Raw genomic sequence first — 57,052 nt, 5'->3', positions numbered from 1 at the left:
ACGCCGAACCGATTTGGTTATTCAACGTCAGGCGCCTGCAGATATTTTTAAGGCTGTTTCATTTGCAGCATACGCAAAGCGTGGCCAGTTCGCTGAGCATCAGCCAGCCCGCCGTCAGTGCCGCGCTAAAGGTGCTGGAGAAAGGGGCCAACATCGTGCTGTTCCAGCGCTCGCCGCGAGGTATGCAGCCGACAGCTGCCGCGCGTGAAATGGCGCCACACATTAGCCGCGCCCTGAATGAAATTCGCCATATCCCGGAAGATCTTGCCGCCCAGCAAGGTGTTCTGCAGGGCACCGTTCATATTGGCGCACTACCTTTGTGCCGCAGTGTGTTATTGCCCCGCGCGATCACCCGCCTGGTGACGGCACATCCGGCGATCAAAGTCGTGACCAACGAAAGTGCCTTTAGCACGCTGATTACCGAACTCCGTGCAGGTGACGTTGATCTGATTGTCGGGGCTTTGCGTCATGACAGCAACGTTACTGATATCGATAATCGGCGGCTGTTCAGCGAAGAACTTGTGCTGCTCGCCAGGCCACAACATCCGTTAGCCGGTCGAACGTTAAGCGCTGCCGATCTCGCCGACACACAGTGGATTTTGCCGCGAGAAAACAGTCCGGCCCGCCATCTGCTAGAACACGCCTTTGCGACGCTGGATATTCCGGTACCCAAACCGGTGGTTGAGAGCGGTGACCTCGCCATCGTGCGCGGCTTATTAATGGACTCCGATATGGTGGCGGCAGTGTCATGGCACCAGCTGGAGTACGAATTGAAGTCAGGTGTGCTCCAACCTCTGTCCTTCACCCTACCCGATACGCGTCGTGATATCGGCATCACGTTGCGCGCGGGTGCGCTGCATTCCCCGGCTACATTGGCGCTGATTGAGTGCATCAGCGCCGAAGCTCATCCAACAGCGACCTAAACGAAATTCATACAAAGATTGCACGCCGTTTACGTATAGGGCTTTTCTACCGGGCACCACAAACCCGTACTGACACCGTGGATTATGACAACTCGCTCACAATATAAACGTAACTCATACCGCTAAAAGCCTTTTTTGACAGACAGCCTGCCACACGGTGCTTACCGTGGAGCTGGATGAGTTAATCATGACTTGTCATTCAATAGACTTTGCGTGCCCGAAGAGAGAGCGAACGTATGAATACAAATAAGCTGGTCGACATCAAAGCCTGGATTGATTCGCGACCCATTTCCGCCTTTCAGTGGAGCGTGTTATTCCTCTGCCTGATCATCATTATGTTCGACGGTTACGATGCTGCCGTGATGGGATTTATTGCGCCTGCGCTGATTGAGCAGTGGCATATCTCTCGCGCCGCGATGGGGCCGATCCTTGGCGCGGCGATGTTTGGCGTGGCGATTGGCGCATTGATCGCGGGTCCCTTATCCGATCGATTTGGCCGTAAAAAAATCATCCTGCTGGCAGTACTGATCTTCTCCGCTTTCAGTCTGATTTGCGCTTTCGCCACCACGCCGCTGCAAATGGCGATGATGCGATTCATTGCCGGGCTCGGGCTGGGCGCGGTCATGCCCAACTGCGTCACGCTGCTGGCAGAATATATGCCTGAGCGTCGTAAGGGCGTGATGATTACCCTGATGTTCAGCGGCTTTAATATCGGATCCGGTCTGGGGGGCTTTATCGCGGCCGCGTTGCTGGCGCACTATCACTGGAATGCGGTGTTGATTTTCGGCGGTGCACTGCCGCTGCTTATGTTGCCCTTATTAGGTTATCTGCTGCCCGAATCCGCGTTAAATTTGGTGGTGCGCCGGGCACCTCGCGCGCAGATTGCTGCTCTGCTTAACGGCTGGCTGCCGACCATTATGCGCTCGGGCGGTATTTCCCTCGAACAAGCGGCGATTCTGGCGGGGTTATTCCAGCTTGGTGGTCCGCTGGGCGGTATTCTGGTCGGTGCATTGATGGATAAATGCAACGCCAGAGTAGTGATTGGCGTGGTCTATCTGCTGGGTTGGCTCTGCTTGTTAGCACAAGGCATCTTCACGTTTTCCGGGGTGGCGCTGGGCGTATTCATTTTCATTATCGGCATGTGTATTAATGGCGCACAGAATGGTCTACAGGTGTATTCCCCTGCTTATTATCCTACCGAAATGCGCGCCACCGGCGTGAGCTGGATGCACGGCATAGGCCGTACCGGTGCGATTCTCAGTTCTTCGATTGGCGGCTTGCTGATGGGTGCGTTCCCGGCGCAGTCGGCGATTTTCTTTATTCTCGCGCTACCCGCGTTACTGGCTGCGATCAGCATTGTGCTTCATCGCAATGTTTCTCTGTCTCTGAAAATAAAGGGCGCAGCACTGGATGACCTTCCGGCGCTGTCACAAACCCTCAATAAATAGGAATGGCATCATGACATCTCAACTTTCTGAACCCTGCTTCGATATTGCGCATCTGGCTCACGTGGAGCTTTACACCGACAAGTTTGAAGAGAGCCTCAACTTCTTTGTCAATGTTTATGGCTTGACGGTCACCGCGCAAGACAACGATCACGCCTGGCTGCGCGCCTGGGATGATTATGAGTTTCACAGCCTGAAGCTTACGCGTCATCACACGACTGGCGTGGGGCACATTGCCTATCGCGCCGCTTCACAGGCTGCGCTGGAACGGCGTGTTGCGGCGATTGAAGCCAGCCCCTATGAAGTGCTTGGTTGGGTCAACGACGATCAGGGTCACGGACAGGCATTTCGCTTTACCGATCCTTTTGGCCACATTTTTGAGATCTATTACGACACGGTCCGTTATCAGGCACCCGATGACCAACGCCCGTCGCTGAAAAACCTGTCTCAGCGTTACCATGCGCGTGGCGCCTGTCCGCGTCGTCTGGATCACCTCAATCTGTTGGCTGCAGATGTCAGTGAATTCAAGCGCTTTATGGAAACCTGCTTAGGCTCCCGCGTCACAGAGATGATTCAGCTGGATAATGGGCGGATTGGTGGCTGCTGGTTCACCGTCAATAATAAAACCTATGATTTGGCCTGTACTGAAGAGCACGGTGGCGGCAACGGACGTTTGCACCATGTGACCTACGCCACCGATACGCGAGAAGACATACTGCGCGCGGCCGACATCTTCCTGGAAAATGGCGTGCATATTGAAACCGGCCCACACAAGCATGCCATCCAGGGCACGTTTTTCCTGTATGTCTGGGAACCGGCGGGGAATCGCGTCGAGCTGGCCAATTCCGGGGCCCGACTGATACTCGCGCCAGACTGGCAGACGGTGGTCTGGACGGAAAGCGAACGCAAGAAAGGCCAGGCGTGGGGCCTGAAAACCATTGAGACGTTCCATACTCATGGCACACCGCCGATGCCCAAACCGCAAAATCATTAACCCTTCTACAGAACATCGGATAGCGATGCTGTCCGATGCGTCATTACTTTTCTCCATAGTTATCAGTGGAAAAAATCACAGCACAGCGCTTATCGCTCCTCTAGGGTGAATCTCCCCTACAAGGAGAACATAATCGATGAGCCTCATGACTTCCGGCAACCGCCGGGACTTTCTTTCCGCTGGCATCAAACTCACGGCGGCAGGTACGCTGCTCGGTGCCGGATTAAGTAGCCGTTCCGCTGCGGCCGCTGCCTGTCCCCCTGAAAACCTGATGCAGATTGACGTTAGCCACTATCTGCTGCGCAATGTGCGGCTGGAAGAAGCCTTTGTACGTCATCACGACGTGATCACCGCGACACGCACCGGGTTGTACGATATTGAAGTCAACGGCGAGAATATTGCGGGTATACACTCAGCGGGTTTCAGCAGCACTCTTCCCACCTGGGACGCGGCGGGTCATATTTTGCTGCCTGCAACGCGCGATATGCACATCCATCTCGATAAAACCTTCTATGGTGATGGCTGGCGCGCCCCGCTGCCGCGTAAAAGCGTGATTGATATGATTCATCAGGAAGAGCAGATTCTTCCTGAGATCGTGCCGACCTCCGAAATGCGTGCCGAGAAGCTGATTGGCCTGCTGCAATCGAAAGGCAGCACCGAAGCGCGCAGCCACTGCAATATCGACCCGATTAGCAAACTGGACGGGTTGGCGCACTTGCAACAGGCGATTGCTAACCACCGTCAGGACTTTACCGTGAAGATTGTCGCCTTCCCGCAGCATGGACTGTTGCGGTCCAGGGGCGAAGGCATGATGCGTGAAGCGATGAAAATGGGCGCCAATTTTGTCGGCGGCCTGGATCCGACCAACGTTGATGGTGCGATGGAGAAATCGCTGGATACGATGTTCAGCATCGCACTCGATTTTGCTGCGCCGGTGGATATCCACCTGCACGAAACCGAGCCGCACGGCGTCGCCGCGATACGCTATATGCTGAAAACGGTGCGTGAGAATCCGCAGCTAAAAGGCAAAGTCACCATCAGCCATGCGTTTGCGCTGGGCACGTTATCGGGGAATGAACTGGATGCGATGATCGAGGAACTCAAAGCGCAGCAGTTCAGCATCGCCACCACCGTGCCGATTGGGCGCGTGATCATGCCATTGCCGCAACTGCGTGCGGCGGGCGTACCGGTATGGTCCGGCACCGATACCATTGCCGACCACTGGCAACCTTTTGGCAGCGGCAGCATGCTGGAAAAAGCCAACGTCTATGCGCAGTTGTATCGTGGCCCGGATGAGTTCTCATTGAGTCGCGCCTTGGGTATCGCCACCCATGAAGTGCTGCCGCTGAATGACCAGGGTGAACAACAGTGGCCGAAGGCGCAGGATAGCGCAACGATGATGTTAGTGGCGGCGAGTTGTTCTGCTGAAGCGGTGGCGCATGTTGCACCCGTGATAGCAACCTTCCATAACGGCAAACAGGTATTTGGCCAGTTAAAGAAAATTTAATCGGGGAATAAAACGAAGGTATAAAAGTTATTATTTCGTCGCGCATTGAGTGCGCGACGAAATAGATCAGCAGGATGAATCAACGACTCACTTCATGACCAATCAAGCCACCGATGGCTGCACCACCCAGCGTACCAAAGGTACTGCCGCCGGTTAATACCGCGCCACCCACAGCACCAACACCCGCACCAATTGCCGTATTACGACCACGATGGGACATACCACAGGCGGTAACTGATAAACAGACTAAAGCGACAATGGCGATACTGCAGCTGCGTTTTAAAAGCATCGAAATCCTCATTACCATTAAAAAATGGAATGCAATTGTTTTTAATTTGATTGTTGTTAAGACACCAAATCGTTGGCGACTTGCACTGCTCGTCGGCGCTAATTTAAGAGGATTTGTGAAACGACGAAAGGTAAAAATTCCTATTTTCAGGCGGTACTGGCGAAGCGGTGAGAAAGCGCGCGAAACGCCCCTACCCGGCCTCTCACGGAGGTTTAAACCTGCTGTGCTTTACTGCAAATTCCTCCCTTGACTGCCAGCCTACCAACTAGTAGATTAATATTTATTCGGCTGACCTTAGCAACGATTTCAGGGGGCATTGTGAGTGTGATTCATTTTCCTAACCAATATCCTGACAGCCGTCCTTCAGATTGTGAATCAACGCAAGCGGATAAACAGAAGGTTCGCGAATTTGCGTTGAACATTGCTGCGCAATTACGCAACGATCCTGAATTAAATAAGCAGGCACCTTATCTGGTGGATAAAGTGATTCTGTTGTTGATGAAAGAGTCGCGAAGATAAATGGCCGCAAAGCCATTAAACGGAAATAACCAGACTGTTAAGCACCGGTTTAATCATGGGTAAGAACAGTTCGGGGTTATTAAACGCGCGCGCGGCAATCATCGCACCATGCACCGTCGCCATCAGCGATTTGGCCTCCATTTCCGCCCCTTCACGCAGAATAAACACCCCGCGCTTTTCCCCCTTCTGCAGCACACCGGCCAGCCACGCGGACAGATCGGCGAAATGTCCGGTGACTTGAGCCGCCACCTCTTCCGGTAAGGTCGGCAGCTCCACTGCCAGCATCACGCAAATACAGAACGGTGAGCTGTTTTCCTTAATGCAGGTTGCCCAGAAGTTCACATATCCGTTCAGCTCAGCCAGCGGATCATCACTGAAATGCTCACTGGTCGCGGCCATGCCGGCTCGCGCCTCCTCACGATAATCATTGACCACCGCCAGCACCAGATCGGCTTTGCCCGGAAAATGATGATGAATGCTGGCTTTACGGATTTGTACGCGTTCTGCCAAATCGGCATAGCTGAAACTTTTATAACCACCAGCTGTGAGCAGCGCTCGGGTGTGGTTAATGATTTCAGTGGCTTTAGGCGAACGTTCAACGGTCATGCAGGGCTCCGGCAGCAAAGATGAAATGGCTGCAAATCAGTAAATTGGCACTGAACCTACTGACCTGCAGCGGTGATGTCAAGGCGCTTCAGGACGCTTACGGCGACCGGTCATACTTCTGAAGACGCCATCACGCAGAATCAGCGCATGGAACAACGCGGCGGCAAGATGCAGCATCACCGTAACGAACAAGGCTAAAGCCACCCAACTATGCAGCGGACGCAACCAGGCATACAGATCATTACTGATTGGCGTGATGGGGGGCAGCACCAGACTGCCTCCCAGACTGATCGGATAGCCTGCCGCCGACAGCATCGCCCAGCCGATAAGAGGTTGCGCAAGCATCATTGCGTACAACGCCCAATGCGAAAGGTGTGCCAGCGCTTTTTGCCCGTTTGATAACGTCTCCGGCAAGGCCGGTTTGGCGGTGGTAAAACGTAGCCACAATCGCACCACCACCAGCAGCAATATCATTAAGCCCAACGGCTTATGGATCGCCACGAGCAAGCTGTGCAGTGACGAGACGGTGGCGACCATGGCCACGCCGATAAACAGCATGGTCATAATAGCGGCAGCCATCAGCCAGTGAATCGCGCGCAACGCCGGATGGAAAGTCTCTGTGTGTTTCATCAGTGTGCTCCTGCCTGTTCACGGGTACGGGCGTTGTAGGATTTGGCATAAGCCGATGAACGTGCATTGAGGATCGGATCATCCGAGGCGGTGATGCCCTCGGGCAGAATCAGCGGATCGTAATTGATATCGTTACAGGCGCCCTGCTGCTGCAGCGTGGTTTGGTTGATAGTCAGGGTTCCTGCATTGATGGTCTGCCGGTCCGCTGGCCAGGCAATCGAAGCATCGCTGCTTTTATCCTGCGCGTCTGCGACAGTGATGATCAGGTCCCACTGCAGCGGCCCTTTGGCAAGACGCTGTTGCAGATCGTTCTGCAGGAAGTCGCTGTCATTCTTATCGGCGGCATTGATGGGCTGATACTCGCTGTGCGGCACCATACTCCAGCGCACCACATGGCTCTTGCCGGCCGAATCAATAAAGTTGAAGGCGTTAAGGCTATTGTAGCGATCGCTGGCCCAGCTAGAGGAAGGAACATACTGCTGCGCCCAGCCGAAGAACGGTTTGATTTCGGGATGTTTTTCTACAAAGGCCTGAATCTTGGCGGGATCGGGCTTGCTAGTTTTGGCATCCGGCAGCGTGGCGTTTTGCAGATCGTAAAACCCTTCCAAGCTCTTCACCGGAAACATCGGCATGGGATTCATCCCGGTGCGCCACTGCTGACCATCTTTTTGGTAAAACGCTAACGCCATGCTGCGCACCGGCACGGCATAATCCGGGGCGTTTGGATTGCCACCGGCAATAGCAAAGCGCCCGATCACCGGGGTTTCGCCCGGTGCAAACAGCCCGGCACGCGACAGCACGCTGGCATTGCCGTTAGCGACAAAGCTGCCGTTGATGCAGACGCCTTTGGCATGATTGCGTCGGTAGCCGGGATGCTCCCCGCCTGATTTTTGTAGCACGGTAATGAGCTTATCGGAGGTCAACTTATCCGGTGTTAACCAGCCGCCAACCCAGAGAAATAACGCGATGACTATCAATGGTACCACTGCAATAGCGGCCAGACGGGTGAGTGTCTGGCCGGTCGTCAGAGAAGGCTTGTTCATAGATTCGCTCAACATGGCATAAATTAAGACAAGGCAGTTACCCGAGCTGAATGATTAGCGCGTGGCAATTAATTGCACCGTCTTCGTTCACGGCGGTAGAGTAATCAATCTACTAGTAGGTAGATTGCATTGTCAAACGCATTTGAACAGGCCGATGCACCACTGCCGCGGCCGACAGTGAGTGCCTCAGGTTATCTGAAAGAATAAGTTTACAGGTGAATCAGGATTCTTCGCGCGATCCAGCGTGGGTCTTCATCGGTGCAACCACGACATTCACTCCCAGATCCTGCAGACGACGCAGAATCGGCACCGGCGTACCCTGGTTGACAATCACCACATCGAACTCGCTGAGATGGGCAAAACGATGCAGCGCCCGGCGTTCAAATTTGGTGTTATCCATCATCAAAATACGTTTCTGTGCAGCATCAAACATCGCTCGTTTGGTTTCGACGGTTTCCGCTGACTGATGAAAGACCGTGTCATCAATGATCGCTGACATACTGACGAAGAACACATCGGCGCGCAGACTGGCAATTTCTTCTCGCGTCATGCGGCCCATAAACGCATTGCACCAATGATAAAACTGACCGCCTAATCCCATCAGCGTGATATCGCGCCCGTTGCGCAACTCATTCATCAGCGTCAGTGAGTTGGTGATCACCGTTAACGGGGCGCGCGCGTGTAACAAGCGCGCCATCTGCAATACCGTGGTGGAATCATCGAGGAAGATCGCCTGTCCTGGCTCCAGGTAAGTGGCCGCCACCTCAGCGATGGCTTGCTTCTCTTCCAGTTGACGCGTCGCGCGGTAGATATCGCTGGACTCGACCAGGCTGGTTGGTGTGGCGGAGACCACCCCACGCGATTTATGCAGCAATCCGCGTTCGACCATCTCATCAATATCACGGTGCGCGGTCATCAGACTGATGCCGAAACGGTCGGTAATATCTTCAATGCGAATAGCGCCTTCTGCCATCACGGCTTCCGCGATCAACTGGCGTCGCGCCAACTGCCGCGCCTGACGACTGTCGCTGGGTAAGGGTTCGGCCATGAAGACGTTGAGAGAAGAGTCCTGCGGGTTGTGCGCCATATTTCGTCCAGAAAGTGATGCAGAAATGCGGGTTCCAGGTGATTACAACGCGGAAACGCGCCTTTTGCAAATGGTGTGGTGTTTGGACTCACGAGAAGGGTTACAGCGACGCACCGGAGTGCGTCCGCTGAGCAGTATGCGGCCCGAAAGCCGCACGTCATGCATTACTGCTTTAACACAAACGGTGATACGAAATTGCCCGCGTTCTCTTTGGTGATCAAAATGCAGTCAAACAACTGTTTTTCCGATGCTGCGCCGGTTTTACCGGTTTTCAGGAAGCTGTCAGCCTGCTCTACCGCTTTCTGCGCGAATTGCGCCACGGGCTGCATCACGGTATACGCCAGCGTACCGGCTTTTACGGCATCAACGGCATCCGGCGAGCCATCAAAACCACCGACTTTGATTTGGTTCAGCTTGCCGGCTTCTTTCAGTGCGGCAATCGCCCCCAGCGCCATTTCATCGTTGCCGCTGATCACGCCTTTGATGTTTGGATTAGCCTGCAGCAGTGACTGCATCTTGTTGAAGCCCTGGGTACGGTCCCAGTTGGCGACTTCCTGACCCACTTTCTTCAGCGTCGGGTACTGTGACAACACGGTATCAAAACCATTGGCACGCGTTGCCGCGTTGTTATCGGATGGCGGGCCCACTAATTCAACATAGTTGGCGGTATCGCCTACCTGTTTCACCCACTCCATCGCGCCCACCGCCGCGCCCTGCGCATTGTTAGAAACCAACTGCGCTTTGGCCAATCCGCTCTGATTCAGCTCAGCGTTAATGATAAACACCGGGATATTCGCCGCGATGGCTTTTTTCACTGAACCGACAGAACCATCGGCGTTAGCCGGATCAAGAATAATCGCCTTTGATTTGTTGGTGATCGCCGTATCAATCAGCTGGCTTTCGGTGTTGGTATCACCTTTGTGCGCGCTGACTTTTGCGCTGTAGCCAAGTTTTTCAGCGGCTTTTTGCGCGACCTGACCTTCTGTCAGCCAGTAAGGGTTGGATGGATCGTTGACGATGATGGTCATCAACCCGTTATCCGCCCAGGTCGGTGCAGCGAAGGTGGTGATCGCCATCGCTGCGGCAGCAATAAACAAACGTTTTGTGAACATAGGTGCTCCGTTATTATTTAGGGTACAGGTTTTACGGATAACCGCGCGCTGCCAGACAGCGCGCGTGAGTTAGCGACTGCGTTTGCCGTATTGCAGGGTGTTGCGCAATACCGCCAGCACAATCACGGCGCCAGTGAACACCGTCTGCCAGTAGGCAGAGACGCCGATAATCACTAAGCCATCAGAGAGAAAACCGATTACAAAAGCGCCCAGCAGCGTGCCGCGCACGTTACCGCGACCACCGGTTAAGGCCGCACCGCCAATCACCACCGCGGCAATCGCGGTCAGTTCATAAGTGGTGCCCGCCGTTGGACCGGCTGAAGTGAGCTGTGAAGAGAGCACCAGCCCCGCCATCGCGGCACAGATACCCGACAACACATAAACGCTGATTTTGATGCGTTTCACCGGCACGCCGGAGAGATCGGCGGCGCGTTCATTACCACCCGAGGCATAGAGCCAGCGGCCAAACGCCGAACGACTCAGCAGGAAACCACAGGCCAGTGCTACCACACCCAGCACCAGCACACCGACCGGGATGTTGAAGATGCGATTAAAGCCCAACCAGTCAAAGCCGGTGTTACCCAGCGCTTCAGTGCCAGAGAGTTTGTTGTAGGTCAGTCCGTTAGTGATCAGCAGGGCAATACCGCGTGCCACATACATGGTGCCGAGCGTGGCAACAAACGCCGGAACGCGGAACCAGGCGATCAACACGCCATTGGCCAATCCCACCAGCGCGCCAATCACCAGCGTCAATATCGCCACCGCCCATACGGGCAGATACAGCACGACACCTAGCGCGTCGAGGTTAATCCCCTGCATCATAAAGCCGGCCATCACGCCAGCCAGACCCAGCGTTGAACCGACGGATAAGTCGATACCGCCATTGAGGATCACCAGCAACATGCCAATGGCAGGTAAGCCAAAAATCGCCACATGCGAAGCCATGGTCAGGAAGTTGGCGCCGGTGAAGTAGTTAGGTGAGAGCAAGGAAAAGGTGATAATAATCACCAGCAACGCAATAAACGCGCGCCCTTCCAGCAGCAATCGCGCCAGATTGAGACTTTTATCGGTTTTCTTTTTACTCGCGACGGGTGGCGAATCCAGCGTGTGTGTTCTGTCTGTCATACCGTTTGCTCCGTTTTTCATGTCATGCCACCAGAGACTCGCCTGAAGCGGCCATAATGCGTTCTTTACTCACGCTGGAATCGAAAATGGCGTTAATGCGCCCTTTGCTCATCACCACAATGCGATGCGCAATACTCAGGCATTCGCCCACTTCCGAGGTGGTATACACCACCGCCAGCCCCTTTTTGGCGTTTTCCGCCAGCAGACGAAACACTTCCGCTTTGGCACCGATATCAATGCCGCGGCTGGGTTCATCCAGCAGAATCACTTTGGGACGGGTGGCCAGCATTTTGCCGATCACCACTTTTTGTTGATTGCCACCGGAGAGCGATCCGATGGCCGCCTCGCCGCCAGCGGTTTTCACCGTGACGTTGCGAATACTGTCCGTCACCAGCTGCTTTTCACGTCGCGGTGACAGCACCAAACCGCGCACAAATTCGTTGATACTGGCGAGCGACAGGTTTTCGCCCACTGACATGGTTTGCACCAAACCGTCGCGTTGCCGATCTTCGGGCACCAACGCAAGGCCGATTTGAATACGTTGTTGAATGGTTAAGCCGCTGACATCGGTATCCTGCAGCAGAACGCGGCCCTGGCTTTGATGAATACGCCCGGCGATACACTCCAGCAGTTCGGTGCGCCCCGCGCCCATCAGGCCATAGATGCAGACAATTTCACCGGCTTTCACTGACAGTGAGAGGTTATCCACCAGCCGAATCCCGGTTTTGCTTTTCACCGTTAGGTCTTGCACGGTCAACGCCTGGTCACCAAACTCATACCCTTGCGGCGGCGAACCCAGGTCAAAGTGATCGCCCACCATATTGCGCACGATCCACTCGAGATCGATCTCATCGCGTTTCGCGTACGCGGTCATCACGCCATCACGCAGCACCACGGCGCGATCGGTGATCTCCAGTGCCTCTTCGAGATGATGTGAGATGTATACAATGGCTACACCCTGACTGGTGAGATCGCGGATCACCTGGAACAGCACCGCGACTTCCGCAGCACTGAGCGCCGATGTCGGTTCATCCATGATCAGAATCTGTGAATTCACCGACAATGCACGGGCGATTTCGACAATCTGTTGTTGGCCCAGACGCAGGTTTTCCACCGGCGTCAGCGGATCAATTTCCTCCTCCAGCGCCGCCATCAGATGGGCGGTTATGCGGGCTTCTTCCGCGTAGTCCACCCCACCCGGCTTCATGATTTCGCGCCCCATAAAGATGTTGTCGCGCACGTTCATGTTGGGAGCGAGATTCAGCTCCTGATGGATAATCGAGATGCCGCAATCGCGTGCTTCAGTGGCAGAGCGAAACACTTTCTCTTCGCCGTTGTAGAGAATTTCCCCGGATGTTGGCGTAATGACGCCCGACAAAATTTTCATTAGCGTGGATTTACCTGCGCCGTTTTCACCAAACAACGTGGTGACTTCACCGCGACGGATCTCAAAATTCACGCCTTTAAGTGCATGGGTCGATCCATAGATTTTGCTGATGTTGCGCGCTTCAAGGATCACTTCGCCTTTTAGTAGCGCCGGGTTAACGTTGAATGGTTTCATTTCACCTCCAGACTGACTGGCGTCACCATCCAGTTATTCGGCGCGAGCAAACGGAACACCCCGACCACCTGCACGGTTTTCCCGGGCAGCGCATCACGATCCAACTTATCCAGTACTTTGGCTTTCATGGCGCGATTGATCGCCGAACCGGCGTTTTGATACTCAATCTGGTTGGTAAAATCGCCGAACTGGATTTTTCCGCTGGCATCACGTAAATCGGTGCCGGTAATGGCCGGGCCCGTTTGCAGGCGAATCACATTTCCTTCCGGTAAACCGGCCACTTTCAGTGGGAAAATGCCCATTTGACCGGGCTGCACCACGCCTTCCAGCTTGACGGGGATCACCGGGAGCGGCGAACCCACACCGTATTTCTGTACCGCTTCCTGTTGATTGGCTTTCAGCGCATCGGCGAGGGTTTTGGCATCCACCGCACGCGCTTCCACATCCTGCTTAATACCGGGGAAGGTTTTCTTCCCGTAGCTATCCGGCGAGAAACCTTGCTCTTGCACATCTTGCTCGGAACCGATTTTCACCACTTTTGTGTCAATGGCCATGGCGGCAATCACCGCAACCACCACAACACCGATGAAGCTGTAGCGGCGGATGCGCTTGCGGGAGAGCTGCTGTGCCAGCATTGAGACATCGGACATAACGTGACCTCTCACTATTATCTGCTGCGATAATCGCCGCATTAAATGTTATAAATGTGATAACTCTTGTGAAGAGGATTGTGCTGATGTGACTAAATTGTCAACAGGGGGTTCACGAATTTTTCAGGAGCGCGATCTGGATCGCTAAATTCACACCCTAACGCCTTCATCGCTAATAAAAGCCCGCAATACAAGCCTTATTCATGTGATATCTCATTTCATATTGTCGTGTACTACCGCCATTTTCGTGATCAAACTCGCTAACTGAAGTGAAATTTATTCGTTTTATCGAAAAATAATACATTGGATATGTTATCTCCATGAGAAGTGGTGTAAGACATTATTTAGCAAATTCATCACAAGGAATTAACACGACGTGATGGGTCAACTTTTCTTCCCTTCGGAGGTGTACGTGGGTAACAGCGATATCATTCTGGGTCTGGATTCCGGCACCTCCGTGGTGAAAGCGGTGGCGTTTGATCTGGAAGGCACACAGCTGGCGTGCGCCTCCGTGCGTAACCGCTATTACCGCAGCGAAGGTGGTGCCGCGCAGCAATCCATGTCGCAGACCTGGCAAGATGCCGTGGACGCGATACGGAAACTGGGCGAGCGTGTGGAAAATCTCTCTTCCCGCGTGGTGGCCGTGGCCGTCACCGCACAAGGGGATGGCACCTGGCTGGTGGGCGCCAATAATCAGCCGGTAGAGGATGCCTGGATTTGGCTGGATGCGCGTGCAGCTCACACCGTGGATGCTTTAAACCAACACGCGCTTGCGGCCGAGCGATTCAAGGCGACCGGTACCGGGCTGAACACCTGCCAGCAGGGTTCACAGATGGCGCATATGGACCAGCACTTTCCGCAGCTGCTGGAAAAGAGTGAAGTTGCGCTGCATTGCAAAGATTGGCTTTACCTGAATCTCACTGGCGTACGTGCCACCGATCCTTCTGAGGCCAGCTTCACTTTTGGTAATTTCCGCACCCAGCGTTATGACGATACCGTCATCGCAGCGCTGGGACTGGAACATCGACGTCATCTGCTGCCGGAAATTATCGATGGCACGCAAATCACTCATCCGTTAACAGCAGAGGCCGCTGCGCTCACCGGCCTGCGCGCGGGTACACCGATTTCGCTGGGTTACGTGGATATGGCAATGACCGCGCTGGGCGCAGGCGTGCACACCGGCGAAGCCCATACCGCCTGCTCAATTGTCGGCTCTACCGGGGTGCATCTGCGCAGTGTGACCATTGATGAGGTGTGGTTGAATCCAGCGCAAACTGGCTATGTGATTCCTCTGCCCTGGCCGGGCTATGTGACGCAGGTGCAAACCAATATGGCCTCAACGCTTAATCTCGACTGGCTGCTGAACGTGGCGAGTGAATTGCTGAGCGGATTCGGCTGTGAAATCGATCATGCGCGGCTGGTGGCGCATATCGACCAGTGGCTCAACAAAGCCGAACCCGGCACCCTGCTGTTCCATCCCTACATCTCAATTGCCGGTGAACGCGGGCCGTTCGTCAACGCCGACGCGCGCGCCAGCTTCACCGGACTTAACTATCAGCACAATTTTGCCGACCTGGTGCGCGGCGTGATTGAAGGCATCGGCATGGCCGCGCGTGATTGTTATCAGGCGATGGGCAGTACTTTGCCAGGTGAAATTCGTCTTACCGGCGGCGCGGTGCGTTCCCAGCCGCTACGCCAGATCCTCTCGTCCTGCATTGGCGCACCGGTGCGTATCAGCCAGCGTGATGAAGCCGGTGCAGCGGGCGCCGCGATGATGGCAGCGGTGGCGATTGGCGCCTATCCCTCCATGGCGCAGTGCGTGGAAACCTGGGTGCGCCCGTTGCTGGATGCGTCTGAACCGCCTTCCGCTGAACTGTCGCAGCGCTATAACCAACTGTTTCCCCATTATCAGCAGATCCGCAGCGATCTCCCTGCCGCCTGGCATGCACTGAATAAGTTTTAAGGAGTACACCATGAGTGAAAATACGCTGGATCTGTTTGTCATTGGCGGTGGCATTAATGGCGCGGGCATCGCACGTGATGCGGCCGGGCGCGGCTTGTCCGTGATGATGTGTGAAAAAGATGACCTGGCACAGGGTACCTCCTCGCGCTCGGGCAAACTGGTGCACGGCGGGCTGCGCTATCTCGAATATTATGAATTCCGACTGGTACGCGAGGCGCTGATCGAGCGAGAAGTGTTGCTGAATGCCGCACCGCATATTATCTGGCCGATGCGCTTTGTGTTGCCGCATAGCCCGACCGATCGTCCGGCGTGGCTGGTGCGTTTAGGGCTGTTCCTCTATGACAATTTAGGCGGGCGCAAAAAGCTGCCCGGCACGCGATCGCTTGATCTGATGCGCGATCCCGAAGGCGCCCCAATCCTCGATAGCTACAGCAAGGGCTTCGAGTACTCCGATTGCTGGGTCGATGATGCACGCCTGGTCGCACTGAATGCCGTGGATGCTGCGGAACGCGGCGCCACGATTCTGCCGCGTACCCGCTGTGTGTCGGCCAAACGTATCAGCGGCAAGTGGGAAGTCACGATTCAGGATGAGACCAGCGGTGCACAGCGCACGGTTTATGCCAAAGTGCTGGTGAATGCGGCCGGCCCGTGGGTACTGGATATCGTAAATCAGGTCACCCAGACCAAAAGCAACCGCAGCGTGCGGCTGGTTAAAGGTTCACACATCATCGTGCCGAAATTCTGGGAAGGCCAGCAGGCGTATCTGGTGCAAAACACCGATAAACGCGTCATTTTCATCAACCCTTATGAAGGCGATAAAGCCCTGATCGGCACCACCGATATTCCGTGGCAGGGCAAAGCGGAAGCGGTGACCGCCGATGACAGCGAGCAGCAGTACCTTATCGATGTGGTCAATCGCTACTTCAAAGTAAAACTGCGCGCCAGCGATGTGATTACCCGATTCTCGGGTGTGCGTCCGCTGTTTGACGATGGCAAAGGCAACCCTTCTGCCGTCACGCGTGACTACGTGTTCGATCTCGACGATCAGCAAAACGCCCCGCTACTGCATGTGTTTGGTGGCAAAATCACCACTTTCCGCAAGCTGGCAGAACACGCTATCCAGAAGCTTGCGCCCTTCTTCCCTGATATGGGTGAAGACTGGACACGCGAGGCCACTTTGCCGGGCGGTAATATGGCAAATGGCGATTTCGAGAGCTTCCTTGAGCAAGTGAAAACGCGCTGGCCATGGTTACCAGCGCCGCTACGCAAACACTATGCGCGCCTGTATGGCACGCGCATTGAGAAAGTGCTGGGTCACGCCCGTGAGATAAACGATCTGGGCCGCCATTTCGGCGCACAGTTGTATGAAGCCGAAGTGCGCTACCTGGTAGAAAATGAGTGGGCGCAGCAGGTGGAGGATGTGCTGTGGCGTCGCACTAAGCACAAGTTGCATCTGACCGAAGTTCAGCAGCAGGCCTTTAGCCAATGGTTTGACGCGACCTATGCTGCGGCCGTGCCGCTGCGTAAGGAGGCGTAATCATGCCCTTAACGCTTTCCCTCAATACCAACCCACTGGTGAATCGTTTTGCCGATCCGCAGGATCTGATTCACACCGTGGCACAACAGATTCGTATCCGCGATCTGCAGTTAACCCATGAATTTATCAATCCTGGCTGGCCAGCCGCCACCATCAACCGCATGTCGCGCCAGATGCAGAAGGCGTTGCGGGAAACCGGGGTGCGCGTGACATCGGGTATGACTGGTCCCTATGGCCGCCTCAATCATTTTGGTCATCCGGACGTTGACGTGCGGCGCTACTACGTGGACTGGTTTAAAACCTTCGCCGATATCACCGCAGAACTGGGGGGCGAGGCGGTTGGATCGCAGTTCGCCATTTTCACCCAGCAGGATTTCAACGATGCGGCGCGGCGGGATGCCTTGATCGATATCGCGATAGACTGCTGGGCCGAGGTGGCGGAACATGCGCAATCCGCCGGATTGAAATACCTGTTTTGGGAACCGATGAGCATCGGACGCGAGTTTGGTGAGACCATTCCGGCTTGCCTCGCACTGCAGCAGCGTTTGAGCAGTGAGTCCTTTGCCCTGCCGATGTGGATGATGGCGGATATCGATCACGGCGATGTCACTTCAATCGACCCGCGTGATTACGACCCTTACGCGTGGGCTGAAGCAGTGCCGCGCTACTCGCCGATTATTCATATAAAACAAAGCATGATGGACAAAGGCGGCCACAGACCCTTCACATTGCAGTACAATGCGGGCGGCCGTATTCAGCCCCAGCCGCTGCTGGACGCGCTGGCGCGCGGTGGCGCGCAGGATAACGAAATTTGCCTCGAACTGAGTTTTAAAGAGCGTGAACCCACTGACCGCCAGGTGGTGGCGGATATCGCGGAAAGCGTTGCGTTTTGGGCATCGCACATTGATACGGGCGTGCAGGATTTGCATCTGGCTTCCTAAGCCTATTGATCAGGAAATGAAACATGAAACCGGCTCCTACTCCCGCTGAACGCGATGACTCTTTAGCCCTGCGTGCCGCCTGGCTGCACTATGTGGGCGGCCTGACCCAGGCTGAAGTCGCCAAACGTCTGGGATTACCGTCTGTCAAAACCCATCGCATGATTGCCAAAATGGTCGCGGAGGGTGCGGTGAAGGTGTCGATTGATGGCGATATCATGGCGTGCGTGGCGCTGGAAGATCAGCTGCGCGAAAAGCACGGACTGCGTTTTTGCCACGTTGCGCCTGACCTTGGTGAAGAGGGATTGCCAGTGCGAACGCTGGGTATGGCGGGCGCGGATTATCTGCGCAATCTCCTCACGTCGCAGCCTGCGATCACCCTGGGGCTGGGGCACGGCCGCACCCTTTCCGCCGCTATTCACCAACTCTCGCGCATTGACGCCCCGCATATGCGCTTCGTTTCGCTGCTGGGCTGTCTGACGCGCAACTACGCGCTCAATCCCCACGATGTTATGCATCGCATTGCCGAAAAGACCGGTGCGCAGGCGTATATGATGCCGGTGCCGTTCTTCGCCAATACTCAGGAAGACCGCGACGTGCTGCTTAAACAGCGCGGCGTCAGCGAAGTGTTTGCCATGGCCGCACAGAGTGAGGTGAAGCTGGTGGGGATCGGCACCGTGGAACCTGCCGCGCAACTGGTTGAAGCCGGTATGATTGATGAAGCCGAGATCAATGATATCTCGGCTTCTGGCGCTGTCGGTGAGCTGCTCGGTCATTTCTTTGACGCCAGCGGGCAGATGATTCACAACAGCCTGACAGCGCGTACGCTCTCGGTGGATTTAGAGCTTGCCCACCGCGCCGAGATTGTGGCGCTGGTGGGGGGATTAAGCAAAGTCGACGCGATCCGCGCGGTATTGGCCAGCGGGTTGGTGACGGGATTAATTACCGATGAATTAACGGCACAGGCGTTAATCGCAGGTTAGAGTGGCCTCCATTCGTCCGCGAATAATCCAAATACCCAATCGTCGCGCCACTCACCCGCGAGATGATAGCTTTTCCGCAAGGTGCCCTCCTGCTGGAATCCCACTTTTAATAGTGTCCTGCGTGAGGCTTCATTTCCTGCGGTCACAGTGGCAATTAGCTTGCGAAAGCCCAGTTCATTCAGCGCATAACGCGCAATATCGTGAAGTGATTCCGTACCAAATCCCTTGCCCTGAGCTTCTGCTGCCAGCAAAAAACCGACTTCCGCTACGCCGTCACCGCGATCGATAAATCCGGTGACGCCTAACGGCGCTGATTGCCCCTGTTCCATCATCACCAGACACAGCCAATGGGTGCTGCCTTTCTGCCAATGGGGCAATCTTATCTCGAACCTGTCACGTCGAATCTCTTCTTCAGGCTGCGGATCGGCCACATAGCGCATCACACGCTCATCCTGTTGCAGCGAGAGAAAGAATCGCCAGTCATCGGTAACTAACTGGCGATAGTGCAGTCTTTTGGAGGTGATGTTGGGGAACATGTGATCCTTCATTATGACAATGATGATTGTCGACGCTGATGAAAAGTGCCCCTAAATCAGCGTTAACTCCATTGGCTGCTGGCGCAATATTTCCTGATACACCGGCGACAGTTGGCTATCTGTAATCACCTGCTTAAAGGGCACGGTCGGTGCCAGAGCGAAGGGATGTATCTGACTAAACTTTGATGAATCGGTGAGCGCCACAGTGTGCGTCTGCTTTTCCATGATGGCGTTGACCACGTCGCAGCGCAGCATATCACGACCGGTAAAACCGGTGATGGCATCCCAGCCGTCGATACCGATAAAGGCTTTATGGAAGTTGAGGTGCTGGATGCACAATCGCGTCAGCGGCCCGACTACCGACTCACTGCTCTTCTGGAACAGCCCGCCAAGAATGATCACATCACCGCCCTGTTCCCGCAGCAATCCCGCGATGTAATGGCTGACGGTGATAATCGTGATATCACCGCGTTCGCTCAATTCGCGTGCCAGCAACGCGTTGGTGCTGCCGCCTTCAATAAACACCGTTTCACCCGCGTTAACCAGCGAAGCGGCGTACTCCGCCAGACGTTTTTTGACGGCAAAACGCGTTTGCATGCGTGCGCCGACATCGTCGCTTTCTGGCGCCACGGCTGAACCGTGCACGCGGCGCAGAAAGCCGCCCTTTTCCAGAACATTCAGATCCTGACGCACCGTCACCTCGGAAACGCCGGTGGTTTGCGCCAGTTCACTGACGCTGACGCTGCCGCGTTCGCTGACCAGTTGGATAATGTGCTGATGACGTGCGTTCATAGTGCCTGCTTTAATTAAAATTTTATCCTGCTTACCAGAAACTTACTCTAAGCCGAGACTGCGACGACCGTTGCTGTTTAACGCGTCCAAAGTGAATCGATCGCGCCAGCTGGCTTCATAGTCCTCTTTCGGGAAATCACCCGGTGAGGCACCGGTTGCCAGCGCCTCAGCAACCTGAGTGGCGTAAGCGGCATTCTTCTCGCACAGGGGTGCAGCCGGAATGTACATCACATTGCCCCAACCTTGCTGATTCTCAACCGGTGCAACCGAATGAATGACATCACAGTGCCACCAGACAGAATCACCCGCTTCCATTGCTGGAATGGAACACAGTCCCTTGATGAGTTCCGGATGCCACTGCTCTGAGATGGGCAGCACTTTGCCTGGCGCCACACCACAGAGTTCATCCTCTGGCACATCTTTCAGCAGCGGACGCAGCAACAGATACGCCATCGCTTCCGGAACCGGCACCACATGCAGCAAGCCCTGACCCAATTGCATGTCTGACAGCGCAGTCCACCCCTGGAAAGTGCGGAAGACTGAACATTTGGTAGTGGTGCCAGCCTGATATTCATTCACTTCTGTGCGATGTGCCGCGTCCCAGGGATTATATTGATCGAATTGATTATTAAAGATTTTGCTAAACACCTGTTGGTAAGCTGGCAGTAACCAGCGTTCCAGCGCCCCGGAATCCGTATGCGCGCCCAGCCCTTTTGATGTGGTGCCCGGTAAACGACGGCGAATACGATCCGGATAGATGATGCTGACATCAGGGTCAAACCAGCGCGTTCCGTTGGATTCGTAGGTCCACAGGCGATTCAGGAAGGATTGGGTTTGTGCCATGGCGTCGCTCTGACGCGCCGACATCTGTGCTTCGCTCCAGTAGATCGGATAGATTTCAGGGCGTGAGGCATCGAGGCTGCCAAAGAAGTTGTCACCCGGCCCTTTATAGACTTCATCGAAATCATTTTTATCAAGGTATTCCAGCATCGACGCATCCCAGCCCAACGCCTGCTCGCGCGTAAAGGTCTGTTTCACCACCACACAGCCGCGACGACGAATGCGATCCTTCACTTCATCGGAAATGCGCCCTGCGGCGATGTCATCCCAACGTACCTGTGGCCATGCCGTGCCGTTTCGCGCTTCTTCCTCACGAGCTACAGCAATTTCGCTGAGGATTTTACTTCTGACCTGCTCAAACAGGCCCTCAACATCGCCGATTTGCGCTCTGAGCACCTGTTTCATCAAGCGGATATGCTGCTTTGCATCTTCAGGTTGTTGTAAAGAGGTAAAGGATGTATTCATTTTGTCGCTCCGATTGTTTCGAATGAAACCTAAGTTAGCTTCATTCATAACAATCTGTCGGCATTTCACCTAACTGCAGCGCACGATTTTAAGAAACCCATCACAAAAAAATTAAGAACAACGTCCAACCGAAGGTGCACCGGAGTGGCTCTCCGGTGCCGGGAAATGAGGAAAAATGTCGGGAAATCAAGAGGAAAAAGACGGTGGTATGTGGGAAGGAAATGGCCTGGCAGGTACTATTCCAGCCAGGCGTGATACCGCTGATGGAGTTCAGCCAGATTTTTTACATTGAGTTTGCGCATTGCAGACTGTTTTTGGCTGCTAATGGTTTTAATACTTTTGTCTTTGGCAAGAGCAATATCCGTTACGGTACGGCCGCGATAGATGGAGCGGATGATCGTTCTTTCCGTGGTACTGAGTGAAAGCATCGCTTCTTCATACATTCTTGATGAGAATACCTGTCGTAGAGATGAACCCTTTTGCGGTGCAGTGGGTTTGACTTCAAATCCCCAGACTCGATGTTCAAGTACTGCCGTCACCGCATCTTCAACCTCGCGCTGATTGCTTTTCCTGTTTAATATGGCTTGCACACCTGATTTTTTATATTTTTGTAATAGCCTGATATCCGATGCGCGGGTTAAAATTATCACTAATGCTGTGGGCAAGTAAGATTTTATCAGCATAGAAATAACATCTGCATTGCCAACCTCAGTATCGATAATAATCAGATCCAAATCTCTATCAATGATGTTGATCTGTTCATCATGGGTTTGGATGGGATGGTGAGTCACCGTCACAGCATTCAATGTTGTCAACATGGCGCGAATACCATAATAGGTGATCGCGCTGGGTGTCATAATAGCGATATTTTTATTTTTGATTTTGCTTGTCGTTATTTTAATGGCGCTATGCATTGGTGATGTTCCTCAATTGTGATCACGCCAATATGCAATTATTACAGATTCATCTTAACGATATTAGCCGATGCCATGCGATTAATCCGATGCGGATATTATTGGCTAGATTGAAGGCTTTCAACATACTGGCATAAATGTCACTTAAAAGTCACCAGCATGGAGATAATTCACATATTAATCATATAGATAACCCTGTGACAAAGCTGTTACCTACCTGATTGTCATCATCAGCATGCCCTTTTGTCAGACCGTGTTATAATCAGCCGCATGAAAAGTGTGCGTTGAAGATGCGCCGTGGGGATCAGGCAGAAGTGACCATTATTTTTTTTACCGATACCGGTCTGATCAGGCTGGAAGATAAAGAGATTATTCTTAGCAGGCAAAGTAAAATATGCCTGACGTACCTGTGTGAGCATGAAGGTAATATCGTTTCCAAAGAAGCATTACATGACGCTTGCTGGAGAAACCATGGTGCTGTGGTCTCCGATAATACCGTACGACAAACCCTTTTTCGCATCCGGAAATCACTCGCCTCACTGGAAATAGAAGGCGAAATTCTTGAAACACTGGGATACATGGGATATCGCTTAAAACCCGGTTACATCACTCTCGTTTCAGACTCACAAAATTATTCGTTACCGGAACGCCAGGATGGTTTGAATCAAAAACAAGAAACATCAGCGATCTCTGTTTCTGATACATCGAAATCAGCGCTTAAGAATAAACCGACAAAGATAAAACTCAGGGTACTTACGCTGCTGCTTTGCTGCCTGTTTTTTATCGTGGGCACTGTGATTCGTGGCCAACAACTTATCCACCCATTGCGGTATGGCGAACCACTTCTGCTTGATGGGCACAGCTTTCTGTTTTCGCAATACGTGGAAAATGACAAACATGACTCGGCAAGACGCGTGAGTTACTGGCTTAACAAAATGCAGGTTTCCATTACGCCGCACAGCAAAATCTACATTAATGCCGATCGTGGCAACGCGATTAATTTCTTTGTGTGCAAAGGCGAAATTGAACTGGCGACAACCTCTTGCCAGACATTTGCGGTTATCGGGAGAAACCATCCATGAGAATGGCTGTTTCCGCGGCATGTTGCCTGTTGGCATTGTTGCTGGGTTGGTTTTCGCTGCCCTATTTTGTACGGCCATTTTCTGGCGATTGCCGGGCCGAGACCTATATCATCTATGACGAACCTGACCGGACCGTAGTCAGTCATGGCTACTGGGATATTTTGAGCGGCAGTCGTGAAGGTCATTTAAATGCTTATCTGGCATTTATGTCGCCGCAGGGGCTTGAAAGCAGGATTAATGTTGATCGCACCGTGAATCTTGATTATGACTACCATCCTGATTCCGTAACGGTTTCCACTCGCAAATCTTTTCGTATTGCGGGTCCTGATACGCAGGATCCCGCTATCGGGAAATATATTGATCCGCTGGCGGACGAGAATTTCACCGCCCGCATCTACCTGTTTAAAGTGGGAAACCAGGTCATTTCAGGATTCCATTATCGGCCGCTTAACCGGTGTATGAAACCTGGATTTTGAAGCGAGTCAGACCGGTCGATCATTTGTTCTGGTAAAGATCCCAACGGTTGCCGTACAAATCCTCGAAAACCACAACCGTGCCATACTCTTCTTCGCGGGGTTCTTCACAGAAAGTGACGCCATTGGCTTTCATTTGCTGGTAATCACGCCAGAAGTCGTCCGTCTGTAAAAACAGGAACACCCGGCCGCCGCATTGATTACCGATAAACCCTTGCTGGCGCTCATTCGATGCCTGCGCCAGCAGCAAGTTACAATCGCTCTGCGGATTAGGATTGACCACCACCCAGCGCTTGCCCGGCTGTGGGATATCTTCGATTAAATGAAACCCCAGTTTTTGCGTATAGTATTCAATGGCGCGGTCATAATCATCGACCACAATAGCGACGTAACCCATGCAACGCTTTTGTGTTCTCATTTTGGTTTCCTTTATATTCTGACGCGAAATCTCATCTGGATATCAACAAATAAAAAGCAGACCGAAGTCTGCTTATTCTTTATCACGCATTGCCACCCGCGACTTTGCGTAATGCCACCACTTCCGCGTGTTCTAACAGCGGTTCAAGATCCGCGAATAATTTAACGATATGCGGGGCATTCAGGTGCTTATCCAGTAATTCCTGGCTCGCCCACTCTTCGGTCCAGACAAAGCGGCGCGGATTTTTGCTATCAATGTTTAGCTGATAGGTAATACACCCTTCTTCGCGTAGCGTCTCTTCAATCACACCACGAAATAATTGCTCAGCTTTATCTTCGCAACCCGGTTTTGCCGTTAGCAATGCCACTACAGGAACGGTCATTTTCATCTCCCTTTTAAATACAATAAGCCAAGCCAAACTAACGCAGCTTATTCCTGTTGTCAGTCTGAAAACGTGCGTTGCCTGATATGCCTGGTTCGCGCCATAATCGCGAAAATAACGCAAGGAGTGTTGCATGCCAGAACTGTCGAGTTGGTTAGCCTTTGCATTGGTGGCGTTGGGATTGGTGCTTACGCCCGGCCCCAATATGATCTACCTGGTTTCGTGTTCGCTGTGTCAGGGCAAGCGGGCGGGTTATATTTCCCTCGGCGGCGTGGCGTTAGGTTTTGTGTTTTATATGCTGTGCGCGGCGCTGGGTATCACCGCGTGGTTGCTTGCCGTTCCATGGGCCTATGATGCGCTGCGTTTCAGTGGCGCACTCTATTTGCTGTATCTTGCGTGGCAGGCACTCAAGCCTGGCGGCCGCTCGCCATTTGCCGTGCGCGATCTCCCTGCCGACAACCCGCGTAAATTGTTCACCATGGGTTTCCTCACCAACCTCGCGAACCCAAAAATCGCCATGATGTTTCTGTCGCTATTACCGCAGTTTATTAGCCCGCATCACGGTAGTGTGCTGATGCAGTCGCTGATATTGGGCGTCACCCAAATTGTGATTAGCCTGACGGTCAATGCGATTTTCATTACTACCGCTGGCCAGGTGTCGACATTTTTACTGACGCGCCCCAGCTGGCAGCGTTTGCAGCGCTGGCTGATGGGCACGGTGCTGGCGGGCATGGCCGTCAAACTCGCATTGGATGCACGAAAGTAAGTTGCGATTTAATTGGGCGCGTCGGGGCGCGCCCAACAATCCGTTAGTGAGCCAACATCTGAATGATTTTGTCCGCCGCGATGACGCGATCGTCATTCGGGAACCATTTATTCGCCAGCATAATCACCGCAATCTTCTGTGACGGAATAAACACCGCGTAGGTTGAGAAACCATTGGTCGAACCGGTTTTGTTATACCACGCCTGTTGTGGCGCAGCCTGCGGTGGCGTGATCAACGTGGCCGACATCCCTTTCATGATGCGCTGACCGCTGTTGCCTTCCACCAACTGCTTTGATGAGACAGGCAACGGATAGTATTCCCACATCATCGCCTGCGTAAACGCCTCGGTTTTGAAGTAGCCCTGATGCGTGGTGGCGATCGCCTGCTGCCACTCCGTCGCGACCTTCTGTTCATCAAGTTGAATCGCCAGCCAGCGAATCAGATCAGCGGATGTCGATTTCAACCCATACGATTCAGCATCCAACGGGCCTGGCGTCACACGTACCGGCTTGTCTTGTTTATTGTAACCTTGCGCATATTGGCCCATCTCTGACTGAGGCACCTGAATATAAGTGTGCTTCATGCCCATCGCGGGTAACAGTTGCTGCTCCATCGCGCTGATAAACGGCTGATGCAAGCTTTTGGCGGCAACCATGCCGAGCATACCAATCCCCAGATTGGAGTAGACACGCTGAGTGCCCGGCTGAGCCGGCGGTTGCCAGTTTTTGTACCAGTTCATCAACTGCTGCTGATTGGTGACATCGTCCGGCACAAACAGCGGCGTGCCCGTGGTGTGAGTAGCAAGGTTAAGCAGTGACACCTGATCAAACGCACTGCCCTTTAGGTCGGGCAACCATGTACTGGCTTTGTCACTAAACTGCAGTTTTTTCTGCTGAGCCGCATAGCTCGCTAAGGTAGCGGTAAAGGTTTTGCTGAGTGACCCGATTTCAAACAAGGTCTGCGCGGTAATTGGCTGCTGAGTCTCTTTGGATGCCACACCGTAATTGTAAAACTCGGTTTTGCCATCGTGCAGAATAGCCACCGCCATGCCAGGGATTTGATATTGCTGCATCAACGGTTTGATGATGGCGTCAGGTGAAGGGGTTTGTGCGAGGACGCTGGTGCTTGCCAGCAGCGTTAGCGCAGTAAGAGATAAGCGCATGAAAATTCCTTTTATTTCAGTTAAGCCACAATTTCAGCACGCGATTATAAAATTCCGTCACGGTTTCTCCTAACCAAATATTCTGCTATCTGCGGGAAAGTGAAGGCGATCACAAGCGAGAAACATTTCATTAACCATTAATTGATCTTTTCCCCGCCAGCTTTTATAGCTTATGAAAATTATTTCACGAATCAGAAATAATTTTCAAAACGTACCCCGGCTCGTTTTTCCGCGTTAAGTCGTCACGGCTGAGCCTCTAAATTCAGCGTCTGCTCCGGGGAAAAACATGAAAAAAATCGCCATCCTTCTTTCCAGCCTTGCGTTAGCGGGCACACTCTCCAGCACCGCACGTGCCGCCGATGAATCACCACAGTTCCGTTGCAAACCTGGCGAAACTTACTACATGAACGTCATGGTGACCGGTGTTGAATACTGGTTTCCGGTGTACGAGATGTTTAAACAAGCTGCGCATCAGCTGGGCTGCAAAACCGTTTATGGTGGCACGCCCGCTTATGACGTCAACCAGCAGTTAGCCAGTTTCGAACAGATTCTGGCGCAGAAACCCGCCGGGATTTTCCTCCATCCGATGAATCCCGACCCCTTTATCGAGCCAATTAATCGTGCGGCAGAGATGGGCATTCCGGTGGTAACCTTTGCCGCTGATTCCCCCAACAGCAAGCGTGTCGCTTACATCACCTCAGACAACTTCCGTGAAGGTAAAGCCGCCGCCGATGAACTCGGTAAAGCCATGGGCAAAGGCGCGGAGTATGCGGTGCTGGAAAATCCAGGGCAGGATAATCATGACCGTCGGGTTACGGCTTTTATCAATGAGATGAAAACCGCGTTTCCTGACAGCAAGCTGGTTGCGCGCGCCGCCACTAATCAGGATCCATCAAAAGCCTACAACGCCGTGCTGTCGATGCTACAAGCGAATCCAAACCTGAAAGGCATCTTCATGCCTGAAGCCAGTTCCGCAATCGGTGCCGCACAGGCAGTGGTGGAAAACGGTGGCAAAGTGAAAGTGATGACGGTGGACGTCAACGCCAAAGTACTGGATATGATCAAAAGCGGCGAGGTGTTTGGTGCTATCAACCCCAATCAGGGAATACAGGGCTACATGGGCTTTATGACGCTGTTCCTTGCCGCCCACCCAGAATTGATTGACCCCATGAATGATGCCAAACGCAACGGTGTGAATCCCTTCTCGTTCCCAATCCTCGACAATGGTTATGCCGTGGTGACTAAAGAAAATGCCGATGATTTCCGCTGGGACCGTTACCTGAAACGTCGTGGAACCAAAGGCATCAACGAGTAAGGGGAAAGATGATGACGGCACTGCTTGAGTTACGCAGCATCAGCAAACGCTTCGGCGCAGTACAGGCGTTACAGGACGTTGATCTTACGCTAAGGCCCGGTGAAATTCATGCGCTGGCCGGTGAAAACGGCGCGGGTAAGTCTACTCTGATGAATATCATTGATGGCATTCTGCGCCCCGACAGCGGTGAAATAGTGTTGGAGGGGCAATCCGTAACCATACGCTCGCCGCGTGAGGCGCAGCGGTTAGGCATCGGGCTGGTGCATCAGGAAATCGCGTTGTGCCCGGATATTACTATCTATGAAAATATCTGGATGGCGCATCAGCAGCGCGGCTTTCTATTACCGCATAAAACCTTGAGGGAAAAAGCGCAGCAGGTTATGAATCGTCTTGCGCCGATTCCAGTGAGTAAAAAGGTTAGTGAACTGTCGTTGTCACAACAGCAACTCGTAGAGATTGCCAAAGCACTGACGCTGGATTGTCGTTTGCTGATTCTGGATGAGCCCACTGCAGCGCTCACGGAACCAGAAGCGCAGACGCTGTTCACCATCGTGCGTCAACTGCGCGATCAGGGCATCACGGTGGTGTATATCAGTCATCGTATGGCCGAGATTTTTGCGCTTTGTCAGCACATCACCATTCTGCGCGATGGCCGGACGGTGCACAGTGCGCCATTGAACAGCATGACACCGGATGAAGTCATTACGCGCCTTGTCGGTCGCGAATTGTCGCAACTCTATCCCGATAAACGCCCCTCTCATCGTGCCGCACCGCTGCTGGAGGTACGATCTCTTAGCGATAGTCAGCGTTTTTACGATATCAACTTCGAGCTGTATCCCGGCGAAATTCTCGGCATAGGTGGCTTGATGGGCGCCGGCCGTAGCGAAATCGCTCAGGGCGTGTGCGCATTGCAGCCGGTAACTCACGGCACGATACGTATCAAAGGGCAGCCAGCAACACTGAAAAATTACGCCGCCAGTATCCAACATCACTTGGTTTATTTATCCGAAGATCGTAAGGACGCCGGGCTGTTTTTAGCAATGCCAATTGACTGGAACATCTCGGCGCTGGATGTCCGCGCGATTAGCCATCACGGTTTGACGCTAAGCCCAAGCCGCGAGCGTGCGCAAGCGGAAGCGCTGGCGTATCAGGTCAAACTGAAACGCGGCAAATTGAGCGACCCGGTGTCATCGCTTTCTGGCGGCAATCAGCAGAAAGTGGCGCTAGCGCGCGTGCTGTCGGTGCACCCCGAAATCATCTTTCTTGATGAACCGACGCGCGGCGTCGATGTCAGCGCCAAGGCAGAGATCTACCAGATCCTCGCCCAATTAGCACATAACGGTGTCGGACTGGTGGTGATTTCATCAGAGTTACCTGAGCTGATTGGTTTATGTGACCGCATTATCGTGATTCATGAAGGTCACATCACCGGTGAAGTGACCGGCGATGCAATGACCGAGGAGAATCTGATGAGACTGGCTGCTGGCATTCCCCCTGAAGTGGAGGCGCTATGACCATAAATACGACCTTGCCCGGAGCAGGCAAATCCCGGCTGTCATTGTTTGGCGGCCTGCACAAGCAGCGGGAAATCGGCTTGATTGCGATCATCGCGTTAATCTTTATCGTGATGAGTTTTACCTCACCCTACTTCCTGACGTGGGCCAATATGAAAGCGATGCTGTTGTCGTTTTCGATTGAAGGCATTGTGGTGATCGGTATGACGATCTTGTTGATCGTCGGCGGTCTCGATCTCTCGGTCGGCGCGGTGGTGTGCCTTTCTATGGTGGTCGCGGGACAACTGTTTCTCAGTGGGGTGGATCCCTGGCTGGCCAGCCTGGGAGGAATAGCTGCCGCCGCACTGGTAGGCTTGCTGATGGGTTTAACAGTGACCAAAATCGGCCTGAGTCATTTTATTGCCTCGCTGGCAGCGATGGTGATTGTGCGCGGGCTTTGCATGATCATCACGCAGGGCACGCCGCTGTCGCTGTTCACACTTCCCGTCAGTTTCAAATTTATCGGCCAGGGTGCCATGTGGGGCATTCCGTTTGTCATCCTGCTGTTCTTTGTATTGGTCGCTCTGTTCGATTTCCTGCTGCGCAAAGCCACGCTGTTCCGCAAAGTATTTTATACCGGCAGTAATGAGCGTGCAGCGGCCTATTCCGGCATCAACATCAACCGCATAAAACTGTGGGTCACGGTACTCACCTCAACGCTAGCAGGTGTAGCCGGCATTATTTATATGGCGCGGTTAGGCTCAGCTACCCCGACCTTTGGCGTAGGGATGGAACTGAACGTGATAGCGGCGGCGGTGATAGGCGGCGCAAGCCTGAAAGGCGGCACTGGCTCGATTCTGGGCGCGGTTTTAGGTGTCGCACTGCTCTCCATCGTGACCAGCTCACTGATCCTGATTAATGTTTCCGTCTACTGGCAGGACTTGATCAAAGGTTTAATTCTGCTGGCGGCGGTGTCGATTGACCACCTGCTGAACAAATATCGGGCAGCATAAGGACGCATCATCGATGGAATTCGCCAGCGAACATCCAGCATTTCACAGTGCACGCCAGATCTATCAGGTATTGGTGATGTATTACCTCGACGGCAAAAAGCAGTCGGAGATTGCGGTGGAAACCGGGTTGTCGGTCGCCAGCGTGAATCGCCTGATTCGTCAGGGCAAAGAGAGCGGCATGGTAGAAATCACTATCAAATCGCCCTGGCTGTCGGCCCACCAACTCGAAAGTGATCTGCAGCAATGGGGTCAACTGCAACAGGTGGTGGTGGCACCCAATGTCGCGCGCAGTGATGAGCAGAATTTACAGATGGTGGGCGCGGCGGCGGCGGATTATTTGCTATCACGTCTGAAAGATGGCGACGTTATTGCGATCACCGGTGGCAAAGGCGTGAGCGCTCTGGTGGAGGCACTGCGTCCTTCGCGCAAATACGATGTTCAGGTCGTGCCTGCATTGGGTTGCGTGCAAGGAAAGCACTATACCGACGTGAATCATGTTGCCTCTGAAATGGCGGCTCGGCTTGGCGGCCATGCCTGGCAGATTCATGCCCCGCTCTTCACTGACTCTGCTGCTGAACGTGACATGTTGATGAGAATCAGTGCCGTAGACCGGGTGCTGGATAAAGCGCGTAACGCTACGCTGGCAGTGGTCGGTCTTGGTTCTATTCACAGCGACAGTTCCAGCTACTACGATTTGAATCTGGCAGCTCGTCATGCATCCGCCAGCATCGAAACCAGTGGCGCACGCAGCGAACTGCTAGCCTGGTTACTCGATGCACAAGGCCAGCCCGCGCCGTTTGACGCCAATCAGCGGCTGGTTGGGCTGACCTTATCGGAGCTACAACGTATTCCCTTTTCTATGGCGGTGGTGGCCGGACGCGACAAAGTGGATCCCATCCACTGTGCGCTGCAAGGCCAGTGGCTAAAAGGCATGGTCACCGACGAATCCACTGCAGCAGGCGTACTCGAAATGGCCAAGAGCCGGGGAGCAATCCATGGAGAATAATGCAACACGCGAGCAGCGACTCAGCGCTTTACGACAGCGCACGTCCACACCAGTGCTGATTGTCGGTGGCGGCATCAACGGCATCAGCACCTTTCGCGAACTGGCATTGCAGGGTATTCCGGCGGTTCTGGTGGAAAAAGGTGACTGGTGCCAGGCGGCCAGCGGTGCGCTTTCTCGTATGATCCACGGCGGACTGCGCTATCTGGAAACCGGCGAGTTTACGCTGGTCAAAGAGTCGGTGATGGAGCGTGACCGGCTACTGAAAAACGCGGCGCACTATGTTTTTCCGCTGCGTACCACTGTCCCAATCGACAACCTCGGCGGCGGACTGCTCAATGCCACGCGGCGTTTTTTGCGTCTGAGCGACAAACCCACTCGCCGCGGCGCTCTGCTGATCAAAACTGGCCTCAGTCTCTACGATGTCTACACCAGGCAGTACGGATCGATGCCCAAACATCAGGTGCGCGGTGAGGCAGCCACGCGCGACCGCTGGCCAGGATTTGCCCCCTGGGTGAAATACAGCGCCAGCTACTACGATGCCTGGATCAGTGCACCGGAACGACTGGGTTATGAATTGATTGAAGATGCCGAGCGTGCTTGTCCGGAGGCACTGGCGCTGAATTATTTGCAACTGGTGAGCGCCGATGGCGAATCCGTTACGTTACAGGATGCACTCAGCGGTGAGCACTTTACTCTGCAGCCGCATGTATTGGTGAATGCCGGCGGCGCGTGGATAGATCAGCTCAATCAGCATCTGGCGCCCACGGAACATTTCACCAAACTGATTGGCGGGACCAAGGGTTCGCATTTGATCATTGATCACCCCAAACTGTTACAGATGCTCGATGGGGAAATGGTCTATTTCGAAAACCAGGAAGGCCGCGTCTGCATTATGTTTCCGTGGTTTGGCAAAGTGCTGCTCGGTTCCACGGATATCCGCGTGGACGATCCAGATAGCGTGGTGTGTGAAGAGGAGGAAAAAGCCTACATTCTTGAGTCGCTGCGCTTTGTTTTTCCTGACGTCGTGGTGCCGGAATCGTCGATTCTCTATACCTTTTGCGGTGTGCGTCCGCTTCCGGCCAGCAACGCCAAAGTTAACGGGCAAATCTCGCGCAATCACTCGCTGGTGCTGCTGCCGCCTGATGCCGCACATGCTTACAGCTTGCTATGCCTGGTCGGCGGCAAATGGACCACCTTTCGTCAGTTTGGTGAAGAGGCCGCGGATCGGGTATTGCGTCTGATCGGAGAAAAGCGCCGTGTGTCGAGCGGCGATCTGCCCATCGGCGGTGGACGCGACTTCCCTGCACCTTCCGGGCAAACCGCGTGGCTTGCCCAACTCGCGCATCTGCATTCACTGCCCTTGTCCCGCGTATCGCAGTTAGTCCGCCGTTATGGCAGCCGCGCCCTGCCAATCCTGCAATTGATCCAGCAACAGGGGGAACAGCCGCTACAGCATCATGCGGGGTATAGCGCGCTGGAACTTCGTTACCTTATTGAGCATGAGCAGGTTCAACAACTTGAAGACCTGCTGGTGCGCCGCACGTCGCTGGCGATTTGCGGCGAATTGACGCCCTCACTGGTGGCAGAAATTGCTCAACTGATGGCGGATCTGCGCGGCTGGAATGTCACTCAACTGCAAAACCATCTGCAAAACACTTGCGCCAGTCTGGCGCGACAGCACGGCCTGACCGATCTCAACCCCACTCTTTTCCAGGAGGAAACACGCCATGTTAGTCAGCAATAAAGTCCGCATGAATCGTCTGTTTCAACACGGTAAGTGCCTTGATGTGGCTATCGACCACGGTATTGCGAATGAGCCCGACTTTCTGATTGGGTTAGAGAACATCGAAGGTGTGATGGAGAACCTGATCGCCGCGCAACCGGATGCCATTCAGGTGAATTACGGCCAGGCCGATCTGTTGCAACAGGTCGCGGGACGGAAACCGGCGCTGGTGATGCGCACGGATGTCGGCAACGCCTATAACGCGGCGCGCCATCGCGAAATGTGGGCGGTGTTGCACAACCCGGATGAGCCAATCCTCGCCGCGTTGCAGATGGATGCGGCTGCGGTGGTAGTGAATCTCTATCTGATCCCCGATGAACCCGGCATTTTCCGTATGTGCGTGGAGAACATCGGCCGTCTGCGTCAGGCTTGCGATCGTTATGCGATGCCGCTGATGATCGAACCTCTGGTAATGGCGCCGGCAGGACAAGGCGCGGCTTACGGTTCGATCGGTGATGTAGAGAAAATCGTGCCACTGGTGCGTCTGGCGCGTGAACTCGGCGCCGACATTATCAAAGCCGACCCCACGGAGAAGGTGGAAGATTTTCACCGCGTGGTGGAAGCGGCGCGTTGTCCGACGCTGGTGCGCGGTGGCGGCAAAGGGGAACTGGCACCGGTGCTGGCCAAAAGCGCGGCGTTAATGGCGCAAGGTGCCAGCGGCATGGTGTACGGCCGGAACGTGTATCAACACGATAATCCGTCTCGCGTGGTGAAAGCGCTGATGGCGATCATTCACCGGGGCGCCAGCGGCGCGGAAGCCCTGGACATTTATCAGCAGGGTTGAGTTTTACCTGCACCGGCGCTTAAGCGGTGCGCCGTCTTCGTCTGTGAATCGGAGTCGGATATGAGTCAACTTCTCGGCATAGATGCCGGAAACACCATGATCAAAGCGGTACTGTTCGATCTCAGTGGCCGCGTACTGTCGGTTGCCGAATGTGCGGGAGAAACCCTCCAGCCGCAAGAAGGTTATGCGGAGCGTCCGGTAGAAGATATCTGGCACGGGGTCAGCGTGGCCGTCACGCGCTGCCTGCAACAGGCGGGCAGCGCGGCGAATGAGGTTATTGCCGTGGGCGCGGCGGGTCACGGTAACGGCTTGTATGCACTTGATAAGCAGCAGCAGCCGTTGTTCGGCATTCAATCCATCGACCATCGTGCCATCGAAACCGTGCAGGGCCTGGAAGCCAGCGGTAACGATAAAGCCATCTATCAACTTTCGCTGCAGAAGCCCTGGCCCGCCGCCACGCCCGTGCTGATCAGCTGGATTAAACAGCATCAGCCCGATCGCTGGGCGCAGATCGGCCATTTGTTGTGTGCTAAAGATGTCATCGCCCATTTCCTCTGCGGGGCTATCAGCGCTGAGGTTTCCGATGCCGCCGGAGCCGGATTAATCGATTATCGACAGCGCAATTACAGCCACGAGTTGATGGCGTTGTATGGCATTGAAGAGGCGCTTAATCTGCTGCCGCCTCTGGGCGAGTCTTGTGCGGTGGTCGGACACGTGACCGCGCGCGCCGCGCAACTCACCGGATTACCGTCAGGTATTCCGGTGGTGGCCGGCATTTTTGATGTGGTGGCCAGCGCCATTGGTTCTGGCGTGGTGAAAACCGGAGAGGCTTCCATCGTCGCAGGAACCTGGAGCATCAATCAGGTGGTGGTCGATAAACCGGATTACCAGCGGCCAGTGTTTATGAATTCAATTATTGAAAATGATCGCTTTATGGCGATTGAAGCCAGCGCCACCTCGGCCGCCAATCTCGACTGGTTCCTGCGTGAGTTTGATGATGGACGCGCTGGCAACGGCGCGGCGCACAGCAGTGATACCGTGGCCCATGTTGAACCCAACCCGCAGTTGCCGCTCTATCATCCTTACCTCTATTCCGGTCGTAAATCTGAACCCGCAAAAGCGGGGTTTTATGGCTTGAGCGGCTGGCATACGCGCGCAGATATGCTGTTTGCGCTGTTTGAAGGCGTGACATTTGCCCATCGCGCACACATTGATCGCTTACGCGCAGCAGGGATTTCGTTTACCCACGCGACCCTTTCTGGTGGCGCGGCGCGCAGCTGCATCTGGCCGCAAATGTTTGCTGATGTGTTGGGCGTTCCGATTCGCGTGGCTGAGTGCAAAGAGACTGGCGCGCTGGGTGCTGCGCTTTGTGCGGGCGTCGGCGTAGGTGTCTGGCCCGATCTGGCCATGGCGGCACAGCAAGCAGTACGCCTTAATCCCGGCGAGTTACAGCCACGCCCGGAACGCTTTGCGTTTCATGATGCACGTTATCGGGCGTTTAAAAGGCTGGAGCTGGCGATGAGCGAAATGTGGCATGAAGTTGGTTGAATTCACTGGTTATTTTTTTGCCAGGCGGTAATGTTGTGTTCTCGTCGAATTCAATAAGGATAGCGTCGTGCAGATCAATCAACTACCGTTTGGCATTACCGACTGGAGCACCCTCGAGACCGAAAAACATCCGGGCGACAGCGGGTTTGCGCTGTGGCGCACTCAGCGTTTTGGCGATATTCGTGTGCGCATGGTGGAGTATTCGCCAGGTTATCTTGCCGATCACTGGTGCAGCAAAGGTCATATATTGCTGTGTCTGGAAGGCGAAATGATCACCGAACTGGAAGATGGCCGCACTTTTACCCTGACCCCGGGCGTGAGCTATCAGGTTGCCGATAATGCCGAAGCACATCGTTCCTCCACGACGTACGGTGCGAAGCTATTCATCGTCGATTAGCTCTCGGGCCGTGGCTATACACTGCGAATCATCATGCTGAATACGGTAGTCTGAAAAGATAATGTGCGGTTTGTCCTGACTATCCCGCTGTTGCCGCAGTCAGCGTTAATCTTTTCTACGCTCTTTGCGTTTGATCACCATAACAAGAACGCAAATCCGTGAGTTGCGGGCACCGACGTATTGACGACGTTAGTGCCCGCGTCAGGATCACTTCGCCATGCTGTACGCGGCGGTGAGATCGACGCGCTGCCAGAAGGATTGCTCAGCATTACCCGACAACGGATAACCGTTTGGCAAGGCGGTTTTCACCATCAGGCGACGAATCTGCGCGTCAGACAGGTGCGGCAGCGCCGTTTTCAGCAGGATCTCTGCGCCCTGCGGTATCTGCACCGGCGTATTTTTCACATTGGCTTTTGGCAGATTGTAACTCATCGTGAAACGATAGAATTGCTTCATATCCGGTGCGCGGTAAGGATCGTCCTTGCCGGTTGTGCGTGCGCATTCAGCTAGCGAAGTACCACACTCCTTCTCCAGCGCGGCACGCAGTTGATCGCGCGCCTCTTTGAACAGCACCTGATAGCGTGCATCGTTGAGGTAAGTCGCCACGTTGCGCTCTGCCACCATACGTGAACCCATCACGTCCAGCGGATAGTGCACGCCTAACACCAGACGCGAATATCCATAACGCGCACCGCGTGTCACCAGTGCCTCAAAGCATTCCGGCACCATTTCGGCCATCAGCAGCGCATCGGTATAACCGGTATTGGTGTGCCCGCTGGGGAACGATCCGCCGTCCGCGGTATAGCGCACATTGTCTTTCACCACCACATCATCGGGTACCAGATGGATGGTATTGCCTTCATGCAGGAACGGGCGCGGATAGTTAAAGTGTTTTTTGGCAGCGCTGGTGCTGACTTCACTGGCCTTAATCAGCGCAGCAGCTTTGCTCAGTTCGCCTTTGTCATAAGCCGCGATGAAGGCTTTACCCAGACGCGGTCCCATGGCATCAGACAGGAAATACAGCGAGCCGATCGCTTCCGCATCCTGCAACGCCTGATGACGCACGTTCTGCGTGGCATTCAGGTTGATATCAGTCACGGTGGCGCGGTTAGCCGTCAATACGCTGTCTGGCAATGTGCTGAAACCTGATAACAGCGCGATGCCAGCCTGCTGATTTTGCTTCACGTTGAAATCATAGCCACTGCTTTTCAGCCAGGCTTTGTCTGCCTGCGTGCTGGTCTGTTTGGCTTTTTCCAGTTGCTCACGTTTCAGTGACGCACTGTCGCCTTGCAGCCAGGTGCGCTGAGCCTGCAACGACTGTTGCTCCAGCTGCGTATAGCCTGGGGTTGAACCGGTAGACGTTTGTGCAGCCAGTGCGGCCGCCTGCGGCAGTGTTGTCGCATGGGCCTGTTGAGCGAGCAGTAAAACCGTTGCAATCAGTGTGTAGCGGGTTTTCATTATTTTCCCCTGTTATCAGAATATTACCTTGCCGGGGAAACACGCTAGCACCCTGTTATGACAGATTTATTTCATTCATCGGCACTCGTTCGAACAGTTTTGTACGCAAATTTGTGCGAGCGATCCACAGCCGCCGCCGTTGTCATTTTTGCATTGCGATTGCTGTACATAACAGTTTTGCTGGCAGGACGAGAGATCGCATTTGGCCGCCACCGGCGTCAGTTGCACCACGGGCGCTTTTCTTTCCGGTTGCCACTGGGTTTGCGCCATTGCACCCGCACTGAACAGCATCATCAACACCATTATCCACTTCATGGGAAATTCCTCGCGAAAAGGTTCTAAACAGTATGGCCTCTTCTCTGCCAAACGCCATATTGGAACATTTGATTCAAGCCCTGCTTTCACCGCCCTCTTGTTGTGCAAAGCGTTGCGCACTAACGGTGCAATGCACGCATCAGTCCATTAAAAACACCCATTAATAATCAATTCCTTACGAAGAAATAGTTCACAACAAACCTGATGGTACGAAAGTTGCAGGGTTAATCAGGTAGACAAAGGAGACAGTGATGAAAGCGATTGTGATTGGAGCGGGCATTGGCGGCATGAGCGCGGCGATTGCGCTGGAGAGAGCGGGTTTCGAGACTGCCGTTTTTGAAGCGGTCAAAGAGATGAAGCCAGTCGGTGCGGCGATCTCGATCTGGCCCAACGGCGTAAAGTGCCTGAACGCACTTGGCATGAAACAGCAACTGCAGGCACTGGGCGGCAATATGGCGTTTATGGCCTATAACGATGCGCACAGTGGCAGCACCCTGACCCGCTTTAGCCTGTCACCCCTGGTGCAGCAGGTGGGCGAATACCCTTATCCGGTCGCTCGCGCCGAGTTACAGGGGATGCTGATCGATACCTATGGTCGCTCACGCATTCAGTTCGGTAAACGCGTGACCCACGTCGAGCAAAGCACCACCGGCGTCACCGCCTGGTTTGATGATGGTAGTCAGGCTGAAGGCGATTTCCTGGTCGCCGCCGACGGTACGCATTCCGTTATCCGCCACTATGTGCTAGGTGAAAATGTAGAACGACGCTACGCCGGTTACGTTAACTGGAACGGCTTAGTGACCATAGATGAAAGCATCGCCCCAGCCGATCAGTGGACAACCTTTGTCGGTGAAGGCAAGCGCGTCTCCCTGATGCCAGTGAGCGGCAACCGCTTTTACTTCTTCTTCGACGTACCTTTGCCCAAAGGCTTAGCAGAAGATCGTTCCACCCTGCGCCAGGATCTGAAGAATTACTTTACCGGCTGGGCCGATCCGGTGCAGCGCCTGATCGATAGCATTAATCCCGACACCACCAACCGGGTCGAAATCCACGATATCGAACCCTTTAGCCGTTTCGTCAAAGGTCGTGTGGCCTTGCTCGGCGATGCCGCCCACAGCACCACGCCAGATATCGGCCAGGGCGGTTGCGCCGCGATGGAAGATGCGGTGGTGCTGGCGCAGACGCTGGCCTCGCATTCGCTGGGTATCGAAGATGGATTGCAGCGCTACGAGGCGCGCCGCGTGGAACGCACCAAAGATTTGGTGTTGAAAGCACGTAAACGCTGCGACGTGACGCATGCCAAAGATGCCGAAATCACCGCTGCGTGGTACGCCGATTTGAAAAACGAAACCGGCGAGCGAGTGCTGGCCGGCATGTGCGACACCATTGAAGGTGGCCCGTTGGGTTAATGCCAGGGCGCACGCCGTGCGCCCTGCTTATCACGCCTCTTCTAAACCGCGATTCTTCAGCATCGGACCAATCTCCGGTGCTTTTCCACGCCATGCCAGCCACAGATGTTGCAGATCGCTACTGTTACCGCGTGAAAGGATATGATCGCGGAATTGCTGACCATTCTCACGACTCAACCCACCACGTTCAACGAAAGCCTGATAACCATCATCGGCTAACATTTGCGTCCAGATATAGGCGTAATAACCAGCCGCGTAACCGCCGCCCCAGATATGACGGAAGTAGGTGGAGCGATAACGTGGCGGCACCGTGGTTAACGCGATGTTTTCCGCCGCCAGCGCCTGTAATTCAAAGTGACTGACATCCTGCGGGTTGTCATGCGTGGTCAGCGAATGCCATTGCAGATCCAGCAAAGCCGCCGCCAGCAGTTCGGTCATGTCGTAGCCCTTGTTGAACTTAGATGCGCGCACCATCTTCTCGCGCAGTTCCACGGGCATCGCCTCACCGCTCTGATAATGACGGGCATAGTTGGCAAACACCTTTTCATCGCTGGCCCAGTGCTCGTTAATCTGCGAAGGAAACTCGACGAAATCGCGTGGCGTAGCGGTACCGGACAGGCTTGGATAACGTTGGGTGGCAAACAGACCGTGCAGCGCATGACCGAATTCGTGGAAAAGGGTAATCACCTCATCCCAGCTGAGTAACGCGGGTTGTCCCGCCTGCGGTTTGGTGTAGTTGCAGACGTTGTAGATCACCGGCTTGGTGCCCAGCAACGTGCTCTGGTCAACAAAGTTGCTCATCCAGGCGCCGCCGCTTTTGTTATCCCGCTTGTATAGGTCGGTATAGAACAGCGCCAGCGGCGTATCGTCAGCATCAAAGATTTCATAAACGTTGACGTCCGGATGATACACCGGCAGATCGTGACGCTGTTGGAAGCGGATGCCAAACAGTTGGCTGGCAGACCAGAACACGCCTTTTTCCAATACATTATTCAGCTCAAAGTACGGGCGAATTTGGCTCTCATCCAGAGCGTATTTGGCTTTTCTCACTTGTTCAGCGTAGAAATTCCAGTCCCAGGCACGCAGCGGGAAAGTGTGGTGCTGTTGTTCAATGATCTGCTGGATGTCTGACGCTTCTCGTTCAGCGCGTGCCCGCGCCGCCGGGACGATATTTCGCATAAACGCAAAGGCAGCATCCGGCGTTTTCGCCATCTGATCCTGCATGCTCTGTTCCGCATAAGTCTTGAAGCCCAACAGCTTCGCCTGCTCTGCACGCAGCTGCGCCATACGTAACACAATCGCGCGCGTGTCGTTGTCGTCGCCCTGTTCGCTGCGCGTGAGTGCCTGGTTGAACAGCGCCTCACGCGTGGCGCGCACTTCCAGTGACTGCAACGCAGGCTGTTGCGTGGTGTTCTGTAACGGCAGCAGCCATTCGCCGTGCAATCCACGCGCCTCCGCTGAGGCTTTGGCATGTGCTAACTCTTCGTCACTCAATCCCGCCAGCGCCGCTGCGCTGCTCACCGTATACGCGCCCGCTTTGGTCGCCGCCAGCAGCTTATTGCCAAAACGGGTACTCAACGTGGCGAGTTCCTGATTGCAGGCACGCAGCCGCTCTTTATCTGCGTCGCTCAGGCTGGCCCCAGCCAGCTGGAAATGCTGCCAGGTCACTTCCACCAAACGCATCGATTCCGCATCCGGACAGGCAGAGCCGCGATGCTGGTAAACGCTGTCGAGGCGGGCAAACAGCTGGCTGTTGAGATGGATTTCATCATTTAGCGCCGTGAGTTTAGGCGTGATTAGCTCATCAACTTCCTGCAACACATCACTGGTGTTGGCTGACGTCATGGCACCAAATACCAGATTGACGCGGTTTAACAACTGTCCACTGCGCTCCAGAGCTTCATAGGTGTTGGCAAAAGTAGCCGGTTCAGGATTAGTGGCGATGGCGGCAATTTCCTGACGCTTCTCTTCAATACCCGCTTCAAGCGCCGGAAGAAAATCGGCTTCCTGAATCAGGTCAAAAGGCGGAGTTTGATAGGGCAATGCACTGACGGTGAAAAACGGATTGGCTCGTGAAGTCATTATCGCTCCTGATAATCAGCAACGCCGCAACCGGTGCGGCGGGATGCTTCTATCCTGGCAGTTTCAACGTCACTCAACAACCGCTCTGCTGGCGCTGATACACACTGATGATTTCACCCGCTACCGCCACGGCGATTTCCGCTGGCAGTTTGCCTTTCACATCCGGCAGGCCGAGCGGACAGCGCAGCCGCGCCACTGCATCCGCAGCGATCCCTTTGCCTTCCAGCCGATAGCGAAAGCGCTGCGCTTTGGTAGCCGAACCAATAACGCCGGCATAGCGAAAATCACCGCGCCGCAAAATGGCTTCGCTTAGCGCCAAATCGAGCGGATGGTCGTGGGTCATCACAATGAAGTAGCTGTCGGGCGCGGCCTTTTTGACGCAATCGATCGGGTCCTCTACCTGACGCACCGTGACACCCGGTGGCACATAGCGAAACTGGGCGGCGCGGCTATCAATCCAGGTAATGTGACAGGGTAACGTTGCCAGCAGGTTTACCAGCGCCTGCCCGACGTGGCCTGCGCCGTAAAGCTGGATTTCAGGTTGCTGCTGCATCAGTGGTTCAAACAGCAGCGTGGCATGCCCGCCGCAGCACTGGCCGAGGCGCGCAGCCAGCGCAAACTCTTCGCTGCGCGGCTGCTGGCAACGCTGCTCCAGCATCTCGCGCGCCAGCGCAATGCACTGATATTCCAGATGACCGCCGCCGATGGTGAGATAAGTATCGCTGGCGCTGACCACCATTTTACTGCCGCGATCGCGCGGGACCGATCCGCGCTGGCTCAGCACGGTGACTAAAACGCAGCTCTCACGTTTCTCACGTAAACTGTGCAGTACGGCGATCCAGTCATGATAAATCATCATCTGCTCCTGAGAGGCGCTGAACGCCCCAGAAAACGCGCTCCGGCGTGGCGGGTGCATCCAGTTGCGGATGGCGGCGGTAGTTACCCACGCTGGCTACGGCATCCTGTAACGCACACCACACCGCAATGCCCAGCATAAACGGCGGCTCACCCACGGCTTTCGAATGGAATACCGTGTCCTGCGGATTTTTACGGTTCTCTACCAGCGTGACGCGCAAATCATGTGGGACATCGCTGATGGCGGGGATTTTGTAACTCGCCGGGCCGTCTGTCAGCAGCTTGCCCTGATCGTTCCACACCAGCTCTTCGCAGGTTAACCAGCCCATGCCCTGCACGAAACCGCCCTCCACTTGCCCAATATCCAGCGCCGGATTGAGCGAGGCGCCAACGTCATGCAGGATATCCGCGCGCAGCAAACGATATTCACCGGTTAAGGTATCCACCAGCACTTCGCAGCACGCGGCGCCATAAGCGAAGTAATAAAAGGGTTTGCCGCGTCCGGCATTGCGGTCGTAATGGATGCCGGGCACTTTGTAAAATCCGGTGGCGGATAACGGCACCTGATTCAGCCACGCCTGCTGCGCCACCTGCGCAAAAGTAAAATGCAACTCGCCAACGCGCACAATGCCATTGCTAAAGGAGATGGCGTCGACCGTGCAGTGATGCTGCTGACACAGCATTTCCGTCATGCGATCGCGCAATTTCTGCGCGGCATTCTGCGCCGCTTTGCCGTTAAGATCGGCCCCGCTGGAGGCCGCCGTGGGTGAGGTGTTCGGCACTTTTCCGGTGTCGGTCGCCGTGACCTGAATCTGGCTGATATCGATTTGCAGCACTTCCGCGACAATCTGCGCCACCTTGGTATTCAGTCCCTGACCCATTTCGGTGCCACCGTGATTGAGCTGCACCGTGCCATCGGTGTAGATCAAAATTAAGGCACCGGCCTGATTGAGGAAGCTGGAGGTAAAGGAGATGCCAAACTTCACCGGCGTTAAGGCCAGACCGCGTTTCATATAACGATGACTGGCGTTAAACGCTGTGATGTCCGCGCGACGCGTGGCGTAATCGCTGCTGGCTTCCAGCTGTTCCGTTATCTCCATCAGCAGATTATCCTCCACCTGCTGATGGTAATGGGTGATGTTGCGATCCTGCTTGCCGTAATAGTTTCGCTTACGCAGTTCGAGCGGGTCCAAACCGCGCTCGCGGGCGATATGGTCCATGATCTGCTCAATCGCCACCATGCCCTGAGGCCCGCCAAAACCGCGATAGGCGGTGTTAGACGCGGTGTGCGTGCGGCAGCGATAACCGGTGATCAGCGCATCGCCGAGGTAATAGGCGTTATCGGCGTGGAACATCGCACGATCGACAATTGATCCGCTCAGATCGAGGGAATACCCGCAGTTTCCCGCCAAATCGATTTTGACACCACAGAAACGACCTTCCTCATCAAAGCCCACATCGTAACGCACAAAGAAGGGATGGCGCTTACCGGTGATACGCATATCATCGCGTCGCGCCAGACGCATTTTTACCGGATGCAGCGTCTGGCGCGCGGCAATCGCACACAAGCAGGCCACACTCGCAGCCTGCGTCTCTTTACCGCCAAACCCGCCGCCCATCCGGCGCATATCAATGGTGACTTTGTTCATGGTGATATCCATCACTTCGGCCACCAGCTTCTGCACTTCCGTCGGGTTCTGCGTCGATGAGAAAACCTGCAGGCTGTCGTCTTCACCTGGGATCACTAACGCGGTCTGGGTTTCCAGATAGAAGTGCTCCTGACCGCCTATATGAAATTCACCCTGAATACGATGCGGCGCACGCGCCAGTGCCGCTTCAGCATTACCCCGTTGATGGACGTGCGGCTGCTGCACAAAGTGACGCTGTTCCAGGGCTTCACGCACATCCAGGATCGCCGGCAGTGGCTGATATTCGATGATGGCGGCGGCAGCACCGGCGCGCGCGGCTTCGGGTGAATCCGCTGCCACCGCAATCACGATCTGCCCCAGATATTCCACGATATCCATTGCCAGTAACGGATCGCCCGGCTCTAACGGACCCACATCATTCAGACCCGGCACATCGCGCCAGGTTAGCACGCTCACCACGCCGGGCACGGCATAGCAAGGCTGCACATCGATATGTGTGATCCGCGCATGCGCATGCTCACTCAGACGTGGGCACAAATGCAGTAGACCAGGCAGATCCGGCCGATCATCTATATAAATCGCTTCACCCGTGACGTGTTTATCGGCGCTTTCATGCTTCTGACTGCGGCCCACACCGGTTTTTATGTCGCTGGCAAACTGGCTTTTTAACAGCGTTTCGCTGAGTTCGGGTCGGTTATGAGACATAGCGCGCCACCTCGGTGAGGGTCAGTTCGCCACAGGTTTGCGCGTAGTAACGACGCAATAGATTGCGCGCGACCTGCAAGCGGTAGTCGGCGCTGGCGCGAAAATCGCTTAACGGCTGGAAATCCTGGCTGAGCGCCGCGCAGGCTTGCTCAATGGAAGCTTGATTCAGTGGCTGACCATTAAGCGCGGCCTCGGCTGCGGTTGCCCGTTTGGGCGTTGCGGCCATGCCGCCAAAGGCCAGTCGTGCCTGCACCACCACGCCTTCTTTAAGCTGAATGTTGATGGCGATAAACACCGCCGAAATATCATCATCCAGACGTTTTGCCACTTTCCATGCCACGAAATTAGGTGACACCGTCACTTTCGGTATCACTATTGAGTGAATGAATTCCCCTGGCTGCAACACGGTTTGCCTGTAGCCAGTGAAGAACTGGTCCAGCGGCACTTCACGTAGGCTTTCTCCCTGCTGCAACACCAATCGCGCATTGAGTGCCAGCAACATGGGCGCACAATCACCGATCGGTGAAGCATTGCCGATATTGCCGCCGAGCGTACCCTGATTGCGGATCTGTAATGATGCAAAGCGCTCTAATGTGGCACTGAATGCAGGAATTCTCGCTGCCAGGAAATGGTAGCAATGGTGAAGCGGTGCAGCAGCGCCCAGATGAATATCCTCTTTATCTTCAGAACAAACGCTTAACGCCTCAATCTGTTCCAGCGCAATTAGCAGCGGTAAACGTTGATACTGCTGAGTCATTTTCAATGTGAGATCGGTGCCGCCGGCCAACAGTTGCGCTTCAGGATACTGCTGATACAGTGCCGCGAGCTGTGCCAGTGTTTTCGGGACGAAACAGCGACTGCCGTTGGCTTCGAGAATTTGTACTTCCCCGTTATCCAACGCCTGTAAGCGCTGAACCAGTGCCGACTCATCCGCCGTAAAATTATCTTCTGCGGGTTGCTCACAAGCTTGCTGTGCGGCGGCCATAATTGGCCGGTAGCCCGTGCAGCGACACAGATTGCCTGCCAGCGCTTGTTCAGCCTGCTGCGGATTCCAGCCCTGTGTATTTTTCTGCAAAGTGAACAGCGACATGACAAAGCCCGGCGTACAGTAGCCGCATTGCGAGCCGTGGCAATCCACCATCGCCTGCTGCACGCTGTGCAGTTCACGGCCCTGTTTCAAATCTTCCACGGTGATCAGCTGTTTGCCTTGCAGGCTGCTAACCAGCGTCAGGCAACTGTTGATGGCCTGATACTGCATTCGCCCCGCCACCACTTTTCCCAGCGTCACCGTACAGGCACCGCAGTCACCTGATGCGCAGCCCTCTTTGGTTCCCCGCCGCTGTTGATGGCTACGCAGGTAGTTAAGCACGGTCAGATTCGGGTCTAAGGCCGTTTCGGTGACCAACCGATTATTCAGCAGAAACTGGATCATACCGTTGCCTCTTCTCGATCGCGCTGCCACACCGGTTTGCCGCTAACCCAGGTTTGCGCAATGTTGCGATCGTCTCCCAGCGTCATCATCACAAACAAGCGCTCCCAGATATCTTTGCTATTACCGCTACGCAGCTTTTGCAGCGGCGAAACCGCCGGGTCGATCACCACGAAATCCGCTTCTTTACCGGGATTGAAGTTGCCAATTTTATCGTCGATGTCCAGTGCATGCGCACCGCCCAGCGTCGCGTGGTAAAAGGCTTCGCAGGCGCTGAGTTTGTACTGCTGCAACTGCCCAACTTTGTACGCTTCACCCAGCGTTTGCAGCATATTAAAGGTGGTGCCTGCGCCGACATCGGTGCCGATGCCCATGCGCACGCCCTGCTGCCAGCAGCGTTTAATATTGAACAGGCCACTGCCAAGAAACAGGTTCGACGTCGGACAAAATGCGATAGAAGAATCGGTGTCGTGCAGGCATTGCCACTCGTTCTCTTCCAGATGCAGACAGTGTGCAAAGACGCTGCGCTTTCCGGTGAGCTGATGATGGTGGTAAACATCGAGATAGCCGTCCCGCTCCGGGAACAGCGATTTGACCCAGGCGATCTCCTGCTGATTTTCGCTCAGATGGGTGTGCAGCCAGGTATCCGGGAACTCGCTGCGCAGTTGACGGACTTTCTCCAGCAGTTCTGGCGAGGAGGTGGGCGCGAAACGTGGCGTCAAGGCATAGCTCAGACGACCACGCTGATGCCAGCGTTCAATCAGTTCACGTGAATCCTGATAGCTCTCTTCCGGCGTTTCTGTCAGATACGCGGGGGCGTTGCGGTCCATCATCACCTTTCCGGCAATCAGACGCATATCCAGCTGTTGCGCGGCATGAAACAGCGCATCGACCGATTGTTTGTGCACCGTGCCAAACACCAGCGCCGTGGTGGTGCCATTGGATAACAGTTGCTGCAGGAAGAAGGCCGACATCTGTGCCGCGTGATCCGGGCAGTGATATTGGCTCTCAACCGGAAAAGTATATTGGTTTAGCCACTCCAGCAACTGTTCGCCAAATGCGCCAATCATCTCCGTTTGCGGATAGTGAATATGTGTATCCACATAGCCCGGCACGATCAGCTTGCCGCGCAGGTCAATCACCGTGGCAGCATCAACGCGCCCTTCTGCAATCTCCCAGCTTTCAAGTGACACCACCTTGCCCGCGCGCAACGTTAGCAAGCCGTCTTCGAGGTAGCGCGCATGCGCAGCGATATCATCGGGCTGAGAAGCCAGTGCGGTGAAATCAAAAAAGCTGGCGCGCAGTAGCGTTTCAGAGGCGTAAGGCATAACGGTTCCTTGATAAGTAAAAGTGCAATGAGTTGCCTTCAAGGTTTATTGCAAACGCTATGCCAATGAGGATTTATAAAAATATCGCTATATATCAACAACTTAAAAACCACACATTCAATTTCATGTCCCTTTGGAACCGCAATCGAATGCGCAATCGGTTGCGAAAATAAGCAACCGATTGCATGGGGATAAAAAGCGTGTCAGGTATGAGATGCCTGAGGAAATAAGCGTAATGACAACACGAACTGCGCACCATTTAAGTGCAGCGCCGCACGCTTGTAGTGCACAGATTTTACTTCAGGAAGATTCCGGTGTGGCAGAGGAAGGATTTGGGTGTGCTAATAAGCGCTGATAGTGAAAACAAATGAGAGGGAATACGATGAGACAGATGAAATAAGAGAATTAATACAGAAATGTTAAACATCATCATGGCATGCGGATGTATTAGCATAAGAAAAACCGCATAAAAATCGTCTCGTTAAAACTCAAAAAAGAAGATTATTGTCTGCTTTTCCTTGAACCCCGTTGATATTAATTGGGATTTATCTCTATTAAAACTAATATCAGCCTTCCAGGGAATATCATCACTTAAGAGCGACTTTTATGTTTAATCGCATGATATCAGGAGTGGCCAGTGCCATTCTGTTAACTGTATCACCCTTAACGCACGCAGCCAGTTCATTACCCACGCCGACAGAAGCTGACTGGATCGCAAAAGAATTTAGCTTTAATAGCGGTGAAAAATTAAAAGATGTGCGCATTCACTACATTACTTTAGGTGATAAGAATAAACCAGCGGTATTATTACTGCACGGAACCAATCAACCTCTGAGTGCCTTACTGGCACCGGGATTTGCCGGGGAGTTATTTGGCCCGGGACAGGCGCTGGATGCCAGCAAGTATTTTATTATCATCCCGGAAGGCATTGGTTCAGGAAAATCATCCAAACCTTCTGATGGCTTGAGAATGGCCTTCCCGCATTACGATTACGACGATATGGTGACAGCACAATATCGGCTGATTAAAGAAGGTTTGGGCATTTCGCATTTACGCCTGGTGATGGGCTATTCCATGGGCGGGATGCAGACGTGGCTGTGGGGTGAAAAATATCCCGGCATGATGGATGCACTGGTCCTGATGGCGTCGCAGCCGAATTAGTTATCGGGCCGCAACTGGATGCTTCGCCGCATGCTGATTGAATCGATCAAAGGCGATCCTGCCTGGGCTGAAGGCAACTATCAGCAGCAACCCCCTACGCTTAAAACCGCCAATATCATGTTCAGTATTGCCACCACCGGCGGTACGCTAGCTTATCAACATAAAGCTCCGACGCGCGCACTGGCGGATAAACTGGTGGATGCACGTCTTGCTGCGCCTGTCACCGCGGATGCCAACGACTTCATTTATATCTGGGGTTCGTCGGCAAATTATAATGCCATGCCTGGATTGAGCCGTATTACCGCACCCATGCTGATCATTAATTCAGCAGATGATGAACGTAATCCGGTTGAAACCGGCATTTTGCAGAGTGAATTGCCCAAGATAAAGAAAGCGGAGTTACTGCTCATTCCGGCCAGTGCTGAAACCAGCGGTCATGGCACTATGATGCAAGCAAAGGTTTATAATAAAAAACTGCAGACCTTCTTAGCCGAGACCGCTAAGCCTTAGTATTTGGGTTAAATCCGCCTGTTTACTGGAAGTCACACTCATGACTTCCCCATTTAATAAAAAAATCATTGTTACTACGCCTTCATCTTTTTCAATTAAACGTTCTCAGGGAATAGTTATGTTTCATAGAATAAAGATCAGCACCGCCCTCAGCATCATGGTTTTTTCATTAACAGCATTATTGCTGTTCGTCGGTATTTTAGGGTTATTTGCCGTACAGTCTGGCAATAAATCCTTTGCCACCGTTGATACCGAAGTTTTGCCGGGCCTGGTGGCGCTCAATGAAAGCTCAGAACTTTTATTACGTGGACGACTGGATTTGCGTTTATATGAATCACTGGTGGGCAGTGGCGATGCCGAAAAAGCCAAAGTCGCGCTTGAGCGCGCCAGAGGTAAAATAGATAACGCCAGTGCGAAATGGCAGGAATATCTGAAATATCCACAATCCTCAGCGGAGAAGCCAATTGCGGCTGAAATGGCCACCACACGCGATGCGCTGATGAAAGAGTTTATCGATCCGGCTTTTGCCGCGCTCGAAGCAGGCAAACTGGATGAATACCGCCAGCGTGCAGGGAAATCAACGGCGTTGTACGGTGCCTTTGATAAAGCCTCTAAAGCGCTGGTGGCCTTTAAAATTAAAAGTATTGATGTCGCCTACAGTGACTCCAGCGATCGGGTTCAGCATATGGCGTTTACGCTGTACTTTTGTATCGCCTGTGCGCTGGTGTTGGCCGCGCTGGCCTGGTCGGTGATGACCAATCTTATCGTTAAGCCGCTCAATCATGTGATCAACGTGTTTGATCGCATCGCCGAAGGTGACTTACGTGCGCGCATCGATATCTCCGGTAAAAATGAAATTGCGCAATTGTTTGCCGCGGTACAGCGTATGCGCGATGGCCTGGCAAACATGGTGCTGATGGTCCGCAGTGGCACCGATGCGATCGGCTCCGGCGTTGAAGAAATCGCGACGGGCAACATCGACCTCTCCAGCCGGACTGAGCAACAGGCGGCCTCACTGGATGAGACGGCATCCAGTATGGAGCAGATTATGGCGACAGTGAAAAACAATGAGGACAACACGCGCAAAGCTAACGCATTGTCGCAGAAGGCTTCAGATTCTGCTTCGCGTGGTGCAACAGTGGTGTCTGAAGTGGTCACCACCATGAGTTCTATTGAGAAAAGCTCGGCAAAAATCGGCGACATCGTCGGTGTGATTGACGGCATTGCCTTCCAGACTAACCTGCTGGCCTTGAACGCAGCAGTTGAAGCCGCGCGTGCAGGAGAAGCGGGACGCGGTTTTGCTGTGGTCGCTTCGGAAGTTCGAGTGCTGGCTCAGCGCAGCGCCACCGCCGCGAAGGAAATTGGCCTGATGATCAATGACTCGCTCAGCAATATTGAGCAGGGTTCAGGACTGGTTAAAGATGCTGGCGTCACCATGAATGAAGTGATGCTCGATGTGAAAAAAGTGGTCGATATCATGGATGAAGTGATGCTGGCTTCCGGCGAGCAGACGCGCGGCATCTCGCAGATCAACATCGCTATCCAGCAGATGGATGGTGTAACACAACAGAATGCCTCACTGGTGGCTGAAGTGGCAACCGCTGCCAGCTCACTGCAACAGCAGGTGGTGAATTTGCAGCAGTCGGTGACGCAGTTCCAGGTTGATGAGGACGCGATGCCATTGGCCACTGACCGTTATACCGACTCGCATCAGCTGTCCCTCGTCGCGTTAAGTTAAGCGGTATCAGCGAGTGCATTTGAGCGCTCGCTTCGTTAAGTATAGTGTGCCCGTCTCTCTTTATCAGGACGACGGGCGCGCTGACTCCCTTCCCTTTTTAGTGCCTTAATACTCTTCCACGCGCAATCGGTTCCCTACAGTTTTAGATGGGATTACCGATAACAGAGAACGTATTCCGTATTTTCAGTGACGCAGGACGCATTCTGGAAAAATCAAACCTCTAATGTGATCCAGTTGGGTGGAAGGTAAACATGTTTAAAACAATACGCTCGCGTTTAATCGCTATCAGCGTGGTCATCACGGCAGTATCTCTTATCGCACTTGCCACTTTTACCTACACCACCGTGCGTGGAAAGACACTTGAAAGCATTGATGAGCGCATTGGCCAGCTCTCCCGCGTTCATGCGGCTGAACTGGCTGGCTGGGCAGCAGAAAAACAACGTATCACCGGTTCGATCAAAACGGCTTTTGGTCGTCATGACGATGCGGTCCCTTTTCTGCGTGCGGCGATCGAAGCTGGCGAGTTTGATGATGCCTATATCGTCTATCCTGAGCCTCATTCCCATGTGTTCGTCCATCCTATGCCAGCCACCTATGATGGCAGCCAACGTCCGTGGTATCTGGAAACGGTAAAAGCTGGCCATCCGGTGTTGCTGGACCCCTATGTTGATGCCTCAACCGGCAAGCTGACCATTACTTTTGCTCAGCCGATTGTCGATAACGGAAAAACATTGGGTGTGATCGGCAGCGATCTACACCTGGATACCGTCTCCAATACGGTGAATGCGATTCATCCACTGGAGAAGAGTTTTGCATTCCTGGTGGACAGCAGCGGTAAATTGATTGCCGCGCCGAAGTCTGACCTTATTCTCAAGCCGGTCACTGAGTTGTCACCTTCACTCGACCTCAAAGTTATCCAAAATCTGGCCAGTCAGGGTGGGCATGCTGAACTGATCATCGGCGGTGAACAGCAGTTCGTTTACGCCTCTCCGGTAAAAGGGACGCCGTGGTCACTGGTGATCGCCGTTGATCGTGATGAAGTGACGGCATCGCTGACGACAATACAGCGGGAAAGCATCCTCATCACCCTGGTGAGTCTGATTATTACCGCGCTGATTGCCGGGCTGGTGTTCAACCAGCAGTTGCGTCGCCTCGCCATTTTACGCGACGCCCTGGAAGACGTTGCTTCAGGGGAAGGTGATCTGACGCGTCGCCTGGAAGTGCGTGGCGGAGATGAGCTGGCGCAGATATCAGCGGCATTCAACCGCTTTGTTGAAAAACTCTCGGGCGTGCTGCTCCGCGTGCGTGAAGGTGCCAACAACATCGCGCTTGCTTCCAGTGAAATCAGCGGTGGCAACAATGATCTGGCCTCTCGTACCGATGAACAGGCAGCAAGCCTGGAGGAAACGGCCGCCACGTTAGAAGAGCTGACTTCAACGCTGAGCAATACCGCCAGTAATACTGAGCAGGCGCGCCAGTTTGTTAGTGGCGTGGCCTCCGCGGTCAGAGACAACGGTGCCGTAATGAACGATGTTTCGACACGCATACAGGAAATCTCGAACGATTCGCAGAAAATGTCCGAAATTATTAAGGTGATTGACGGCATTGCTTTCCAGACCAATATTTTGGCACTGAATGCCGCTGTTGAGGCTGCGCGAGCGGGAGAATCAGGAAGAGGCTTCGCGGTGGTTGCCAGCGAAGTGCGTAGTCTGGCGCAGCGCAGCGCGGGTGCCGCGCGCGAGATCAAAACACTGATTGATGACACGGTTGCACGCGTGACGTCAGGCAGGGAGCTGGTTGTGAAAGCCGATCAGGGAATGACCAGTATTGTGTCTGATATCCACAATATGACGCAGCTGATTGAAGAAATTGCCCATGCCAGCCGCGAACAAAGCGATGGTATTGGTCAAATCAATATCGCGATGGGGCAAATTGATACCACCACGCAGCAGAATGCGGCGTTGGTTGAAGAGTCAGCCAGTGCAGCCCAGTCCATGTCCGAGCAGGCCGCCGTAATGGCAGAACTGGTCAGTACGTTTAAATTGATGGAGAGCGCTGATGCGGTGATACCCAAAGCTGAAAGCCAAGTGAAAAAGCCGGTTCTCTCTCCGCTAAAATCGCGTACAGCGCTGGCTACAGCGGGAAGCTCCCCAGAGGATAACTGGAGTTCTTTCTGATTCACTGAGCCAAACAGGCGCCTGGTATCGTGGTGATAAACCGCGATGCCAGGTTCGCTTTCGTTCGCAACGCTGAGCAAACAGCAGGCCGAATCCGGTTATGAATTGAATACCTCTCACCGCCAGCCAGATAGCACACGTCAGGCTCGGTAAGTCATAAAAGCAGCAGCATGTCTTGAATCAACCAAAGCATGCAACCTGATAGCATGAATTGACCCATGTTACGCAGCGCTGTGCCCTTGCCTCCGCCCTCCTCAAAGCCAGATTGTTGCGCATGTTAAATTCCCTCCACAGCGGCTAATCCCACATTTATCGCAACGCACAAAGACCATGAGCCTGCATAGATGGTTTATGATGTATACGGTTTATGGATTGGAGAGCTGATTACAGCCGGGTAAATTTGCTCAACCAGGCACTCACAAAATGATCTCGCTTCCCCCGCCCATAATTCGTAGAGTTTCATTGTTGGTTTTTAAATTTAAAATCAATTGGTTAACATTGACGTACAATTGTTTAAGGAACAGTGAGATGATTATTTTTGTCACTGGCGCCACCGCCGGTTTTGGTGAAAGCATCACCCGTCGCTTCATCGCTAATGGTCATAAAGTGATTGCCAGCGGACGCCGCGCAGAGCGTCTGAAAGAGCTGAAAGAGGAGTTGGGTGCCAACCTTTATACCGTTCAGTTGGATGTGCGTAATCGCGCCGCTATCGATGAAGCTATCGCTGCGCTGCCCGCAGAGTGGCGTGAAATCGACGTGCTGGTGAATAATGCCGGTCTGGCATTAGGGATCGAGCCCGCGCACAAAGCCAATATTGAAGACTGGGAAAATATGATCGACACCAACAACAAAGGTTTGGTGTACATGACGCGTGCCGTGCTGCCCGCCATGGTGGAGCGCAATGTCGGTCACATCGTAAACATCGGCTCCATCGCGGGCAGCTGGCCTTATCAGGGCGGCAACGTTTATGGCGCGACCAAAGCATTCGTGCGCCAGTTCAGCCTCAATCTGCGTACCGATCTGCACGGTACCGCGCTGCGCGTCACCGATATCGAGCCGGGCTTAGTGGGTGGCACCGAGTTTTCTAATGTGCGCTTCAAAGGCGATGATGGGCGTGCGGATGCCGTTTACGAAGGCACCACCGCGCTGACAGCGGAAGATGTCACTGAAGCGGTGTATTGGGTCACGACACTGCCTAAACACGTCAATATCAATACGCTGGAAATCATGCCGGTCTCCCAGACGCTTGCGGGTCTGAAAGTGCATAAAGGCTGAATATTGTCACGGGCGCACAGGTTGCGCCCATCGCTTACGCCCGGCCCCAACCAGCGACAATAATCAACATGCCGCTAAACGCTACAAGCGCGCCAATCCAATCCCATGTACTGAGCTTGACGCCATCCACCACGCGCAGCCAAATTAGCGCCGTCACCACATAGACACCCCCGTAAGCCGCGTACACACGACCGCTTGCTGCCGGATGCAGCGTCAGCAACCAGACAAACAACGCCAGACTCGCCGCTGCAGGCAGTAAAAGCCACGCGGTCATTCCCTTCTTCAGCCACAGCCACGGCAGAAAACAGCCGACAATTTCGGCAATCGCAGTCAAAAAAAACAGTAAAGTGGTTTTCACCAGCATAGAAAATCTCTCTCTCGCCTAAACAAAAGGCTCACCGCTGGTGAGCAAAGTTGCAGCGATGATATACTAGCCCTCATGGTTGTGACAGCCGGGTTTCTGGCTGTGCTGGTGTTAACTAAAGGAAATCACAATGAAAAACCTGTTTTCTCTCCTGCTGACTGTGACGTTAACCTGCGGCGCGCTGCTGACTGCACCGCTGGCATCGGCCCAAACTGACCGCCTGATCATTGAGAACGGCAACAGTGCTTCCAGCAACGAAGCCGCGCGTCAAAGCAAAGAACAGTGGAACGACACGAAGAATCTGCGCAATAAGGTCAACACGCGCGTCGAGAAAGAGTTCGATAAAACCGATAAAGCTTTTGACACCCGTGATAGCTGCGAGAAGAGCTATAACGTCAATGCGTATTGGGAACCGAACACTCTGCGCTGCCTTGATCGTCGTACCGGCCGTACGATCGCCCCTTAATTCGCTGTTGCTGCTATAGTTTTCAAGGGAATTCAGAACCAAGGAGAGTGTGATGAAAAAACGTAATGCAGTGATGTTGATGGCAATGCTGGCGTTGCCGATGCTGGCGCAGGCTTCCTGTGAAACTGTTAAAGCGGATATCAGTAAGAAGATCGTCAGTAACGGCGTGGCCGAATCGGACTTTACGCTGGATATCGTGCCTAACGATCAGGCCGATCAAGCGGGCGGCCAGGTAGTGGGTCACTGCGAAAATGACAGCCAGAAAATTGTGTACAAGAAAAACGGCCGAGACAGTGAAAGCAATGTCCCGGCCAGCGCAGGCAGTTCACAGGATGCTCCCGCGCAGTAATACTGAAAGGGCGGCTGATGGCCGCCCTTTTCTATTCTGCCTCTGGGCGCTGACGCGGCATCAACCACGCAATCCACAACGTTAGCATCGCAATCACTAACGCCACCACAAACACCCAATGCAGCGAAGCAGCGATCTGTCCGGTCCACTGATGCAACGTCGCTTCGGACAGTGACTGACGGCTTTCATGTGACATGATTTGCTGCATCGGATCACTGGCCTGTGGCAGACGCTGCGCAAGATTGAAGTTCAGCACCGCGCCCATCAGCGCAGTACCAATCGCTGAACCCAGCATGCGGCTAAACATAATAGACGCGGTGCAGATGCCACGAATGTCGTAGTGCGCATGGTTTTGCACCGACACCAGAAAAGTGGTGCTGGTCATGCCCATGCCGGTGCCGATGACAAAAGCAGTGAGCCCGGCTTGCATGATTGAACTGTCGGTACGCAATAGCAGCAGCAGCGCGCTGCCCGCAATCAATAACAAGGCACCGAGTTGCGCGGTAAAACGGTAGGAAGTGATCAGCATTAATCGGCCACTCAACGTACTGGCCAGCGGCCAGCCAATCGACATCATCGCCAACGCGCTACCCGCCTGCAGCGGCGTACCACCGGTGATACCCTGAATCCAGGTTGGCAGAAACGCGCTGATGCCCATCATGGTGGCACCGATGATCAGATTACCGGCATTGCCTGCCAGAATTAACCGGCTGCGCCAGATAGCCAGAGGAAACAGCGGAGCCTCAGCTCGCTGTTCATGCTGTTTTAATTGCCAGCCCGCCAGCAATGCCAATAACAGGAATGCCAGTAACCAGTAACCAAGGGCATCCGCCTGCAACAGCGCCACTAACAGTGCCGTAACGCAAATCATCAGCCAGCAGCTGCCGGTAAGATTCAGCGTCGCCCCTTTGTGATGCTCACGCGCCGGTAAGAAACGCGCTAACAGCAGCATGGAAAACAGACCGATCGGCACGTTCACCCAGAAAATCACCGACCAGTTAAAGTGCTGAACCAGCCAGGCACCACTCAGTGGCCCAATAATAGCCGCGACACCCCAGACGCTGGAAAGCCATCCCTGCACGTGGGCACGTTCGCGCGGGGAGTAGATGTCGGCCACAATGGTGCTGGTGAGCGGCATAATCGCGCCTGCCCCCAGCCCCTGAAACGCGCGAAACAGAATTAACCACGTCATGGTATGCGCAAAACCGCACAATACCGAGCCGATCAGGAACAGCGAAACGCCAATGAAAAAGAGTCGTTTACGCCCCCACATATCAGCAAGCCGACCATACAGTGGCACGCTCACCGCCTGAGTCAGCAAATAGATAGAGAAGACCCAGCCAAACTGCGAGAAACCGCCGAGTTCAGCAATAATGGTCGGCATCGCGGTCGCCACAATGGTGACTTCAATCGCGGCCATAAACATGGCGAGCATGCAGGCGCTAAGGATCCAGCGGCTATGTTCCGTGTTCAATTCTGCAGTTTCAGTCATACGTCCCCCTTTTTCCCTCAAGGCTAGCTGATTTTCCATCAGACGAGTTTCCTCTGCGTGCGCCCATTATGTGACAATGTCACATAATTCGACGATTTTTTTTTATTTTCAGATGATGCCTTATTTCATGCGGGTTAAGAAGGTCTTAACCGCCCTTCTATCTGTCTGATTTTGCCGATAAAAAGTAGCGTCGCCCCTTTTACGCTGCT

General features: G+C 54.0%; 51 protein-coding genes and 1 pseudogene. 27 read left to right on the top strand and 25 right to left on the bottom strand.

The features are described 5' to 3' along the window. The 4 genes from RT340_RS03105 to RT340_RS03090 form a co-directional block, all read left to right on the top strand. A partial coding sequence (locus tag RT340_RS03105) for a LysR family transcriptional regulator (protein WP_313374019.1) occupies window positions 1-923 on the top strand: 923 nt, incomplete at its 5' end. Window positions 924-1,159: 236 nt separating this feature from the next. After that, complete coding sequence (locus tag RT340_RS03100; RefSeq protein WP_211727923.1) at window positions 1,160-2,371, top strand: MFS transporter; 1,212 nt, start codon at window positions 1,160-1,162, stop codon at window positions 2,369-2,371. A 10-nt stretch (window positions 2,372-2,381) separates the two neighbouring features. Beyond that, on the top strand, window positions 2,382-3,362 hold the full coding sequence (locus RT340_RS03095; protein ID WP_182057821.1) for a VOC family protein: 981 nt from the start codon (window positions 2,382-2,384) through the stop codon (window positions 3,360-3,362). Window positions 3,363-3,498: 136 nt separating this feature from the next. Further along, window positions 3,499-4,869: an amidohydrolase gene (locus RT340_RS03090; RefSeq protein ID WP_211727924.1), complete on the top strand. Its 1,371-nt coding sequence runs from the start codon at window positions 3,499-3,501 to the stop codon at window positions 4,867-4,869. 79 nt (window positions 4,870-4,948) lie between these two features. On the opposite strand, the gene RT340_RS03085 is transcribed toward RT340_RS03090, so the two are convergent. Next, entirely contained in the window at window positions 4,949-5,158 is a 210-nt protein-coding gene (locus RT340_RS03085) for a glycine zipper 2TM domain-containing protein (protein WP_034823502.1), read from the bottom strand. 318 nt (window positions 5,159-5,476) lie between these two features. Between RT340_RS03085 and RT340_RS03080 the strand changes: the two genes are divergently transcribed. After that, the gene (locus RT340_RS03080) at window positions 5,477-5,677 is read left to right on the top strand and encodes a hypothetical protein (protein ID WP_211727925.1); all 201 of its coding nucleotides are present in this window, start codon (window positions 5,477-5,479) and stop codon (window positions 5,675-5,677) included. 15 nt (window positions 5,678-5,692) lie between these two features. Here RT340_RS03080 and RT340_RS03075 read toward each other — a convergent pair whose 3' ends face one another. From RT340_RS03075 to RT340_RS03040, 8 genes are all read right to left on the bottom strand, one after another. After that, window positions 5,693-6,283, bottom strand: coding sequence for a TetR/AcrR family transcriptional regulator (locus tag RT340_RS03075; protein ID WP_097117131.1), 591 nt, complete (start codon window positions 6,281-6,283; stop codon window positions 5,693-5,695). 78 nt (window positions 6,284-6,361) lie between these two features. Then, window positions 6,362-6,913, bottom strand: coding sequence for a cytochrome b (locus tag RT340_RS03070; RefSeq protein ID WP_211727926.1), 552 nt, complete (start codon window positions 6,911-6,913; stop codon window positions 6,362-6,364). Then, complete coding sequence (locus RT340_RS03065; RefSeq protein ID WP_313374012.1) at window positions 6,913-7,956, bottom strand: catalase family peroxidase; 1,044 nt, start codon at window positions 7,954-7,956, stop codon at window positions 6,913-6,915. The genes RT340_RS03070 and RT340_RS03065 overlap by 1 nt, the downstream gene beginning before the upstream one ends. 220 nt (window positions 7,957-8,176) lie before the next feature. Next, window positions 8,177-9,043 carry a DeoR/GlpR family DNA-binding transcription regulator gene (locus tag RT340_RS03060; protein ID WP_211727928.1) on the bottom strand — a complete coding sequence of 289 codons (867 nt, stop codon included), beginning with the start codon at window positions 9,041-9,043 and terminating at the stop codon, window positions 8,177-8,179. A gap of 164 nt (window positions 9,044-9,207) precedes the next feature. After that, window positions 9,208-10,155 (bottom strand): D-ribose ABC transporter substrate-binding protein, encoded by a 948-nt coding sequence (locus RT340_RS03055; protein ID WP_034823484.1) that lies wholly within the window; start codon window positions 10,153-10,155, stop codon window positions 9,208-9,210. 69 nt (window positions 10,156-10,224) lie between these two features. After that, window positions 10,225-11,280 carry an ABC transporter permease gene (locus RT340_RS03050; protein WP_313374009.1) on the bottom strand — a complete coding sequence of 352 codons (1,056 nt, stop codon included), beginning with the start codon at window positions 11,278-11,280 and terminating at the stop codon, window positions 10,225-10,227. A gap of 22 nt (window positions 11,281-11,302) precedes the next feature. Further along, entirely contained in the window at window positions 11,303-12,841 is a 1,539-nt protein-coding gene (locus tag RT340_RS03045) for a sugar ABC transporter ATP-binding protein (protein WP_097117125.1), read from the bottom strand. Then, complete coding sequence (locus RT340_RS03040) at window positions 12,838-13,491, bottom strand: DUF2291 domain-containing protein (RefSeq protein WP_313374006.1); 654 nt, start codon at window positions 13,489-13,491, stop codon at window positions 12,838-12,840. The genes RT340_RS03045 and RT340_RS03040 overlap by 4 nt, the downstream gene beginning before the upstream one ends. A 379-nt stretch (window positions 13,492-13,870) precedes the next feature. Between RT340_RS03040 and RT340_RS03035 the strand changes: the two genes are divergently transcribed. Genes RT340_RS03035 through RT340_RS03020 form a run of 4 tightly spaced genes read left to right on the top strand, consistent with a single transcriptional unit; the run spans window position 13,871 to window position 18,912 of the window. Further along, entirely contained in the window at window positions 13,871-15,454 is a 1,584-nt protein-coding gene (locus RT340_RS03035; RefSeq protein WP_313374025.1) for an FGGY-family carbohydrate kinase, read from the top strand. Window positions 15,455-15,464: 10 nt separating this feature from the next. Then, window positions 15,465-16,991 (top strand): glycerol-3-phosphate dehydrogenase, encoded by a 1,527-nt coding sequence (locus RT340_RS03030; RefSeq protein WP_313374004.1) that lies wholly within the window; start codon window positions 15,465-15,467, stop codon window positions 16,989-16,991. Between the two features lie 2 nt (window positions 16,992-16,993). Beyond that, complete coding sequence (locus RT340_RS03025) at window positions 16,994-17,932, top strand: sugar phosphate isomerase/epimerase family protein (protein WP_097117122.1); 939 nt, start codon at window positions 16,994-16,996, stop codon at window positions 17,930-17,932. Between the two features lie 23 nt (window positions 17,933-17,955). Next, the gene (locus RT340_RS03020; RefSeq protein WP_097117121.1) at window positions 17,956-18,912 is read left to right on the top strand and encodes a sugar-binding transcriptional regulator; all 957 of its coding nucleotides are present in this window, start codon (window positions 17,956-17,958) and stop codon (window positions 18,910-18,912) included. On the opposite strand, the gene RT340_RS03015 is transcribed toward RT340_RS03020, so the two are convergent. From RT340_RS03015 to RT340_RS03000, 4 genes are all read right to left on the bottom strand, one after another. Continuing rightward, window positions 18,909-19,448: a GNAT family N-acetyltransferase gene (locus RT340_RS03015; RefSeq protein WP_160832936.1), complete on the bottom strand. Its 540-nt coding sequence runs from the start codon at window positions 19,446-19,448 to the stop codon at window positions 18,909-18,911. The genes RT340_RS03020 and RT340_RS03015 overlap by 4 nt on opposite strands. Before the next feature lie 51 nt (window positions 19,449-19,499). Continuing rightward, window positions 19,500-20,240 (bottom strand): DNA-binding transcriptional regulator YciT, encoded by a 741-nt coding sequence (locus RT340_RS03010; RefSeq protein WP_313374000.1) that lies wholly within the window; start codon window positions 20,238-20,240, stop codon window positions 19,500-19,502. 42 nt (window positions 20,241-20,282) lie between these two features. Next, complete coding sequence (locus tag RT340_RS03005) at window positions 20,283-21,545, bottom strand: DUF1479 domain-containing protein (protein ID WP_313373998.1); 1,263 nt, start codon at window positions 21,543-21,545, stop codon at window positions 20,283-20,285. A 236-nt stretch (window positions 21,546-21,781) separates the two neighbouring features. Continuing rightward, window positions 21,782-22,459: a LuxR C-terminal-related transcriptional regulator gene (locus tag RT340_RS03000; protein ID WP_160832938.1), complete on the bottom strand. Its 678-nt coding sequence runs from the start codon at window positions 22,457-22,459 to the stop codon at window positions 21,782-21,784. A gap of 290 nt (window positions 22,460-22,749) precedes the next feature. On the opposite strand from RT340_RS03000, the gene RT340_RS02995 reads away from it, so the two are divergent. Both RT340_RS02995 and RT340_RS02990 read left to right on the top strand, forming a co-directional pair. Further along, entirely contained in the window at window positions 22,750-23,541 is a 792-nt protein-coding gene (locus RT340_RS02995; RefSeq protein WP_313374023.1) for a transcriptional regulator, read from the top strand. Beyond that, entirely contained in the window at window positions 23,538-24,017 is a 480-nt protein-coding gene (locus RT340_RS02990; RefSeq protein WP_064511341.1) for a hypothetical protein, read from the top strand. Before RT340_RS02995 ends, RT340_RS02990 begins: the two co-directional genes overlap by 4 nt. A gap of 19 nt (window positions 24,018-24,036) precedes the next feature. On the opposite strand, the gene RT340_RS02985 is transcribed toward RT340_RS02990, so the two are convergent. Both RT340_RS02985 and RT340_RS02980 read right to left on the bottom strand, forming a co-directional pair. Next, on the bottom strand, window positions 24,037-24,432 hold the full coding sequence (locus RT340_RS02985) for a VOC family protein (RefSeq protein WP_211727933.1): 396 nt from the start codon (window positions 24,430-24,432) through the stop codon (window positions 24,037-24,039). A gap of 82 nt (window positions 24,433-24,514) precedes the next feature. After that, complete coding sequence (locus tag RT340_RS02980; protein WP_038646947.1) at window positions 24,515-24,814, bottom strand: putative quinol monooxygenase; 300 nt, start codon at window positions 24,812-24,814, stop codon at window positions 24,515-24,517. Between the two features lie 133 nt (window positions 24,815-24,947). Between RT340_RS02980 and RT340_RS02975 the strand changes: the two genes are divergently transcribed. Continuing rightward, on the top strand, window positions 24,948-25,580 hold the full coding sequence (locus RT340_RS02975) for a LysE family translocator (protein ID WP_313373991.1): 633 nt from the start codon (window positions 24,948-24,950) through the stop codon (window positions 25,578-25,580). Between the two features lie 43 nt (window positions 25,581-25,623). On the opposite strand, the gene ampC is transcribed toward RT340_RS02975, so the two are convergent. Continuing rightward, window positions 25,624-26,742, bottom strand: a complete 1,119-nt coding sequence (gene ampC, locus RT340_RS02970; RefSeq protein ID WP_313373989.1) for a class C beta-lactamase — start codon at window positions 26,740-26,742, stop codon at window positions 25,624-25,626. A gap of 286 nt (window positions 26,743-27,028) precedes the next feature. Between ampC and RT340_RS02965 the strand changes: the two genes are divergently transcribed. From RT340_RS02965 to RT340_RS02930, 8 genes are all read left to right on the top strand, one after another. Next, a complete protein-coding gene (locus RT340_RS02965; RefSeq protein ID WP_034823457.1) occupies window positions 27,029-28,057 on the top strand; it encodes a substrate-binding domain-containing protein in 1,029 nt (342 codons plus the stop codon). An 8-nt stretch (window positions 28,058-28,065) separates the two neighbouring features. Next, entirely contained in the window at window positions 28,066-29,571 is a 1,506-nt protein-coding gene (locus RT340_RS02960; protein WP_313373986.1) for a sugar ABC transporter ATP-binding protein, read from the top strand. After that, window positions 29,568-30,563, top strand: coding sequence for an ABC transporter permease (locus tag RT340_RS02955; protein WP_160832940.1), 996 nt, complete (start codon window positions 29,568-29,570; stop codon window positions 30,561-30,563). Before RT340_RS02960 ends, RT340_RS02955 begins: the two co-directional genes overlap by 4 nt. A gap of 13 nt (window positions 30,564-30,576) precedes the next feature. Beyond that, complete coding sequence (locus RT340_RS02950; protein ID WP_160832941.1) at window positions 30,577-31,569, top strand: sugar-binding transcriptional regulator; 993 nt, start codon at window positions 30,577-30,579, stop codon at window positions 31,567-31,569. After that, window positions 31,559-33,313 carry a glycerol-3-phosphate dehydrogenase/oxidase gene (locus RT340_RS02945; RefSeq protein ID WP_097117110.1) on the top strand — a complete coding sequence of 585 codons (1,755 nt, stop codon included), beginning with the start codon at window positions 31,559-31,561 and terminating at the stop codon, window positions 33,311-33,313. Before RT340_RS02950 ends, RT340_RS02945 begins: the two co-directional genes overlap by 11 nt. Continuing rightward, window positions 33,297-34,136 carry a class I fructose-bisphosphate aldolase gene (locus RT340_RS02940; protein ID WP_211727935.1) on the top strand — a complete coding sequence of 280 codons (840 nt, stop codon included), beginning with the start codon at window positions 33,297-33,299 and terminating at the stop codon, window positions 34,134-34,136. Before RT340_RS02945 ends, RT340_RS02940 begins: the two co-directional genes overlap by 17 nt. 60 nt (window positions 34,137-34,196) lie before the next feature. Continuing rightward, window positions 34,197-35,684, top strand: a complete 1,488-nt coding sequence (locus RT340_RS02935) for an FGGY-family carbohydrate kinase (RefSeq protein WP_313373983.1) — start codon at window positions 34,197-34,199, stop codon at window positions 35,682-35,684. Between the two features lie 67 nt (window positions 35,685-35,751). Continuing rightward, window positions 35,752-36,081: a DHCW motif cupin fold protein gene (locus RT340_RS02930; RefSeq protein WP_058960505.1), complete on the top strand. Its 330-nt coding sequence runs from the start codon at window positions 35,752-35,754 to the stop codon at window positions 36,079-36,081. 207 nt (window positions 36,082-36,288) lie between these two features. Here RT340_RS02930 and RT340_RS02925 read toward each other — a convergent pair whose 3' ends face one another. Both RT340_RS02925 and RT340_RS02920 read right to left on the bottom strand, forming a co-directional pair. Continuing rightward, on the bottom strand, window positions 36,289-37,539 hold the full coding sequence (locus RT340_RS02925; protein WP_313373980.1) for a phosphatase PAP2 family protein: 1,251 nt from the start codon (window positions 37,537-37,539) through the stop codon (window positions 36,289-36,291). A gap of 75 nt (window positions 37,540-37,614) precedes the next feature. Further along, window positions 37,615-37,854, bottom strand: coding sequence for a hypothetical protein (locus RT340_RS02920; protein WP_058960503.1), 240 nt, complete (start codon window positions 37,852-37,854; stop codon window positions 37,615-37,617). A 251-nt stretch (window positions 37,855-38,105) separates the two neighbouring features. Here RT340_RS02920 and hpxO point away from each other — a divergent pair, with 251 nt between their 5' ends. After that, on the top strand, window positions 38,106-39,263 hold the full coding sequence (hpxO, locus tag RT340_RS02915) for an FAD-dependent urate hydroxylase HpxO (protein ID WP_313373977.1): 1,158 nt from the start codon (window positions 38,106-38,108) through the stop codon (window positions 39,261-39,263). 30 nt (window positions 39,264-39,293) lie between these two features. On the opposite strand, the gene dcp is transcribed toward hpxO, so the two are convergent. The 5 genes from dcp to guaD form a co-directional block, all read right to left on the bottom strand. Then, window positions 39,294-41,345, bottom strand: a complete 2,052-nt coding sequence (gene dcp / locus RT340_RS02910) for a peptidyl-dipeptidase Dcp (protein WP_313373974.1) — start codon at window positions 41,343-41,345, stop codon at window positions 39,294-39,296. Between the two features lie 73 nt (window positions 41,346-41,418). Next, window positions 41,419-42,201 carry a xanthine dehydrogenase accessory protein XdhC gene (gene xdhC / locus RT340_RS02905; RefSeq protein ID WP_313374021.1) on the bottom strand — a complete coding sequence of 261 codons (783 nt, stop codon included), beginning with the start codon at window positions 42,199-42,201 and terminating at the stop codon, window positions 41,419-41,421. Further along, window positions 42,188-44,554, bottom strand: a complete 2,367-nt coding sequence (gene xdhB / locus RT340_RS02900) for a xanthine dehydrogenase molybdopterin binding subunit (RefSeq protein WP_313373972.1) — start codon at window positions 44,552-44,554, stop codon at window positions 42,188-42,190. Before xdhB ends, xdhC begins: the two co-directional genes overlap by 14 nt. Further along, the gene (gene xdhA, locus RT340_RS02895) at window positions 44,544-45,986 is read right to left on the bottom strand and encodes a xanthine dehydrogenase small subunit (RefSeq protein WP_097117102.1); all 1,443 of its coding nucleotides are present in this window, start codon (window positions 45,984-45,986) and stop codon (window positions 44,544-44,546) included. The genes xdhB and xdhA overlap by 11 nt, the downstream gene beginning before the upstream one ends. Then, entirely contained in the window at window positions 45,983-47,311 is a 1,329-nt protein-coding gene (gene guaD / locus RT340_RS02890) for a guanine deaminase (RefSeq protein ID WP_313373970.1), read from the bottom strand. Before guaD ends, xdhA begins: the two co-directional genes overlap by 4 nt. A 606-nt stretch (window positions 47,312-47,917) precedes the next feature. On the opposite strand from guaD, the pseudogene RT340_RS02885 reads away from it, so the two are divergent. The 4 genes and pseudogenes from RT340_RS02885 (at window position 47,918) to ydfG (ending at window position 54,172) form a co-directional block, all read left to right on the top strand. Beyond that, window positions 47,918-48,982 (top strand): annotated as a pseudogene (locus tag RT340_RS02885) (alpha/beta fold hydrolase). Between the two features lie 118 nt (window positions 48,983-49,100). Further along, a complete protein-coding gene (locus tag RT340_RS02880; RefSeq protein WP_313373968.1) occupies window positions 49,101-50,720 on the top strand; it encodes a methyl-accepting chemotaxis protein in 1,620 nt (539 codons plus the stop codon). A gap of 251 nt (window positions 50,721-50,971) precedes the next feature. Then, window positions 50,972-52,897 (top strand): methyl-accepting chemotaxis protein, encoded by a 1,926-nt coding sequence (locus RT340_RS02875; protein WP_313373966.1) that lies wholly within the window; start codon window positions 50,972-50,974, stop codon window positions 52,895-52,897. Between the two features lie 528 nt (window positions 52,898-53,425). Next, on the top strand, window positions 53,426-54,172 hold the full coding sequence (ydfG, locus tag RT340_RS02870) for a bifunctional NADP-dependent 3-hydroxy acid dehydrogenase/3-hydroxypropionate dehydrogenase YdfG (protein ID WP_097117098.1): 747 nt from the start codon (window positions 53,426-53,428) through the stop codon (window positions 54,170-54,172). Between the two features lie 34 nt (window positions 54,173-54,206). On the opposite strand, the gene RT340_RS02865 is transcribed toward ydfG, so the two are convergent. Continuing rightward, the gene (locus RT340_RS02865) at window positions 54,207-54,536 is read right to left on the bottom strand and encodes a YnfA family protein (protein ID WP_176505722.1); all 330 of its coding nucleotides are present in this window, start codon (window positions 54,534-54,536) and stop codon (window positions 54,207-54,209) included. A gap of 130 nt (window positions 54,537-54,666) precedes the next feature. Here RT340_RS02865 and RT340_RS02860 point away from each other — a divergent pair, with 130 nt between their 5' ends. After that, window positions 54,667-55,002, top strand: coding sequence for a DUF1283 family protein (locus RT340_RS02860; protein WP_160832952.1), 336 nt, complete (start codon window positions 54,667-54,669; stop codon window positions 55,000-55,002). Between the two features lie 52 nt (window positions 55,003-55,054). Then, complete coding sequence (locus RT340_RS02855; protein ID WP_034823436.1) at window positions 55,055-55,351, top strand: DUF1161 domain-containing protein; 297 nt, start codon at window positions 55,055-55,057, stop codon at window positions 55,349-55,351. Window positions 55,352-55,382: 31 nt separating this feature from the next. Here RT340_RS02855 and RT340_RS02850 read toward each other — a convergent pair whose 3' ends face one another. Then, window positions 55,383-56,843 carry an MDR family MFS transporter gene (locus RT340_RS02850; RefSeq protein WP_313373959.1) on the bottom strand — a complete coding sequence of 487 codons (1,461 nt, stop codon included), beginning with the start codon at window positions 56,841-56,843 and terminating at the stop codon, window positions 55,383-55,385. Window positions 56,844-57,052 lie beyond the last annotated feature (209 nt).

The organism is Pantoea sp. CTOTU50773 (genome assembly GCF_032082325.1).
Taxonomy (GTDB): domain Bacteria; phylum Pseudomonadota; class Gammaproteobacteria; order Enterobacterales; family Enterobacteriaceae; genus Pantoea; species Pantoea communis.
This window is presented reverse-complemented; position numbering and strand designations above follow the sequence as displayed.

Bases quoted from the DNA above. Each gene is read 5' to 3' on its own strand.
- RT340_RS02960 (WP_313373986.1), top strand. From the start codon at position 28,066: ATGATGACGGCACTGCTTGAGTTACGCAGCATCAGCAAACGCTTCGGC.
- RT340_RS02925 (WP_313373980.1), bottom strand. From the start codon at position 37,539: ATGAAAACCCGCTACACACTGATTGCAACGGTTTTACTGCTCGCTCAA.
- RT340_RS03055 (WP_034823484.1), bottom strand. From the start codon at position 10,155: ATGTTCACAAAACGTTTGTTTATTGCTGCCGCAGCGATGGCGATCACC.
- dcp (WP_313373974.1), bottom strand. From the start codon at position 41,345: ATGACTTCACGAGCCAATCCGTTTTTCACCGTCAGTGCATTGCCCTAT.
- RT340_RS02995 (WP_313374023.1), top strand. From the start codon at position 22,750: ATGCGCCGTGGGGATCAGGCAGAAGTGACCATTATTTTTTTTACCGAT.
- RT340_RS03075 (WP_097117131.1), bottom strand. From the start codon at position 6,283: ATGACCGTTGAACGTTCGCCTAAAGCCACTGAAATCATTAACCACACC.
- RT340_RS03095 (WP_182057821.1), top strand. From the start codon at position 2,382: ATGACATCTCAACTTTCTGAACCCTGCTTCGATATTGCGCATCTGGCT.
- xdhB (WP_313373972.1), bottom strand. From the start codon at position 44,554: ATGTCTCATAACCGACCCGAACTCAGCGAAACGCTGTTAAAAAGCCAG.
- RT340_RS02865 (WP_176505722.1), bottom strand. From the start codon at position 54,536: ATGCTGGTGAAAACCACTTTACTGTTTTTTTTGACTGCGATTGCCGAA.
- RT340_RS02940 (WP_211727935.1), top strand. From the start codon at position 33,297: ATGTTAGTCAGCAATAAAGTCCGCATGAATCGTCTGTTTCAACACGGT.
- RT340_RS02950 (WP_160832941.1), top strand. From the start codon at position 30,577: ATGGAATTCGCCAGCGAACATCCAGCATTTCACAGTGCACGCCAGATC.
- hpxO (WP_313373977.1), top strand. From the start codon at position 38,106: ATGAAAGCGATTGTGATTGGAGCGGGCATTGGCGGCATGAGCGCGGCG.
- RT340_RS02990 (WP_064511341.1), top strand. From the start codon at position 23,538: ATGAGAATGGCTGTTTCCGCGGCATGTTGCCTGTTGGCATTGTTGCTG.
- RT340_RS03065 (WP_313374012.1), bottom strand. From the start codon at position 7,956: ATGAACAAGCCTTCTCTGACGACCGGCCAGACACTCACCCGTCTGGCC.
- RT340_RS03040 (WP_313374006.1), bottom strand. From the start codon at position 13,491: ATGTCCGATGTCTCAATGCTGGCACAGCAGCTCTCCCGCAAGCGCATC.
- RT340_RS03015 (WP_160832936.1), bottom strand. From the start codon at position 19,448: ATGTTCCCCAACATCACCTCCAAAAGACTGCACTATCGCCAGTTAGTT.
- RT340_RS03030 (WP_313374004.1), top strand. From the start codon at position 15,465: ATGAGTGAAAATACGCTGGATCTGTTTGTCATTGGCGGTGGCATTAAT.
- RT340_RS03010 (WP_313374000.1), bottom strand. From the start codon at position 20,240: ATGAACGCACGTCATCAGCACATTATCCAACTGGTCAGCGAACGCGGC.
- RT340_RS02935 (WP_313373983.1), top strand. From the start codon at position 34,197: ATGAGTCAACTTCTCGGCATAGATGCCGGAAACACCATGATCAAAGCG.
- RT340_RS02860 (WP_160832952.1), top strand. From the start codon at position 54,667: ATGAAAAACCTGTTTTCTCTCCTGCTGACTGTGACGTTAACCTGCGGC.
- RT340_RS02980 (WP_038646947.1), bottom strand. From the start codon at position 24,814: ATGACCGTTCCTGTAGTGGCATTGCTAACGGCAAAACCGGGTTGCGAA.
- RT340_RS03020 (WP_097117121.1), top strand. From the start codon at position 17,956: ATGAAACCGGCTCCTACTCCCGCTGAACGCGATGACTCTTTAGCCCTG.
- xdhA (WP_097117102.1), bottom strand. From the start codon at position 45,986: ATGATCCAGTTTCTGCTGAATAATCGGTTGGTCACCGAAACGGCCTTA.
- RT340_RS03090 (WP_211727924.1), top strand. From the start codon at position 3,499: ATGAGCCTCATGACTTCCGGCAACCGCCGGGACTTTCTTTCCGCTGGC.
- RT340_RS02920 (WP_058960503.1), bottom strand. From the start codon at position 37,854: ATGAAGTGGATAATGGTGTTGATGATGCTGTTCAGTGCGGGTGCAATG.
- RT340_RS03000 (WP_160832938.1), bottom strand. From the start codon at position 22,459: ATGCATAGCGCCATTAAAATAACGACAAGCAAAATCAAAAATAAAAAT.
- RT340_RS02880 (WP_313373968.1), top strand. From the start codon at position 49,101: ATGTTTCATAGAATAAAGATCAGCACCGCCCTCAGCATCATGGTTTTT.
- RT340_RS02985 (WP_211727933.1), bottom strand. From the start codon at position 24,432: ATGAGAACACAAAAGCGTTGCATGGGTTACGTCGCTATTGTGGTCGAT.
- RT340_RS02855 (WP_034823436.1), top strand. From the start codon at position 55,055: ATGAAAAAACGTAATGCAGTGATGTTGATGGCAATGCTGGCGTTGCCG.
- RT340_RS03035 (WP_313374025.1), top strand. From the start codon at position 13,871: ATGGGTCAACTTTTCTTCCCTTCGGAGGTGTACGTGGGTAACAGCGAT.
- RT340_RS02955 (WP_160832940.1), top strand. From the start codon at position 29,568: ATGACCATAAATACGACCTTGCCCGGAGCAGGCAAATCCCGGCTGTCA.
- RT340_RS03085 (WP_034823502.1), bottom strand. From the start codon at position 5,158: ATGCTTTTAAAACGCAGCTGCAGTATCGCCATTGTCGCTTTAGTCTGT.
- RT340_RS02945 (WP_097117110.1), top strand. From the start codon at position 31,559: ATGGAGAATAATGCAACACGCGAGCAGCGACTCAGCGCTTTACGACAG.
- RT340_RS03100 (WP_211727923.1), top strand. From the start codon at position 1,160: ATGAATACAAATAAGCTGGTCGACATCAAAGCCTGGATTGATTCGCGA.
- RT340_RS03045 (WP_097117125.1), bottom strand. From the start codon at position 12,841: ATGAAACCATTCAACGTTAACCCGGCGCTACTAAAAGGCGAAGTGATC.
- RT340_RS02850 (WP_313373959.1), bottom strand. From the start codon at position 56,843: ATGACTGAAACTGCAGAATTGAACACGGAACATAGCCGCTGGATCCTT.
- RT340_RS02875 (WP_313373966.1), top strand. From the start codon at position 50,972: ATGTTTAAAACAATACGCTCGCGTTTAATCGCTATCAGCGTGGTCATC.
- RT340_RS03005 (WP_313373998.1), bottom strand. From the start codon at position 21,545: ATGAATACATCCTTTACCTCTTTACAACAACCTGAAGATGCAAAGCAG.
- xdhC (WP_313374021.1), bottom strand. From the start codon at position 42,201: ATGATTTATCATGACTGGATCGCCGTACTGCACAGTTTACGTGAGAAA.
- RT340_RS03050 (WP_313374009.1), bottom strand. From the start codon at position 11,280: ATGACAGACAGAACACACACGCTGGATTCGCCACCCGTCGCGAGTAAA.
- RT340_RS03025 (WP_097117122.1), top strand. From the start codon at position 16,994: ATGCCCTTAACGCTTTCCCTCAATACCAACCCACTGGTGAATCGTTTT.
- guaD (WP_313373970.1), bottom strand. From the start codon at position 47,311: ATGCCTTACGCCTCTGAAACGCTACTGCGCGCCAGCTTTTTTGATTTC.
- RT340_RS03060 (WP_211727928.1), bottom strand. From the start codon at position 9,043: ATGGCGCACAACCCGCAGGACTCTTCTCTCAACGTCTTCATGGCCGAA.
- ydfG (WP_097117098.1), top strand. From the start codon at position 53,426: ATGATTATTTTTGTCACTGGCGCCACCGCCGGTTTTGGTGAAAGCATC.
- RT340_RS02975 (WP_313373991.1), top strand. From the start codon at position 24,948: ATGCCAGAACTGTCGAGTTGGTTAGCCTTTGCATTGGTGGCGTTGGGA.
- RT340_RS02965 (WP_034823457.1), top strand. From the start codon at position 27,029: ATGAAAAAAATCGCCATCCTTCTTTCCAGCCTTGCGTTAGCGGGCACA.
- RT340_RS03070 (WP_211727926.1), bottom strand. From the start codon at position 6,913: ATGAAACACACAGAGACTTTCCATCCGGCGTTGCGCGCGATTCACTGG.
- ampC (WP_313373989.1), bottom strand. From the start codon at position 26,742: ATGCGCTTATCTCTTACTGCGCTAACGCTGCTGGCAAGCACCAGCGTC.